Here is a 57,671-nt window from a genome sequence, read left to right on the forward strand (position 1 = left end):
TCTCTGGGGTTAGGCTCAAGTCCAGCTTCTATGACGTCGTAAGGCAACTGGATAGCACCGCGAAGGTCGCCAGCCTTGAAGACGATGTTGTCTTCGCCGTCAAGATGGTGGGTGAACTCAATACCCCAACGCTTGATGTCGAGCCAACGCTGACCTTGATAGATGGTGGTGATACGACGCATATGGAGCACTGTATAGATCATATTGGTCTGTGTGCCTTCCTCAACGGTGAAGCCCTGTGGGTTGAGCGGCTTCTTGATGCTCTCTTCGCTCACTGCACGTGAGGGAACCTCGGTCATGCGGATGGCATTGAGCGCTGTATTAACATTATCAACTGTGAGCGTCAAGAACTTGGGTGAAGTCACATCGCTGTGAGCGGTGAGCCATGTATTCATGTCGGCAAGAGCCTTGTCATAGTCTTTCTTCATGATGTAAGCCTCTGCACGTGTCAAGATAGTCTCGTCACCGGTGAAGACGGGGTCAACCACGTGGGCATAACCAGTCTGGTTGATCTTATCTTTGATTTCGAAGTCCTCGATCAAGCTGGGTATATACACGGCTTGGTTACTACCATACATGAGACGAGCTTCCTGAAGGGCATTCTTTTCTGCACTACTGGCTGATTCAGACCAAGGAGTTTTAGCCCACATAGTCTGTGATGTGATCACATCCCTGTTGTGGTTGAAACGCTTGTAACTTGACGAACCACGGTTGACACGTCCGTTGATAGAAACGGCATCGACAAACATGAGGTTGCAGTTCTCACCAGAACGGATCCATTTGTTGTGGATGTCATCAACACCAGCCAAAGGAGCATAGCTGTCCATGTCACGCAGCAGACTGCTTGGGTTTCCACCCAATGCCTTGGTAGCGTATTCGATAGCTTTGTCCCAGTTTTGGTAGAACAGGTTGAAGCGGGCAGCAAAGGCATAAGCAGCCTTCTGGTTGAAGTGATACTTAGGTACGGTGAGATAACCATCGTTGAGCAGAGGAAGAGCCTCTTCGATATCAGCATTGATATTCTCATAGGTCTGACGCAGCGTTCCGCGCTCGTTGACAGATTCACCAGCTACTTTAGGATAAGGAATACCGAGGTATTCGTCAGCCTTAGAATCGTTCCATGCCATACAGAACATATTGGCATTCTGGAACATGGCAAAGGCACGGCAGAGCAGTGCCTCGGCACGCAGTGCCTGAGCATCAGCAGATTCATCGCCTGCCAACGCCTCAAGTGCCATGTTGGCTACAGCCGCAGCCTCGTAGTTAGCATTCCAAACCTGCTTCGGGTCGTCGTTATTCTCAGTCTCAATGGGCTGCCATTTGTAGGCATTCATCTGGTTGGGCTGTGCGTTATAAAGTACACCATTGTCGCTCACGTTGTCGCCACTTATAAAGAAGACAAAGTTGGGCGAATGGTTGGGATAGGCCGATACGAGGAACTTCTTTGCCTTGTCGAGGCTGTTAACCTCGGCGCGATCATCGGGGAGCTTGTCGAGATAGCTGTCACACGAAGCAAGTGCGAGCATTCCTGCGGCCAGTGATAATATGCTAAGTTTTTTCATCTTATTGTTCCTTTCTATTAAGTTTGATTAAAGTCCAACTCTTACGGTGCAGGTGAACTGACGGGCCATAGGAACAGCCACACCACCGGTGTTGAAGAATTCAGGATCCTGTCCGTTGAGTTTCTTGTCTGAGTAGATCAGGAAGAGGTTGGTACCCTGCAGCTTGATGCTGGCACTCTTCAGTTTGAGAGCGTTGAGCCAAGTCTGTGGGAAGTCGTATGACACTGAAATCTCCTTCATGCGGATGAAGTCACCCTTAGCAACGCGGTCGGTAGAACGGTTGTAAGCGTTGAAAGCATAAGAGAGCTGAGTGTCTGCCTGCAGCTGACGGAGGTCAGGAATAGCAGGGATAGTGGTTTTGTTCTCGTCACCAGAAACGGTCCAACGGTTCTTGAACTCCTTCGGCATAGCGTCGAGGTCAGAATAGCTGGCATAGAAAGCAGGATCAAGGCGTACCACATTGCCGAAAGCATAGGTAGCGAAGATGTTCAGGTGCCAGTTCTTATAAGTGAACGAGTTGCCGAGTGAACCGGTAATGGTAGGATCGGTAGGTCCTTCGTAAACGAGGTAGTCGATATCGCGGCTCTGGAAGTAGATGTCGCTGGTTACCACCTCACCACTTTCATTAACTACCTGAGGAATACCATTGGCATTAAGTCCCTTGAAGTCGAATGAGAAGAGTGAACGGTAAGCATATCCCTTCTTAGCGAAACCGGTACCGGTTACCATGTCGATCAAACGTGAACGGTTGTCGAGTTCGGTAATCTTAGTCTTCACGTGAGAGAAGATGAAGTCGGTGTTCCACTTGAAGTCCTTGCTGACAATGTTCTTAGAAGAGATAGAAAGTTCCTCACCATGTGAGCGCATAGAAGCGACGTTGGCAAACTCGTTGATAGTACCCTTGGTACCGTTGGTGGTACGCATACCGATCAAGTCGTAGTTGTTACGACGATACCAGTCGAACTGTACGTTGAGTCGGTTGTTCAAGAAGCCGAGGTCAACACCAATGTTGAGCTCATGTTTCTTTTCATAGGTCAGATCGGGGTTTGCGAAGTCGTAAATGTTAAGTCCAGACTCCTTATCGCTTGCGAATGGACGCCAGGGGTTGAACGACTGAATGATAGCCTGTGAGTTGGTCACAGCAGGTTTGTCACCAGTCAGTGAGTAAGAAGCCTTCAGGGTAGCGTGTGTCAACGCATTCTTGAAAGTCTTCTGGAACCAAGGCTCTTCGTGAGCATTCCATGCACCAGAGACGTTCCATGTAGGCAACCAACGTGCTGAACGAGATTTACCCAGACGGTTAGAACCTTCGTAACGGGTAGTTCCGTTGATAACGTAGCGGCCCTTCCAAGAATAGGTAGCGGTGGCGAAGAATGAAACTTCACGACCGTAGCTGTTGCTCAAGCTGTAGTACATAGCGTTCTGCTCTGCTGACTGCTTGAAGAAGAGGTAGTCGTATGATCCGAGGTAGCCCATGTCATACTGCATACCTACACCGTTGAAGTAGCTGCGGCTACGCTGTGTATCGTTGATTTCCATACCACCATAGAGGTTCACGATATGGTCTTCGTTGAATACATCGTTATACTGTGCAGTAGCACGGAAGTCCCAGCTGGTCATCTTATACTTGGTCTCACGATAGAAACCACCTACAGGAAGCACTGATACAGGCTTGGAGTTGGGTTTATCGGGATCGGTGTAGAGCCAAGGGTTGTTGTCACGGATGGTGGCATCGTCCATTGCACGGAATGACTGTGCCATATTAGAGTTCTCGTGAATCTCGTTGGCCTGAGTAGTGGTAGAGTACTTGTAGGCACCGAGTACAGTAAGCTCAACCTTCTTGATGGGCTTATACTTGAGTTCTGCCTGATATTTCAAATCCACTACGTCGAGGTTCATGAAGTTGTTTGCCAACTCATTGTGGATATTGAAAGGAGCATAGTTACGAGTATAGAACTCGTTAGGATCAAGCGCACGGCTTGAGTTGATCGCATAAGAGTAAGGGTTGATGTCGAAGTCACGGCTTACATTACCGGTCACCGCATCGACGCTCTGACTGGTAGTACCAGGAGCACGCTGGTTACGGTAGCTGGCATTGGCAATCATGTTGAGGGTGACCTTCTTGTTCACATTATACATGGCATTGATAGATGCAGTATAACGGCGAACCTTTGACTGCTCGGTCCATCCTGGGTCGTCCATGATAGAGAACGAGGTATAGTACTGAGCCTTGTCGGTACCTGTTGACATGCTGATAGAGTGGTTCTGCTGGATAGCATTAGAGAACAACTCGTCAAACCAGTTGGTGTTGCGCATCTCAGCCTCACGGAGGTAAGCATTCTTAGCCTCTTCAGTCTGAGACAACATGAACGAACCTGTTGCAGGATTGTAAGTGTTCATCAACTGATACATCTTACCATAGACACCGCTTGATGAAGCACGGTAGGTACGACCAAAGCTGATCAGACCATTGGCCTCCAACTCCTTGTAGATACCCATCTGCTCCTGCGAGTTCATAATGTTGAAGTTTGAATAAGAAGGCTTCAAACGCATGGTAAACTCACCGGTGTAGTTGATACGGGTCTGTCCAGACTTACCTTTCTTAGTGGTCACAACGATCACACCAGACATGGCACGTGCACCGTAGATAGAAGTTGCTGAACCGTCTTTCAGAATCTGGAACGATTCGATGTCGTCTGCGTTCAAACCAGCAATAGCAGAAGAAATCAATGTCTCTGCATCACCTGATGACAATTGGTCGGCATCAACCTCGGTCACATCTTCCATGATGACGCCATCAACAACCCAAAGGGGGCGTGATGAGCCATAGATAGACGTAGCACCACGAACACGAATCTTCGGAGCTGTACCGAAAGTACCACTTACGTTCTGCACCGATACACCAGCCGCACGTCCTTCAAGCGAACGGGAGATATCTGCCACACCGTCCAACTTGGCCTTTTCGGCATCCACCTTAGTAGTAGAACCTGTAAAGAGTCGGCGGTCGGTCTTCTGCATACCGGTCACAACCACTTCCTGCAGTTCTGCACTGGAGCGGAGCGTCACGGTCATACCGTTCTTAGGTGTTACGGTCTGGGGTTCCATACCGATGTAACTGATAGTGATTTTCTTGCCTGATGGCACACTGATGGTAAACTTACCATCAACATCGGTCACTGTACCGGAGCGCTGGCCCTGTACGAGAACTGAAGCACCAATAATGGGCTGATCGTCCTCTTGAGAAATTACGGTACCAGTGACTTTTGTCTGGGCAAAGGCCATTCCAAGGCTGAGGAACAAGCCTGCCAAAAACATCATGAGTCTTTTTTCCATAAACACTCTCGTTAATTATTAAGTTATAATATTGATATAATTGATATTTCGTCTTGACCCGATCAACGGGAATTATGCTTTAATTATTCACTAATTATGCATATAAATTTCCACTCATTTCTTATTTAAGTTTGCACTTATTATACTTTGCTCACTATTTCCGTGCAAATATACAACATTTTTTCACAATAAACAAGGTTATTCTTAAAAAAAGTAGCATTTGCGCCTATTTTTTTTCGTTTTGACGAATTTTCGGCGAATTTATTAACGAAACTATAACTCTTCACGTGCGCACGCGTATAATATATAGGTATAAGTGTTTATTCAGAACACTAATGAATACTAACTATTCACACGATTCCACCCCATCCAACAATGCTACAAAAAAGCAAGATGTTTTACCTGCAAACCTGACTTCCGACAGATTAAAATTTGCCTGAATCCAATAATCTCCAACGCCATTTTCCTACGATACCACCAAAATAAGCCCACATCCACCTACTCTCTGAACATCGCAGACAACGGATCTTATCAGCAGGATCTGAAAATTGGTCAGGTGTTTAAAATGATCATGTAATTGATATTTTCCATACCAAATTTTGAGAGTATGTTCTCCGTGAGGAGAGCATACTTTTTTATTATACTGTAAATATATTGGGCGCTCCTTGCATTACCGTTGTAAAGTTACCTTACTTACATTACACAAAATGGTAACATGGAGGACTCTTATGTGGCTTTGCATGATTTTTATGGTTTGGCCTATGAGGTTGGGGCTGTTGGGCTTGCGGCAGGGTGTTTGGGGTGGACAGAGGATTATCTCTGTCGGTTGTCTGGAGAATAACAAAGCATTTGAAGCCCGTGAAGGGGTTTCTACATGGTTGGACCATAGAGATCCACAGGATGGACGAAATGGCTTTGTTCGCCTCGAAAATGCTCAGTGTGGACAGGAAGCAAGGGGTTCTACATCGGCAGAGTAGAAGCAAAAAGGCATATTGTCGGTTTGTGGTTGCAGAAGGGGGTTCTGCCAGCCATGATGGTGGCTTTACGTCGAGTTTTCGATAGATTCTCGTCGGTTCCTCGATCGACGTTCGTTGCTCTTTCGTTCGTTTTTCGCTTGTTCCTCGTTCGGTCCTCGATCGGTCTTCGATAGACTAACGACTAAGCAACGAGAGACGAACGAGAGACGAACGAGGACCTAACGAGAAGTTAACGAGAACCGAACGAGAAGTGATCGGGAAATCGTGGGCCTTCTGTCGTGACCTGATAGCATGGGAATTTGTTGATTTTGTAAACATAAGCAGCATTTTAGTTGTTGGGTTATTTGTTTGATTTTTGGTTTAAAGGTTTCTTTCTTGTTTTTGAAATCATCCTCGGCTTGAAACACAAAGATACAACATGACACCCCCGAAATGCAAGAGTTTTGGCAGCTTTGACTCAATATTTAATATACTTTAACTTTATTATAGATATTTTTACCCACACTCATATAGTGCTTTTATAATTTGTTCCTGACAATATAAGCCAAGGGCATATCACAACAAATAAATCAAAGATCAAATGAATGACATGGAGTGCCACGGATGGGGGTAGAAATTATTACCAGAACAAACCTGTTTTATAGTATTTGCTCCGTAGCGATTACTGAAATCCTTGGCTATTGATTCGGGCAAAGTATTGTAATCTACCGGTGTTTCATTTTCGGAATTACATGAAGAGAATACGAAAGTAATGACTACAGCCAATACGCATAATAAATGTTTTGTACTTGATAATTTTATTCTGTATTTTTTTTTATTTGTTCCATTTCATGGCATCTTTTCTCGCCAAATGGGCAGAGGACAAGTAAACTTAACTCTGTCCATTTGGCTTAACGAAAACGTGTTTCTGATGTGTTAGCGCATCACCTTTCTGGTTTTGCCATTCTGCCGAATAATGGTCAATCCGCGGTGGTTGGCAGATACGCTACGACCCTGCATATCGTAATAGTGCACGCTGGTATCGGTTGCCACCTTAGCCTGATGAATGCCTGTAGTCTGTTCGGCGAGTTCGCAAGTGCCATCAGCAGACTTGGTCAATAGGCGTTCGTAGAACTTGCCGCCCAGACCACGCACTGGTCGATAATCGGCATCCTTTACATCTTTTGCTACAAGACGCACGCGATAGGTGCCGGCTGTCAAGCCACTAAGATCATAGGTCTGACGTGCTGAGCCATTGTATCGGTCATAGGGGGCCAGATTGATATTGACATATTCGAAATATTGCTTTTCGGTGGAACCTTCTGCGGTATTCTCCAAAAGGACTCCTACTGTACCATCAAAATCCAGATGGCCTGTATTGAAGATATTGATGCTCGATACACTAAGCTGTCCTTCGGGTGTGATCAAGAGACCGCTGAGCGACGAGGTACATCCCATGTGCGACTCAAAGGGCATTCCTGTCACAGCCTCTTTCTGTGGGATGAGTCGTGTGATGATTTCCTGTCCGGAATTAAAGGCAAAGCTGTTATCAGGATTTAGTTTGTCGATGGCATAATAACCATCACAAACACCATTCCATCCCCAGTTAACATAAATCATACCGTTGGCATCAACACCAGTCAGCAGAAATGCATGTCCACCTCGGCCTGAGTCATCACTGGCTCCCATGAAAATGGGGCGTCCTTCTGCCAATTCAGTATAGACAATATTCATCCATTCGCTGTCGGAATAGAAGTCGCGAAGCACATAATGGGTGGCATCCTCATTATAACCGAAGACCGTAGCAAAAGCTGCTGCCGCATCGTCTGAATAGGCACCGCTTCCTTTTGAGGCATAATTCATATTAACGGCACGACCACAGTCATAGACCAACTGTCCTACGTTCTGCTGCTGTTTTTCTGTTACGTCAGCAGCACGGGGATCATAAGGAATATTGTCCCAGTCGTAGTCGGATTTGATGTTCTCCACCACAGTCTTTGAGGAATAGGCATTCAAGGTTTCATTATAAATCTCAGTAGTATAACCTCCAGGACCTTCTGCATGAGTGGGATAGGCATAATAGCGAAGCACTTGAGACATGGCTGTTGCCACACATCCGCAAGGCAGGTGTTCTCCCTTTACTGTTGGACAATAGTAGTTATAAGGCATATCCTGTCCCCATTTCGTTTGCAACAGATTATCAACTACCGTGAAGTCTGGTTGCTCATCGGCAGAATAATGTTGCTGTTGCAATGCCTTGTCGGTAGCTTTCAACCACCATTTCAATCCGCAAGGCAGATGTTTGGCATCGAAATTGGTTTTTGAATAACCTAACACCGCTCTGCCTTCGCTTGTTTTTCCCACGACGACAAATCCCTGCATGGCACTACGATAGATAGCATAGGTATTGGTTTCGGTGGCAAGTGTCACCATTCCATTGATACCCATCTGTTGCAACTGTCGATTGGCAATCTCTTTCATCACTTGTTGGCTTCTAACAATGGCAAAACCTTGCAACGATGTTATCATCGCCACCAACAGAAGAACTAAAGTCCGTTTCATTTAATCTTTATGTGTATGTATTGTGTTTATATCGTGTTTTTATTTCACCAATACCACGAGATACTTACTGGTGGACCAGAACAATTGTGGATTGGTGATGCGAAGCACATACTGCTTGTTGGCATCGCGGTCGAGCGTATAGCTGGCTTGCGGATGTGAGGTGAGTAGTTGTGCGCTACGCGAATAGAGGCGTATCTCCTTATCCACACGGATATCTATCTTGGTGAAATAGTCGCGATTGAAGTTTGACTGGAGTACTTTACCATCTACAATGATACGCTGTTCTTTGAGTTCTTTCTTTGTACCATAAACAAACCATGCGGTATTGAGCTGCTTGTCCTGTACAGAGATGGTTTGCGACTTCTGACTGCTTTCCTCTTTCAGCGATGACACATTGGTATTGAGGTTGGTCACCTCCTTATCGAGTTCACCGATGCGCACATCCTTGGCTTCAAGTTCTGCACGAAGCTGACGCATCTGAGCATCCTTCTCCTCCATCTGACGGGTGAGATTGTCGAGGGTGCGGCGCAGTTCATCACTTGCTACCGAACTTTGGCGAAGCTGGTTGCGCATTTTATTGATAAGTTCGCGATTGTGCTGCATGGTCTGCTGGATAATCTGAATATTTTCGCGAATGCGCTCCACAGCATTGGCACCCTCACCCTGTTGGGCAACGGTAACTCTATTCTGTGCCTGATTGATGGCACGGAAGCCCTCTTCGATATCATTGATGGTGGAAACCATGTCGTTGATCTCGTTATCCTTCTGTTGGATGATGCGATTGAGTGAATCGGTCTTTTGGGCTATCTTCACTTCTTCTGCTTTCGGACCTTTCTGTCCGCAAGCCACAAGCATCATGGCGCCAATGGCCAAAACTATCATCTTTTTCATAATTCTTGTATTTTGTCTTATTACCTATTTTATATTATACATAAGTGTTTTACTTTCATGTGGGCTTGCCTGCCAAGACTATGACAAACTCGCCACGTGGGTCGTGCTCTTGAAAATGGGCAATGACTTCTGCCAAAGTGCCACGCACACTCTCTTCGTGTACTTTGCTAATCTCACGACAAGCACTAACCTGACGATCGGGTCCCATCACCTCTGCCAACTGTTGGAGAGTTTTCAATACACGGTAGGGTGACTCATAGAATATCATCGTGCGCTCTTCATCAACCAGCGACTGTAGTTTGGTCTGGCGTCCCTTCTTCTGAGGCAGAAATCCCTCAAAGCAGAAACGATCACAAGGCAGACCGCTACTAACCAATGCCGGCACGAATGCCGTTGCACCAGGCAAGGTTTGCACCTCTATGCCAGCACGCACCGCTTCACGCACTAAGAAGAATCCGGGATCGGAAATACCTGGTGTACCCGCATCGCTGATGAGGGCTATGGTTTGTCCGGCTTTGAGCCGTTCTACTATTGATGCACTTGTGCCGTGCTCATTGAATTTATGATGCGAAAGTAAATGCTGCTGAATCTGGAAATGTTTCAGCAGGTTACCGGAAGTGCGCGTATCTTCCGCCAACACGAGGTCGGCCTCTTTCAAGATACGGACTGCCCGAAAAGTCATGTCCTCCATATTGCCAACAGGCGTGGGAACGATATACAGGATACCCATAACAGGGGACAAAGTTACGAATAAGCATGGAAAACACAAAGAAATTTATTATTTTTCTTGTTGTTACGGGATGAAAGTAACTTTTATTCACTAAAGCTTATCACCTACGACACTCCTTTTACACAGCAGAAATAGAGAGAAATTAAAAACCAATGCCCCGCTTTCGTTAAGTCAAATGAACTTAAGCAAGTTTGCTAAAACTCTGCCATGTCGAGAAAACGAAGGCAGAAGCAAATCCTAATGACCGATTTGTGAGAAAATAAAAGTTTTTTATCGAAAGTAAGAGAAGATATTGGCATAATTCAAATAAAATGCCTACATTTGTAGCATGATTACAGAAAACATGATTGGTGAAGTGCGCCGCCCAGGCAGAATAGAGGTAGTATGCGGTTCGATGTTCTCAGGAAAGACAGAAGAACTCATACGCCGTTTACGCCGTGCCCAGTTTGCCAAACAGAAAGTCGAGATTTTCAAACCATCCATCGACACACGCTACAGCGATGAAGAGGTGGTGAGCCATGATCATAACACCATCTCATCAACTCCTATTGAGTCGTCTGCCAGCATTCTGTTGCTATCAAGTGACATCGATGTGGTGGGTATCGACGAGGCACAGTTCTTCGATGACGGTCTGGTGGACGTATGCAACCAGTTGGCCAACCGTGGTGTGCGCGTCATCGTGGCAGGACTCGACATGGACTTTAAAGGCATTCCTTTCGGACCAATGCCAGCACTCTGTGCCATTGCTGATGATGTAACGAAGGTACATGCCATTTGTGTAAAATGCGGTTCACTGGCGTATGTCAGCCACCGCACCGTTGACAGCGACCGTCGTGTACTCTTGGGCGAAACCATGGAGTATGAACCGCTCTGCCGCGAATGTTACAAGAAAGCACTTCAAGCCGAACAACAATAGCCTATTCACCTTTTATACAATAACCCTTAAACCTAAATGTTATGAAACAGAAAACGACGAAACTCGCCCTGATGCTCCTTGTAGCTGTTGTGGCATTCACCTCGTGTTCGAAATCCAGTAAGACAGCACGCTTCCTGCCTGACGATGCCATTACTATGCGCATCGATGTGAAGCAGATTCTCGACAAGAGTAAAGCCGCCGACAACGATGCCGTAAAACAGCAGCTGGCAAAGAATCTGGAGGCTATGGGTAAGAATGAAGAAGCTAAAGCAGTATTGAAAGCTGTAGCTGAAGATCCTGCTAAGGCCGGTATCGACCTACGCCAACCCTTATGGGTAAGTGCCAATGCCGAAGGTAAGAATGCATTGCTGGTGGGCGAACTGCTCGACAAAGACGATTTCGTGAAGTTGCTTACCGCCTTGGATAAGGCTCCAAAAGAAAAAGACGGCATACAATATATCGGAGAAGGAACCAATGTGATTGCCTTCGACGATGACTGTTTCGTGGTTTCTGACGGCACCATCGACGATGTCATCAAGAAGTTCAATGCCGACACCAAGGGTACAATGGCAGAGAGTGACGACTTCAGCAAACTCGCTGATGCAAAAGGCATCATGCAGGTGCTCATTCCCATGGGCGTTGCACAAAATCAGTTGACCGCAGAACAGAAAGCCTTACTGCCTAACGGTCTTGACATGAAGGACCTCTCAATACTCCTTGACCTGAGTTCTGAGAAGGGTTCTGTTACGCTTTCCGTAGAAGCCATTGCTAAGAGTGATGCTTGGAAGCAGAATATTGAAGAAGGAAAGAAGCTGATGCGCAATATCGACGGCGACTATGCCAACTACATTGCAGCAGACGGCATGTCTATTTTCTGCAATATTGACGGTAAAGCCTATTTCGACTATCTCGAGAAGATGGGTGTTTTCAAAAACCAAAAGACCATCAAATCCGACCAATTGGAAATGGCTAAGGGTGTACTGGGAACCATCGATGGCGACTTCACCGCAGGTATCAGCAAGTGGGAAGGCTTCATCCCCAACGTATGTCTCTATCTGAAGACCAAGGACAAGAAGATTATTGAAACGCTCAACCAATTGGGCATCAAGAGCAGCAAAGAGATGAATTTTGGCGAAAAGAACGGTACTACCTATTTGGCTATTGGTGGCGAGCCATTTGCTGAAGCCAAGCCTGCTGTATCGAAAAGCAACCTCAAAGGCCACCGCGTGTATATTCATATCGGTGCACAGCTGGCAGCCAAAGCCATACAAGGATTCTGCACCCGCAGTCAAGCTAAGGCTGCCCAATCGGCTGTGGAGAGTATTAAGAGCATCGAGATCTACGACACAGCCGATACCAAGGTTGACTTCCGTGTCAATATGAACGATGCCGACAAGGATCCTGTAGAGATTCTGGCAGACACCATGCTCGGACAGTTTGGACTCAACTAATAAATAACAGAACTTTAGCATGTGGGGAAGTTAAGGGAAGTTAGGGAAGTTAGAGAGAAGTTAAGGGACAAATGTCCTACGTCTTACGGCAAAAGGCTATTGTCTCTTAACTTCCCGAACGACCGTAGGGAGTGATAACTTCCATTTTATGGCACCTTTTCTCGCCATGACAGAATTAAAGCGAGCTTTATTCTGCTCATTTGGCTTAACGAAAACGTTCCATTTTATGGCACCTTTTCTCGCCATGACAGAATTAAAGCGAGCTTTATTCTGCTCATTTGGCTTAACGAAAACGTTCTTTAACTTCAATCAATTCCCTCAGTTGCGAAACTTGAATAAATAACAGAACTACGTGAAGAGCCATCATCATCTGCTCTACAAACTGCTCAGCCGTGGAATGAATGCATGGCAGTTGGCTGGTTTTGTACTTGCCAACCTGTGTGGCATGACCATCGTATTGGCTGCCATACAGTTTGCCACCGATATCATTCCGATATTCTCCGGTGGAGACAGTTTTATGCGACCTGGGCAGATGGTGGTGGCTAAACACGTGAACACTATCGGCACGTTGACTGGCACAGCGCCAACCTTCTCACCAGAAGAAATAGAGGAGATGCGCCAACAACCATTTGCCACTCGTGTGGGAACTTTCACCCCATCTTGCTTTGGGGTGGTTGCTACCTTAGGTAGCCAAAGATTAGGTGTACAGTTTTCCACCGATATGTTTTTCGAAGCCGTGCCCGATGAGTTTATCGATGTGGATTTGTCTCACTGGCAATGGCAACCAGGCGATACAGATATTCCCATCATTCTGCCACGCAACTATCTCAACCTCTATAATTTCGGCTTTGCTACCAGCCAAGGACTTCCCGCACTTTCTGAGAGTCTTGTACAAATGGTAAAGATCCGGTTTCTTTTGCGCGGTAGTAACGAAACTGTAGAGATGACAGGCCATGTGGTTGCCTTCTCCAAAAAGCTCAATACCATTCTGGTGCCACAACGCTTCATTGACGAAATGAATCGTCGGCTGTCACCCAACCGCAGTGCCACCCCATCACGTCTTATTGTCAGCGTTGACAATCCAACAGACGACCGTCTCATTACTTTCCTTGACGACCGAGGATACGAAACCGAGGCAGACGATGCAGAATCAGCACGCACTGCTCTTTTTCTGCGCATTACCACTGGCATCGTCATTGCCGTTGGCCTCCTCATCAGTGCCTTGGCGTTCTATGTCTTGTTGCTCAGCATCTTCCTGCTCTTACAAAAGAACACGGAAAAGATAGACACCCTACTGCTCATCGGTTATCGACCTTCTACTGTAGCACGTCCTTACCACCTGTTGACACTGACCGTCAATACGCTGGTACTGGTCATCGCCATACTACTGATAGTCATGCTGCGCACATATTACATCCCACTTTTCGGCAGTCTCTATCCAAGTTTCAGTGCTGCGACACTTGCACCGAGCCTACTCACAGGCATCGCACTTTATATATTTGTCGGCATACTAAATTACGCTGCAATACGTCGCAAAGTACTCCATATTTGGCACATGCATAAAAGATAATTCAAAAAAATCAGAAAAATATTTGGTGGTTTCAAATAAACTTCGTACCTTTGCATCCGCTTTCAGGCAATGATCCGCTAGCTCAGTTGGTAGAGCACAACACTTTTAATGTTGGGGTCTTGGGTTCGAGCCCCAAGCGGATCACCTCAAGAAGAGAATCAGCAATGGTTCTCTTCTTTTGTTTTGGTATATGTACTATAGATACAAAACAATGGGGCGCACCCGATAAAACGGCTCAGTAGATATTTCTGCCTCAATTTATCTGATAATTCAGTAATGAGAGGACGTTTAGACGCAAGAAGGACGTTGAAGGACTTTGTTGCGGATTTGAGGCATGCTAAAAAAAACTCCATAGTTCTGCAAATGGTTAGGTGCCGAACTCTTTCCAAGTGCATCCCGAACACATCCCGAACACATCCCGAACACATCCCGAACACTTAGAGTGAGATATGCAGGTAATTAACGACTTTTCCGCCCGAATATTTTGTATTGTGATAAATAGTCGCTAAATTTGCACACGAAACAACAATACCCATCTACTAAACAACAGATTATAAACATGAGAAAACTATTTGCCATTGTTGCCGCCTGCCTTATGAGCATGGGTGCCAATGCCGCTTGTGGCGACAACTACGACGAACTGTACACCAATCTCCCCTTCGAGATGAATAAGGTGACACGTCCACAATTTCCTGATAATGAAGTCAACCTCCGCGATTTCGGTGCTGTTGGCGACGGTTCTTCACTCTGTACCGATGCCTTCCGCAAAGCCATCGAAGCACTCTCTGCTAAAGGCGGTGGTCGTCTGACTGTACCTCAGGGCGTATGGTTTACCGGTCCTATCGTACTGAAAAGTAACATCAACCTCCATTTGGTGAAAGGAGCCATCATCCTTTTCTCACCAGACGATGCCCTCTATCCTTTAATCCATACTTCATTTGAAGGCCTCGACACTCGTCGTTGCCAGTCGCCTATTTCAGGCAACAACCTCACCAATGTAGCTATTACCGGTCAAGGTGCCATTGATGGAAATGGTGAGTTCTGGCGTCCTTTGAAGAAACAAAAGGTGACCGAAGCCCAGTGGAAAGCCATTACCTCACGTGGCGGTGCTTTCAAGCGTGCCGACTATTGGTTTCCTACCGAAGGTGCACTCAATGCTGACAACAATGCCAATATGAACGTGCCAGCCACTCCATCGAGCGAAGCCGAATGGAATGCTATGAAGCGTTTCCTTCGTCCTGTGATGATTAGCCTGGTGAGCTGCAAGAATGTATGGTTGAAAGGTGTCACTTTCCAGAACTCTCCTGCCTGGAATATCCATCCGTTGATGTGCGAGAATGTACTCATCGAAGATGTATTGGTACGCAACCCATCGTATGCACAAAACGGCGATGGCCTTGATTTGGAATCTTGCAAGAATGCTTTGATTGTCAATTCCACCTTCGACGTAGGCGATGATGGCATCTGCATCAAGAGCGGAAAGGATGCCGATGGTCGCAAGCGTGGCATTCCTTGTGAGAATGTTATCGTCAGCGGCTGCACCGTATTCAAGGGGCATGGCGGTTTCGTAGTAGGTAGCGAGATGAGCGGTGGTGTGAAAAACATCATGGTCAGCGACTGCCAGTTCCTCGGCACCGATGTAGGTCTGCGCTTCAAGAGCACCCGTGGTCGTGGCGGTGTGGTTGAAAATATCTATATCCGCGACATGTCTATGTTCGACATTCAGACCGATGTCATCACCTTCGACCTCTATTATGGTGGCAAGTCTGCCGTTGAAGCATTAACCGATGGCGACGAGAAGAAGCAGCAGAGTGTACCTGTATTCAAGGTTGACGAAACCACGCCATGCTTCCGCAATATCGACATCCAGCATGTCATCTGTCGCACTGCTCGCCGTGCAGCCTATTTCAACGGTCTGCCAGAGATGCCAGTTAGCAATATCAACATCCGCGATCTTGAAGTAAACAACGTGAAAGAAGGTATCGTAGTCAACCATACGAAAGGTGTGACACTCAACGACATTCATGTTCAAACCACTGGTCACATCTTCAAGGCCAACAATTCGACCGACATCACCATCAACGACAAGAGTTATAAGAAACTGCCCAAAGAAGGTCTTTCGCTCGATACCCTGTAAGAGAAACACTCACATACCATCACCGCCTGTTGATAGGATATAGATTCCTGCCGACAGGCGGTTTTCTTTTACTCCACGTTCGGAAATATAAAAGAAAATGGGATTTTCTTTTGTATTTCGCTCACTTAATCGTACCTTTGACGCGATGCGTCTAAGGTAGGCTGCACCTCAGAAATACAAAGAAAATGAGCCATTTTCTTTGTATTTCGCTCGGTTTGCACTACCTTTGCATTAAAATAACATATTATATAATGGCAGACAAGAAATTCAAGAGAACAACAGTGACAGCAGCACTGCCCTACGCCAATGGCGGTGTGCACATCGGTCACCTGGCAGGAGTTTATGTACCTGCAGACATCTATGTAAGATATCTGAGACTGAAAAAAGAAGATGTGATGTTTATCGGTGGTAGCGACGAACATGGTGTGCCCATCACTATCCGTGCCCGCAAAGAAGGCATTACCCCACAGGACGTGGTAGATCGTTACCATAAAATGATTAAAGACTCATTCCAAGAGTTCGGCATTTCATTCGACATCTATAGCCGCACCACCTCAGAAACACACCATAAGTTTGCAGCAGAATGGTTTCGCAAGCTCTACGACGAAGGCAAACTGACCGAGGAAACCTCTACACAACTCTACGACGAAGAAGCCAAACAGTTCTTGGCAGACCGCTACGTTACCGGCGAATGTCCTTATTGCCACAGCGAAGGAGCATACGGTGACCAATGTGAGAAATGTGGACGCGACCTGTCGCCCCTGGAACTTATCAATCCAAAATCGACCATCAGCGGTTCTACACCTGTGATGAAAGAAACCAAAAACTGGTATCTTCCCCTCAACAAATATCAGGACTGGCTGAAACAGTGGATTCTGGAAGAGCACAAAGAGTGGCGTCCCAATGTCTATGGACAATGCAAATCATGGCTCGACATGGATCTCCAGCCTCGCGCCATGACACGCGACCTCAACTGGGGTATTCCCGTTCCCATCGAAGGAGCCGACGGTAAGGTGCTCTATGTATGGTTTGACGCCCCAATCGGCTATGTTTCCAACACCAAAGAACTCTGCGAGAAAGAACCAGAACGCTGGGGCAACTGGGAAACATGGTGGAAAGACAAAGACACCCGCCTCATCCACTTCATCGGAAAAGACAATATTGTATTCCACTGCATTATCTTCCCCGTTATGATGAAAGCCCACGGCGGCTACATCATGCCCGATAATGTGCCAGCCAATGAGTTCCTGAATCTGGAAAACGACAAGATATCTACCTCACGCAACTGGGCTGTATGGTTGCACGAATACTTGGTTGATATGCCTGGCAAACAGGATGTGTTGCGCTATGTACTGACTGCCAATGCACCAGAGACCAAAGACAACAACTTCACTTGGAAGGATTTCCAAGACCGCAACAACAACGAGTTGGTGGCTATCTATGGCAACTTCGTCAACCGTGCACTACAACTCAGCAAGAAATACTGGGGTGGCGTTGTACCTGCCTGTGGCGAACTGCAGGATGTTGACCGCCAGGCATTGGAAGAATTCAAGGACGTGAAAGGTCGCGTAGAGGCATTGCTCAACCAGTTCAAATTCCGCGAAGCACAGAAAGAGGCTATGAACTTGGCACGCATCGGCAATAAATACATCACCGACTGCGAACCATGGAAGGTTGCCAAGACAGATATGAAACGTGTGGAAACCATCCTCAACATATCTCTCCAACTGGTAGCCAACCTTGCAATCGCCTTCGAACCGTTCCTGCCATTCTCAAGTAAAAAGCTGCGCGATATGCTCAATATCACCTCATTCGACTGGGAACAGCTCGGTTCTACCGATTTGCTTGAGGCAGGCCACCAACTGGGCGAGCCTTCACTGCTGTTTGAAAAGATTGAAGACGATGTCATTCAGAAGCAGCTCGACAAGCTCGAAGCCACCAAGAAAGCCAACGAGGCAGCAGCCTATAAAGCCGCTCCCATCAAGGACAACGTATCGTTTGAAGACTTTGAGAAGCTCGACATCCGCGTCGGCCTCATCAAAGACTGCCAGAAAGTGAAGAAGTCGAAGAAGCTCCTTCAGTTTACTATCGACGACGGAACAGGCACCGACCGCACCATCCTCAGTGGCATTGCCGCATTCTACGAAGACCCTGCCGCCCTTATCGGCAAGCGCATCCTCTTTGTAGCCAATTTCGAACCACGCAAGATGATGGGTATCGAGAGCCAAGGCATGATACTCTCTGCCGTTGATTTCGACGAGAGTCTCAGCGTGGTTACTACCAGCAAAGACGTTAAACCAGGCAGCCAGGTGGGATAATCCCACTTTGGCTTGCCCAATAATCTCTATCAACACTCCCTAATACTCCACAGATGCAGGCTATCATCCTGGCGGCTGGCATGGGCCGCAGACTTGGCGAACTGACCCGCGACAACACCAAATGTATGGTGTCTGTCAATGGTGTGCGCCTCATCGACCGTTTACTCGGTCAACTTGCCACGCTGTCGCTCACTCGCGTCATCATCGTGGTGGGTTACAAAGGCGATGAATTGCGCCAGTATATCGGCCACCGATACGACGGACGCCTCAACATCGAATATGCCGAGAACCCCATCTACGACAAGACCAACAATATCTATTCCTTGTCGATGGTGAAGCAACAGATGACTGAAGACGACACGTTGCTCATCGAGAGCGACCTCATTTTCAGCGACCAGTTGTTCCGAATGATTCTCGACAACCCCTATCCAAACCTTGCCCTCGTTGCCAAATACGAGACATGGATGGACGGTACGATGGTAAGGATGGATAGCGATTACAACATTGTGAACTTCGTGCCGAAGAAAGCCTTCAGCTATGCCGATGTTGACCAATACTACAAGACGGTCAATATCTATAAGTTCTCGCGCGAGTTCTCATGCCATAAATACGTGCCTTTCCTTGAAGCCTACTGTTCTGCATTAGGCAACAACGAGTATTACGAGCAAGTGTTGCGCGTCATCACCCTTCTCGACAATGCCGAGCTCAAGGCTTTACCCATCGGCAACGAGAAGTGGTACGAGATAGACGATATTCAAGATTTGGATATTGCCGAGACCATTTTTGCCGAAGGCGATGAGATGCTCCATCGTTTCAACTATCGCTACGGTGGTCACTGGCGCTTCCCTAAGATGCTCGACTATTGCTATCTGGTCAATCCCTACTTCCCCACCACTCGCATGAAAGATGAGTTGCGTGCCAATTTCGACACGCTACTGACCGAATACCCATCGGGTATGTTTGTCAACTCACTTCTTGCCGGCAAGTATTTCGGCATCCGCCAACAGTATGTTGTCGTGGGCAACGGTGCAGCCGAACTCATCAAGAGCATGATGGAACATGTGGAAGGACGCATCGGTGTGGTCTATCCCACCTTTGAGGAATATCCCCACCGCCTGCAACCCGAACAGATTGTGGCTTATCAGCCCGATCCACAGACCTTATCATATACTGCCGACGACCTCATCAACTTCTATGATGAGCATCCCATCGACAATCTGTTGCTCATCAATCCAGACAACCCTTCTGGCAATTTCATCCCAATGGATGGTTTGCTGCAACTCATCGAGTGGGCCAAACAAAAACATATCCGACTGGTCATCGACGAGTCGTTTGTGGATTTCAGCGATGATTTCGAACACAACACCCTATTGCGCAACGACCTGTTGGAGCAGTACGACGGTCTTATCGTAGTGAAGAGCATCAGCAAATCGTATGGTGTTCCCGGACTGCGCTTAGGCATCTTGGCATCTGCCGACAGCAGCCTCATCCAGTATATCAAGCGCGATGTCAGCATCTGGAACATCAACTCGTTTGGCGAGTTCTACATGCAGATATTCGGCAAATACGAGAAAGACTATATGGCAGCCTGCCACCGTTTCATTGCCGAGCGCAACCGCTTCGGTAAGTTGCTTCAGCAGATACCCTATCTGCGTGTGTTGCCTACACAAGCCAACTTCTTCTGCTGTCAGGTGACCGACCGCTATTCTTCTGCCGAACTGACCAAGCAACTCCTGTCGCGCTTCAATATCATGATCAAGGACTGTGATTCGAAGAACGGACTCAAGGGTCGCAACTTCATCCGCCTGTCGGTACGCGCTACCGAAGATAACGACCGGCTCATCGAAGCATTCCATATTCTCGCACAATGAAACGCATCTGTATCTGTGGCGGTGGCAATCTCGGACATGTAGTGGCTGGTTTTCTGGCTGCCAACGGCTGTGAGCTCACTCTACTCACCCGTCATCCCGAACGCTGGAGCCATACCCTCCACATCACGACTCCTGAAGGAACAACCCTTGAAGGACATCTTTCCACCATCAGTTCCACAGCCTCCGATGTGGTACCGCAGGCAGATATGCTACTTCTTGCCCAACCAGGTTTTGCCATCAGAAGTGTGTTAAGCGAACTGCGCGACGTTCTCCGCCCCGGCATCCCCGTGGGAAGTATCGTCAGCAGCACAGGTTTCTTTTTCGAAGCCATGTCACTTCTTCCTTCCACCACTCCCCTTTTTGGTTTTCAGCGTGTGCCCTTCATCGCCCGTACTGAGGTCTATGGACACAGTGCCCACCTGTTGGGTTACAAGTCGTCGCTGAATCTTGCCGTAGAAAGGGCAAGTAGAGAAGATGCCAACCGCATTGCCAGCGAGATACAACAACTATTCCATTGTCCCACACATCTATTGGCATCCCACTATGAAGCCAGTCTGACCAACAGCAATCCATTGCTCCACACCTCACGTCTTTACGACCTGTGGCACAACTGGCAAGAGGGCATCACCTACGAAAGCATACCAGAATTTTATTCCAACTGGACCGACAATGCCTCATCACTACTGATAGCGATGGATGCCGAGTTCATGCAATTGCTCGACAAGTTGCAGGTGACACCGGGTGCCATCCCCACCATTCTCGATTATTACGAGAGTACCGATGCACCATCGCTCACTCACAAACTACAGTCGATAGCAGCCTTCAAGGGCATTATGTCACCAATGGAAAAAGTCGGCACTACCTATATCCCCGACTTTCACAGCCGTTATTTCACAGAAGATTTCCCTTATGGTCTTGCCATTATCCATCGGCTGATACATGAGCACAACATCCCTGCGCCCCATATTGACCAAGTCTATGACTGGGGCATGAATCTCATCAGCCGATACAGCGACTGATCCTTTACGCCTTTCAGTCTTTACCAACGCGTAAAGAGAGGCGCCCATAAAATTCAGTTTTTCTAAAAATTTCGACCACTCGACCACCCATCACGATAACCATCTGTGGTATAATAGATTGCCGGTGGTCGATAGTTAACTGATCGACCACCCATCGACCACCGACATAAGGGTATTACAACCAATAGGCTTCAAACTTGTGGGTGACGCGCTGGTCCTCTGGCGGGAGAGCCATATAGTCGCCATAGGTATGTTCCAGATAGTCGCGATACCCCACCATCGCCTTGTAGGTACGGTCTTCAAACGGCATATCGACCACCGTAGCCATATCTTCTGCGGGGAAACATCCCTTCATCTTCGGTCCCGCCTCGGTCATGTTGCATAGCGTTTCCGTAGGCGTTTTAAGCACGATAAGTTGTCTGATCCATCGTTCTATCATCGCCACAGATATGGGCAACAGCCGATAGACCCAATAGGCAAGTTGCGAATGGAGCGGATTGTCGTTTGAAATCTTGCAACGGCGTATTTTGTAGAGCAGTTTTTTCCATTTGAACACCCGTTGCCGCCGCTTCATATCATCCGTCACATAATCCACGGGAAACACATCGATATATACCCCAATCTCGTAGCCCTTTGTTTCTTTCTCCACCATACGTGTGCGCTGATCGACCACTTTGGCAAAGGTATAATAATAATGCGACTCCTTGTTGGGATCGAACACCCGATAACGTCCTTCCTGATCAGCATAGCTGGCAAGGAAACGCTCATAGTCTTCTCTCGGCATATAGATGTCAATATCGTCGTCCCAAGGTATGTATCCCCCATGTCGCACCGCACCTATGAGCGTTCCGCTCGATAGCGAATAGCGCAGGTGATGTGTGTTGCAGAATCGATCGACGTCGTCGAGTATTCCCATCTGCAAACTTCGCAGTTCTTTGATATCTGTGATTTGTTGCATAGTCATTGCCTTATATTATAGGACAAAAGTACTATAAATATTTTGAACTTAAAACAATTATGCGTATTTTTGCATAATAAAACCGACGCGACATGGCAGAATCACTGAAAGACAAGACCGCCAAGGGTCTCATGTGGGGAGCGCTGAACAGTGGCACAACGCAACTGCTCAACCTCTTTTTCGGTATCTTTCTCGGTCGTCTGCTCTCTCCTGCCGACTACGGTTTGGTGGGTGTATTGAGTATCTTCTCGCTCATTGCCGGCAATTTACAGTCGAGCGGCTTCTCCACTGCCGTTGTCAACATGAAAGCGCCGCAACATCGCGACTACAATGCGGTATTCTGGTTCAACGTGTTGATGAGTGCCTGCCTCTACGGTGTATTATTCTTCTGTGCTCCGCTCATTGCCCTTTTCTTCCATCAACCAGAGTTGACGGTGCTGTCGCGCGTGGTCTTTCTGTCGTTCTTCATTTCTTCGTTTGGCATCTCTATGAATGCCTACATGACCAAGAATATGATGCAGCGCGAGATGGCTATTGTTTCTATAGCCGCCCTTATCATTTCGGGCATCACCGCCATCAGCATGGCACTGGCAGGGATGACCTATTGGAGTATAGCTGCCCAACAGGTTGTCAACAGTCTGGTATTGGTATTAGGTCGATTGTTCTTCATCAAGTGGCGTCCCACGTTTGATTTTGACTTCACGCCCATTCGCCAGACCTTCAGTTTCAGTATGAAAATCCTCGTCACGATGGTCATCACCACCGTTAGCAACAATATGTTGACCGTTATCTTCGGTAATATGTTGGGCATGCGCACAACGGGCAACTTCTTTCAAGCCAGCAAATGGAACACGATGGCCCATTCGCTCATCAGCAATACCGTGATGCAGGTGGCTCAACCTGTATTGGTGGAAATCCGCAACGAGCAGGAACGCGAGATCCGTATCTTCCGCAAAATGCTGCGCTTCACAGCCTTTTTCGCCTTTCCCGCCCTATTGGGTCTCTCGTTGGTGAGTCGCGAATTTATTGTGACCACCATTGGTGAAGGATGGCTTGATGCTGTACCCATCTTACAGATTCTTTGCATTGGCGGCGCCTTCATGCCGTTTTACACGCTCTATCAGAATCTCGTAATCAGTCACGGACGTTCAGATATCAACATGTGGCTCAACATTCTGCAGATAGCCATACAACTGGGCATCATCATAGCCCTCAGCCACATGGGCGTACTGCACATGGTAGCAGCCTATACTGTGTTTAATATCGTATGGTTGGGAGTTTGGCAGATGGCAGCTCATCGGTTGACAGGCCTTCGCTTCATGCAGGTGTTTGCCGACCTCACACCGTTTTTCTTTGCCGCAGCCTTTGTCATGATAGCCACCCATTATGCCACATCGTGGATGACTATCGCCCCACTTCTGCTGTTGGCGCGCGTTGTTGTGGCAGGCATACTCTATCTTGTCGTCATGAAACTCGCCCATGCACAGATACTCGACGAGTGTCTGCACTATGTCACACATAAACATCATCAGGCATGAAAATATCCGTCATCGTACCTATATATAATAAGGTGGAATACATCGAACGCTGTTTCCGCCAGTTGCTCGCCCAAGATATGGACGATATAGAGGTTGTGGCTGTTGACGACGGCAGTACCGACGGGTCGGGCGACCTATGCGACAAACTCTCTGGCGATGCCCGCCTTCGGGTGTTCCACACGCCTAATCAAGGTGTGACAGCCGCCCGCCGCTATGGTGTGGAGCAAGCGCAAGGCGAGTATATCGTTTTTGTGGATAGCGATGACGAGCTCCTTCCGGGTGCCCTTCGCACACTCTACGATGCCATTAGCCAGACTTCAGCCGATGAAGTGATAGCCACCTTCTGCACCCACAACGGCATTCAGTCGCCTGTGGTCTATCAGGGTGAGGTCAATCCCACCGATTTGGTGCGTGCCATCATAGCCGGCAAGAATCGGTTTCCCGTGTTGTGGGCAGCCATTTTCCGCCGTACTATCTTGGAAGGATGCCTCGACACACCGCGCGACATCATTGAGGGTGAGGACAAACTGATGCAGGTGATGGTGCTGATGAAGCGCCCCAGGGTGTGGTTCATCACCGATTGCGTCTATCGCTATACGCTGGGCGTGCCCAACACACGGCGCCGCACTCTGGAACGCGAGATGCTCTACGACCGTCTGCTGCGTCAGACGCTTGCCCCGCAATGGTCTGAACTGCACAGCGCCTTTGTGCTTCACCAGTTGAAGGAATACGAGAAATTCATCTGCGACGGACACATGGAGGTCCGCCACAACTACTATATCAAGGCCATCGGCACACTGCCGGCAGGCATTCCGCTCTACGACCGTGTGGTATGGGCATTGCCTCCGCTGCTCAGCCGACCTGTTATCAAACTCTATCGAACCATCATACAAATCAAACAACATCGATTATGAAGTATCCCGCACAGACAGACATTGCCGTTCTCATGCTGTTTTTCAACCGTCCCGATAGTTTGAGAGTGGTATTTGAACAAGTACGTAAGGCACGCCCCACTCGCTTGTTTCTCTTTCAAGACGGTCCTCGCAACAAGAAGGACCTTCCTGCCATCATGGCATGTCGTGAGGTAGTGGCGGAAATAGACTGGGATTGTGATGTACACCGCAACTATCAGGAGCAGAACTTGGGTTGCATGACAGCAGGATTCACATCCCACCGGTGGGCTTTCTCGCTTGCCGACAAGTGTATTGTATTAGAGGACGATGTCGTACCGACCGTTTCTTTCTTCCGTTTCTGCAAGGAGATGCTCGACCGATATGAGCATGATGAGCGTATTACCATGGTTGCCGGTTACAACATGGACGAGGTCACACCCAACGTGCCCAACGACTATTTCTTCACTTCAGCCTTCTCCATTTGGGGCTGGGCATCGTGGAGTCGTGTGGTCAACCAGTGGGATGAGCACTATACGTTTATGGACGACAAGTATGATATGCAACTCTTGCGCAACCTCATCAAGCGTCGCAAGATAAAGAAAGACTTCATCCGCACCTGTCAACTGCATCGCAGTTCGGGTGTTCCTCAGTTTGAAACCATCTTCTGGGCATCGATGTTGTTCAATTCCGGACTATCTGTCATGCCTGTGAAGAATATGATTAGCAACGTAGGGGCCACCGATGAGTCAGCCCACTATTCTGCTTTCAAGACGTTGCCACGCGGTGTGCGTCGTCAGTTCACCATGAAGAGCCACGAGATAGAGTTTCCTTTGCGCCATCCCCACTATGTCATCGAGGATGTGACCTATAAGGAGCGCATGTATCGCTATAATGCCTGGGGCCATCCATGGATCAAGATCGGTCGGTCTATCGAGGAACTGCTGCTCAACCTGCGCTATGGCAATTTCAAGCAGATCAGCAAGGCTGTCACCCGCCGCTTCCATATATTGACAGGCACCGACAAGGAGATTTGACCGCTGAAGGCGGCATGTTTCCCTCGCTATACCATCAGAAAAGCGACAAGCAGAACCCTCTGTTTGTCGCTTTTCCAATAATAGCGGTGTTTTATCACTTCTCCATAAGCAGTTCTACAAGTGGGCGATCCTTGTAAGTATGACGTTTCTGATCCCAGAAACCAAAGTCGGCATCATAGCACCATGTGGCCCACGCAATATTATACTCTTTGAAGACAGACAGCATATCCTCCGTCCACCGATAGGCAAGATCGCGGTTAACAGGCTCATAAACGCCCCACTCTCCACAGAAGAGCTGTACACCGTATTTCTTTGCCACAGCAATAGCGTCACGAAAATCTTGGCAGATGCGTTCTCTATCCCACACCTTGGTATATGGTTCGAATGTCGGACGCAAGTCGGCAGGAATAGCCTCATAGTCCTGTTGTGAGATAAGCTGTCCGGGATAGTTTACCTTTCCCTTATACTTTCCAATGGGAGTCCAGGGTGCGCCATAGTGTGTGAGCACCATTGGCTCATAATAGTGGAAAGAGAGTATGATATTCTTATCACCCTCAGGAATACGCAGATATTTGAAAGTCCCCGTACCCTGCCACTTGTTTGAACCAACAACCAATGTGCGTTGTGGCTCGCGTTTGCGGAGAGCTTTATGTACTTTGAATATCAACTGATTCCATTGTTCATGGTCGTCAGCAACAGGTTCGTTCATAAACTCGTATGCCACGGCATCGTTGCTATAGGCTTTGAGCACGTCAGAGAGTTGATACCACATGTTGATAAAGTCCTGTTGCGCCTTATCAGAAGTGAATAGCACATTGGCATTTGCTTTTCCTTCGTTGACAGCATTGAAATGGTGGGTTCTAATGATATGTAGATCGACAATAGTGCGTAGGTGGTATTTGCCTGCCCAATCGAGTGCTTGGGTGAGAAGATGCCATGCTTCGGGCAGTTTGTTACCCGCTTCATCCCAAAACTGTTCTTCGTCAATAGGCAAACGTACAAAGTCGAAGCCCAGTTGCGCCAGTCGTGCGAAGTCGTCTTCTTGTATGTGGAGTCTGCGTGCAACGCCACGTTCATTACTTTGCGACAACCAGTGACTGACATTGGTGCCTCGTTTGATAGTGAAATTGTTGGTGCCTTCGGATGTAGCTGCTATTGCCGATAGGGTCATTGCTACGATAGCGATAGTGAAAAGTGCAATTCGTTTCATTTGTTAGTTATAATATGAAGTTAGTACTGGATGGACTACAAAATTACGAAAACAATTTGTAACAACACCACGAATTGCCATATTTTCTCTCGTCTTGCATTTCCCTACGTCCATTCCCCTACGTTTACAGCCATTGTTGGAAGCGAAGATAACTCGCTTGCCTACTGAATATTAGACCATCACAGACGGCACTTCCTTTAGCAAATTCATTGAATTTCCTCAGCAATTTCATTGAATTCCCTCTGCAATTTCATTGAATTTCCTCTGCAAATTCATTGAGATTGCTATCACAACCATGTTGCGTTGCATCGGCACATGACTTCTATGACGCTGCAAAGTACCATTTGTCGCACACCTTCCAAACGTGCACAAACCACCAACAGACAATATATTGCACTATCAGAAACAATACTTGCGTGAGCAAAACAATTTGATTTACTCAGCAAAACAATTTGATTTACTCAGCAAAACAATTTGATTTACTCAGCAAAACAATTTGATTTGCTCAGCAAAACAATTTGATTTGCTCAGCAAAACAATTTGATTTGCAGAGAAAGAGCCTGTCAACAGAAAAACTATGGACGCTGGATGGATATCTCATCCAACGTCCGTAAGTATCGTATAGGTAGTTTTTTTCAGTACGGTCACACGTTTCAGAGCGTTGCATTGATGGGCGACAGGAGGAAATCTACCAGCTGCACACCATTATAGAGAAGGAGGTAGATCGACAATACTGCGGTCAATAGGCGAAGCACCTGACGCGGTGTGCCCTGCAACCGATGGAACAATGCGGCTGTTGCAAAAGGCACTACGAAGAGCCAATGGGGGGCCATAATGAATATTTCGTTGATGCCGAAACCTAAAACGAGATGGATGCCCATGTCGAAAACAAAATATGATAGTGCCAACCACAACACTCTGTTGCGACGACCTACCCACAGTCCCACGATGAAAAGCAGTACGATGATGCCTTCAACCACATAGCTGATAGCCCAATCGTAGCGCACAAAGACGGGACGGAACACGAGCGTATCGCCCAGAAAATGCTGCTGGTGGAACTGTATGGCCTCGCCAAAGAGGTTTTCATAGGCTGTTTTCAGTCGCGGAGTGGTGGTATCGGTCCAGCTCAAGAAGCCCACTTTCTTCATCGGCTTACCTGTTTTGGCTGCCTGACGCGCAAGCACCTGATTGCGCTTCTGCTGTTTTTCCTCGGCTTTCTGACGTTCATCTACCGACAACGAAGCCATGAAACGCTGGCGTTCCTCTGCCTTTTTAGCCTTTGCGGCAGCCCGTTGCTGCTCTTTGGGCCATACGTAGGTGCGGTATTCCCAGCGCGAGAATCCCCATATCAATGCTGCCGGCAGCAGCACGCCAAGTAGCAAATGGCGCCAACGGAAGAACGAACGGCCATTGACCAATAGTGCCGAGAGGTAGGTCTTGATACCGTTGCTCAGCGTGACACCCGCTGTCACCACGAAAAGCAATGCGGTCTGCCACCACGACAGTTGTCGCCCGGCATGGATGCAACGGCCCGACACATAGACGGTGAGCAGCAGCAAGAACATCGAAATGGTGAAGTGGTCGGGCACAATGACCGACAACAGGATATATGCCATCGAGAAATAATACGCCGACAGCAGTGTGGCATCGCCCTTGGGCAAGAGGAAAAACTCGCGCATGATGCGATAGGTGAACAGATAGGAATAGAGCGAAGCTGCCACGAGTGGCAGTGCTACGACATATTGCACACAGTTGACACCCGTCAATGCACTCAACATAGCATTGATGAGGAACAGGGGCCAGATGAAAAATGCCAATAGCGGATGACGATAGACATTATAGACGGTGCCCCAATCGGTAACGCCAAGATAGGTCAAGGGGTCGTAGCCGGAGAGATGGAACTCGCGCATAAAGACTTTCCAATAGGGTCCGAAGCCTTCTTGCATAAACAGCGGGGAGAGTCGCGCAATAAACAAGCCGTTGAGTGCCACTATCACCAGCAGGACGATGAGTGCCATCCAGCGCTCTTCCTTACGAATCTTGAAAATGTCGTTGAATATACTTATCATACCAAATTTTTATTTTGTTGCTTGAGAAATCATACACTTATTCATACCAGAAGGCGGTAGATACGATGGGCTGCTGCATCCAGTCGAAAAGGAGAGCGAGGTTGTGGCTCACCAAATAGACCATCAGTGCCAACGTGACGCCACGTAGCGCCAACAGCCACCGACCGTGAGCTCGCACAAAGAGAAACGACAGGGCGATAGGTACCACATAAAGCCAATGGGCTGCCATGATATACACTTCGTTGATGGCGAAGCCCAAGCCGAGGTGCATCAGTGCATCGGGCACGATGCCCAACAGGCACATCCATAGCAAATGGTGGTGACGTCCCATCCAGATACCTGCCACAAAGAGCAAAAGCAGAAGCAGTGAAACGGCATAGCGCCACACCGACTGATAGGACAGCAATACCGGGCGATAACTCGTCAGCACATCGTCGAGCACGTGAGTTTCGTGGAACTGGATGGATTCGCCCCAGAGGTTTTCGGTCATCGTGTCCCATCGGGAGGTCGAGATATCGGTCCATCGGAGCAGTCCGCCCTGTCCCAGCGCCTTGCCTTTATGGATGACCCATGGCGCATGCTTATAGCGTTGATGGTTCTGGCGTGCTTTCGCCATCATCTCTGCCTTGTGTTCTTCGAAGTAGCGCTGCTGTTCCTGCTGTTTCGGATAAACATAGATTCGCTCCTCCAGCATGCCTGCTCCAACCATCAATGCCGATGGAACGACCACCGCCAAAAGGAAGTAACGCCACTGGAAGAAGCGACGCCCACGGGCTATCCATTCGGCGGCAAACACCTTGACACCATTGGTCAGTGTCACACCGGCGGTTGCTATAAAGAGCAGAGCGGTCTGCCAGGTTTTCAGCACACGGCCTTTCTGAGCTGCACCGCCTATCAAATAGATGGAAAGTAGGATGAGACAGAGCGACAAACTGAAATGGTCGGGCACGAAAAACGTGACCTGGATGTAGGCAAAACTAAAGAACAACAGGGTCAGCAGGGCGGCATCTTCGGCTACGACACCCACCAGTCGGTGGATGATGCGATAGAGCAACCATGCCGACACACAGCCGCTAAACCATACGATCATGGCGGATATATAGAGTGCGGCATTGAAGCCGAACAGCGACATGCCAACCTCGTTGACCGAAGCGGGCAATGCCATGAGATAGGGTAACAGCGGATGGCGCAACACATCATATTTCATGCCCCACTCGGTGAGTATCGCATAGTTGTTGGGATCAAAGCCAGAGACATGGAAGAGATACGACAAGCGCTTGGCATAGTCGGCGGCAACAACGGAAAACACCGCATCATACTTCATCACCATCAGCACGTTGAGCACCAACAGCAGCACGGCAACAACCGTCACCAGCATCTTTTCCACCTGTTTTTCTCTCATACTCGAAATGGTTTATAATGAGCCTCATCGGCAAAAGCAAGCATCTCACGGTCGCCACGGCTATCACCATAGGCGGTCAGGCGATATTGCTGGCGGTCGGGAAAGCGTTGCAACAGGCGGCGCACCTTCTCACTGCCATAGCAATTAGGGGTGAGAAAGCGACCGGTCAACCTGTCATGAGCCACCTCAACCTGTGTGCCGAGCACACAAACATGGGGGAAAAACGGCTGCACCCAGTTGTCGATAGAGGCACTGACGATGACCACCTGGCGGTCGGCATCGCAATCGCGTTGCAGCGATGCCATACCCTTTTCGCGCAGTATCGTGCGGTTGTCGGCAGCAAACTGCCGACAATGGCGGTCAAACTCCTGAAGCGTCATGCCTCGGAAGAAATGGGCAAACACCTTTTGCTTCGCTTTGTAGTTGGGATAACAGTGCAGTTTCATCAGCACCAACAAGGGCGAATAACACAGAAATCCCCACAGCATTGCCCATCGCCCATGCACATAACGGATGAAATCCAATAGCGAATCGCTCTTGGTCAGCGTTCCGTCGAAATCATATACCACTACTTCTTTCATAGCCATTGCAACAGTCGTTTCACAAATTGATGGAGCAACCACGCCAAGGGGATGGTCAGCACGATGGTCAACAGCGACGTGGGCCAGTAACCCAGATGGTAGGGACTGAGCCAAGCCATCACAAAGTGGTTGTGGATGAGATATGCCTCCAGACTCAATCCGCCGAAGAAAGCCCAGAAACGGTTGACGCGTTGGGGCAGTCGGCGAAATATTCTATTGAGCAACAGAATGGCTGTCAGCGTCAAAGGGATATAAATCATGCGCTCTACGAAAAGTGGGAAACGCCCGTGAGATACCTGTTCGAGATAGATGCACGATGCGAAACATGCCACAAAGGTGATCAGGGCAAGCCATACGGCAGCACCGTCGATGCGCACTTCACGACGTACCATTTCACCGAAATTGATGCCAAGAAAGAAGATGGGCACGCGGCTCCAGAAGATTTCCAGATGTCCCACAGCATGGTGGACGGGTATGATCCACTGCACCATGACACACCACAACACCATCAATACCACCGACCAACGATAGATGGGGTGCTTGGTGATGAGTTTCATATAAGGTGGTGCCCAGAGATAAAGCATCATGATGGCGGGAATATACCAAAAAGTCAGCTCGTCGTGAAGCCAGAAATTCCAGTTGATGGTGATATTGCCTATCAGATCGATGATACTCCCGGTTTGCGGATTGAAGCGTGGAATATAGTAGAGCGATGCCATGATGAGCCACGCAGGCAAGATGCGCAACAGGCGACGACGATAGAAACTCCAGGTGGAAGGTTGCTTCACCCAGGAGAACCAAAGGCCTATGCCACTAAGAAAGAGAAATATATCGACGCCGATATTGCCACAGCGACGGAGGCCAAAAAACAAATCGGTGCGGGGTAATCCCACATGGAAAAGGATGATGAAGAGCATGGCGGCTCCCATCAGTTCGCCTCGAAAACGGCTGATATTTGCCAGTTCGATGTCCTTGGTACGCATACTATTTATCGCTTTGGGGTTGTGGTATCTGGTCTATCAATAGTCGCACCGCCCACGAAGCACCGATGACCACTACGACATAGAGCATCAGTCCGTCGTAAAGGTCGCCTCGCCATGCCACGGTGATAAAGAGTTTGCGAATGATGGGGTGTGCCACAAACATGGCGGCTGACAGACCACCAAACCATGCCAACACATGGCCTGCACCTGCAGGTATGCTCTTGACAAATGCCACACTACCCACAATGGCAATAACAGGAACCCACAGCCATGTCTGGAAGGTGTAGCTCATGACAAAAAGCAATATCAGCGACACCAGCAATATCACAGTCCAGACACCGCGTCCCCATAGGGGCATCGCCTTGCGCCACTGCTCATAGCGTGCCCAGAGGATGCCCATGCCGAAGGGCACCATGCCGCCAATGAAGTTATAGCGCAGTCGATTGAGGGTCTCGCCCTCTGGGTCGCATACCATTTGAAGAATCCAGCAGACTGCCATCAGCGCTACGGTCCATCCGTAATGGCGGCGATAGAGCAGGAAACGATAGACGATATAGAGTTCTATCATCAGTCCGAAGAACCAATAGATGCCGGGCCAGATGATTTTATCGGGTGTGGGCAACACATTGATATACATCACCAACTGTGCCACTACATGATTCCAATGGAAGTGGAAACGCCCCGGAGTGACGGCATCGACCATGAGAAAGATGGTGAAACCCACGATGAGCATGCGCAAGAGTTTGAGATAATGGTAGCGCACAAACGACAAGCGGCGATCCAATGAATCGGCAGGGGCACTGCCACGCTCGTATTTCATCACCAGTCCGAAACCGCTGAGAAAGAGGAATACGGGTACACCGTAATGGCCAAAATACGAGAAAAGATGGGCAGGAAGCAGACTGTCGGGACTGGACAGCGCTTGCATCAGGCGGTCATTATTAGAGGTGAAAAACTGATACTCATTCTCCTTGACTATCGATCCCACGAAGTGACAATAGTTATGGAGCACGATGGCGATGATGGCGAGACCGCGCAAGGCGGCGCATTCGGTGCGCGTAAGGAGCGTAGGAGTGGTTTTCATCAGCGTGATGTCTTGTTCAGATGGTTATAATCGGTGGTCATCTTCAGCACTCGTGGCCGTTGGGTGTTATACTCGGCATTGAGCACATCATAGTCTTTACGATAGTAATTGGAGTGGATGCCACCAAGGAAAAGCAACGTATGGGGCAGCGCATCGGTCATCAGCGGACGGTGGCGATACTCCTGTATGGCTTTCCATCCGTAGGGATGGGTCATGCGGTATTCATCGGAAGCCCATATCCAGAAAGGTATCTCAAATTCCTCGCGTGCCAACCGATAGTCGATATCGGCAGAATGCATGCGACCATAGAAGGGAAGACTGCCGTTGAAGCACTCCTCACCATGGTCGGGCACATAGATGACGATGGCATTTTCGTTTTCAAAGCGACGGATAATCTGATCGACCACAGAGTCGTTGTAGAGCACAGCATTATCATAGTCGGCATTGATCTGCTGACGTTGTGGCGACAAGTCTGTGCGGTTATAGTCGGCAGGAGTAAACTTCCGACGGGTTTTCATCGGGAAGCGCGCACGGTAATCGACGTGCTGGCCCATGAGATGGAAGATGGTGAGCTGGTGGGGATAGCGTTTCTTTGCCACCATGCGGTCGTAGTCTTCAAGCAATCCTTCGTCGTAGCGATGGAGTTTGGAGTTGCGCTCGTCGAAGAGTGCACGGCTCAGCGTGGGATTGTTTAAGAAGAAGCCGCCACTGAAGTCATATACTTCTTCACCCGATTTGGGTAGGAATTGATTGGTAAGGAACTTCACGTGATAGCCAGCTTTGCGGAAAACCTGCGGAAAGAGCGGACTGTCACACCACTCTCCATCGTCGCCAATACAGTGAAGTGAGAACATGTGCTTGAAAACAAAGCTTGTCAAGTTCCATGGAGCTACCACATCGGTGAACGCCACAAGGGTGCTATCCTGCATGCGCTGTAGCTGTCGGGGGGTAGTGGGCCGCTGGTAGCCATAGAGTTGAGAGCGATGACGGTTGTAACTCTCGCCGATGATGAGTACGATCTGCGGACTACGGAAGTCGCAACTCTCTACGCTGACATGCTCGGAAGTGGCAAGAAGACGATCCACCTGCTTCGCTGCCAATCGGTTGGCATAGAGACTAAACATCAAACGGTAGATGGGGAGATAGAGATTGGCACACCCCTTTTGGGTCAGTTCGTGTTCCACCTCTCCCAGATTGTGCTTGCTCATCAGGCGTACCGTGGCACACTTATTGTCCCAACAACGGGAACCGCAATGGATGAAAAAGGCAAAGGCAGCGATTCCTGCCAGTGCACTGAGCGTCCATACCACTGGGGGAGCGAGTCGTGGACCAACCATTTTATTGCTCCGCAACTGTTGTGCCACCATATTCCATGCCAGATGGAGCAGCGCGATAAGCAGTATGAGTCCTGTTTTAGAGGTGATGAGATCCCATCCGACGTAAGATTGCAGAAACTCGCCGGCTTCGCGTCCGGTGGTTTCGAAGAAGAGCATCAGCATAGTGGGGGTCAAAGTGGATTCGAAATGCACATAGCAGAACATGTCGATGAGTGCCACCGCATAGAATATGAAAGCCAGAACGGCACGGATGACACGGCGCACTTTACGCGGGATTACCGCCAGAATAGCACACAACAGATAGAGATCGAAAAACAATTCGACTGCCGACAACTCGTAGGGAACGGCACCGCGCAGGTGCAGTCGTATCTCTGTCTGTGTGCAGCAATATCCTAATGCATACATGAAGACAAAGAAGGAGGCATTGGATCGGATAGGCCTCCAAAGCATGCTGATGATTCGCAACAATTTCTCCATGATGATAATTTACTTATTTTTAGTTATCGTTTATTGATGATAGAATCGTTCTACGTCGGCAATAATACTATCGGGCACCATTCCAATGATGCTTTCGCCTCGTTGTATGCGGGCTCTGATGGCGGTGCTCGACACGTCAAGGAGCGGTGCATTTACCACGGTGAGGTGACAACAGGCATGGTCATCGTCGGCAGGAACCATCGTACTTCCGGGGCGTGGATAAACGATGATGGGGTATTTCCTACGGATGTCGTCAGCGCGATACCAGCGATTGAAGAGATCCCAATTATCGCCTCCGATGATGAGCGAAAACGTATGGTCGGGAAAATCGGCGGTCAATGCCTCGAGAAGATTCCAAGTATAGGACGGTCGTGGCATGTGCATTTCGTAGTCGCTGACGTTGATATGAGGGTGACCCTGAAGGGCTTTCTCAGCCAATACCAGTCGCTTCTGGTCATCAAGCAAGTCGTTTTGCTGCTTCAGGGGATTGTGGGGTGACACCATCAGCCATATCTCATCGAGGCTGGTGTGGCGGAGAATCTCTTCCGCGAGTGCCACATGTCCACAGTGGATAGGGTTGAACGACCCTCCAAAGATGCCGATATGCTTCATCCGAGGAAGTCTTTGAGCAGTCGGAGTGCCTCTTGTTTGGCTGTTTCGAGGTCGTCGTTGACCACGATATGGTCAAATTTCGGGGCGAAGGTCAATTCGTATTCTGCCTTATCCAAACGCTGTTGGATGGCTTCGGGAGTATCGGTGGCGCGTCCTTCAAGGCGGCGGCGCAGTTCTTCTACCGATGGGGGTTGGATGAAAAGGCTCATGGCTTCATCGCCATAATACTTCTTGATGTTTACTCCACCCTTCACATCGACGTCGAAGACGACATTCTGGCCTGCTTCACGCTGGCGTTCCACCTGTGCTTTGAGTGTTCCATAGAAGCGGTCGGTATAGACCTCTTCATATTCAAGAAACTCGCCATTGGCTATTTTCTGACGGAATTCGTCGGGTTGCAGAAAGAAATAATCCACTCCATCCTGCTCTGTTCCGCGTGGTTGGCGACTGGTGCAGGATACGGAGAAATAGAGCTTCAGCTCTGGATGTTGCTCCATCAGCCAACGCACGATAGTCGATTTGCCGCTGCCGGATGGGGCTGAAACGATGATGAGCTTTCCTTTCATAGGCGATTTAGAGTGCGTTGAGCACTTGTTCTTTGATTTGTTCCAATTCGTCTTTCATCTTCACCACAATGTTCTGCATCTCTGCCTGATTGCTTTTCGAACCGGTGGTATTGATTTCGCGACCCATCTCTTGGGCGATAAAGCCGAGCTTTTTACCCTGTCCGGCATGGTCTGCCATGGTTTCGCGGAAATATTTCAGATGGTTTGCCAAGCGCTGTTTCTCTTCGCTGATATCCAGTTTCTCGATATAGTAGATGAGTTCTTGTTCCAAACGGTTTTTGTCGTATTCGGCAGAAGGTATCTGTTTGAGTCCATCTACAATGCGAGTACGAATCTTCTCCACACGACTTTTCTCGTAGGGTTCGATGCTTTGGAGCAGTGCTTCGATATTGTCGATCTTCTCAGCAAACTTCTTTTGCAGAGCTGCACCTTCCTGAATACGGAAGTCAACAAGGTTTTTGATGGCCTGCTCGACTGCTTGTCGTGCCACTTCCCACTCTTCATCGGTCAGTGTTTCCACTTCTGTCTTTGCCATAACATCGGGCATGCGGGTCAGTGTCTGCAACCAATCCACCTGCTGTCCGATAGCATTAGCCTCAACAAAAGAGCGCAACTGATCGTAATAGTTCTGCATCAATGCGGTGTTGATGGTAGTGGCATCAACTGTGACATCCTTTTCTACCCAGAGTGACATTTCCACTTTTCCGCGCAGCAAATGCTTTGCTATGAGTTGGCGCACCTCCATTTCTTTCTCACGATAGAGTGGTGCTATACGAGTGGTTAGGTCAAGTTGCTTGGAATTGAGCGACTTGATTTCCACATTAATCTTCTTTTCTTTGAATGCTACTACGGCTTTACCGTAGCCTGTCATTGACTGTATCATGCTGTCGTTATCGTTTTTTCGAGCAATTGTTATCTGTTGCTACACTCTTGTTTACCTAATATTATTCTTATAGTACAAATCTCTTTCTCTATAATATTAGGTGCAAAGGTAGTGCAAACCGAGCGAAATACAAAGAAAAATACCTTTTTTTCTTTTATTCAGAGGTTCCAACAAAGTATGCACATCGTAATTACCGAATATATACTACGTTTTAGTCCGATGCAGAGAGTTATGGTTCTCTGCCTCGGACTAATAGGTATTATCGCCTTATACCATACGGTTTTGTATCACAAAACCGTATGGTAGGCTCCACTAAAGAAACGGCAAAAGGGATTAATCATACATTTTTCTTTGAAAGCCACCTGTTGCAGATTCCTCATATTCATGACCGTCATTCCCTGTATAGGTATTCATACCTGTTTTACGAACTCTGACGGAATGACCATATTGATCGCTGATTAATATCTCATCATCATCATCTGATTTTCTTTTTGATGATTTTTTAGATCCTCTATCTGAGAAGAATATCAACGGTATAATAACCAAAACGAATATGGACGCTATCATTGTCAAGTATAGCATCTCAACAACAGCTGCTCTGAAACTACCGAGTTGCTTTGTTCGCAAGAGAAGTAAAAGGACTTGATATACCAAGAGTGCCCCTACCATGATATCCAGATTAGAGGTAAAGTAATAGGTGATGCCACATACTGTGGCCGCTATAAGTGGGCGAAAACACTTTGCTCCTATATCTGCAACATCCATATCAGCCATCTTATCGAACATGCCTGGGACATCTACACCAAAGAATGCAAACAGTATATAGCCTCAATGTATCATACCGAGTTTATTCAGGTATTGGGGAGAATCCCACACTGTAAGGTCTTCGTCGGTTACAACCCAACGGCGTTGCGCATCAATACAGACTACTGAGATGTAAGACAAAAGGATAAATAGAATTGTGCGTTTCAACATAAAGATATTTATTGTTTGGGGATTATATAATCAACAAATATCATATCCATATTAGTATTCGGTCTTATCTGTCTTCTCGCGCCACATCTCAAAGGCTCGTTTAGCCTCGTGTTGCATCACTATTTCACTGGGTTTCTTACGATATTCAGGTTTCAGTTCGAGTTCTTGGTAGATGAAATCGTCGTCGAAACCAATGTCGGCAGCATCTTTTCTGTCATTCGCATAATAGATTTTGTCGAGGTGTGCCCAATAGATAGCACCCAAACACATAGGGCATGGCTCGCATGAGGTATAGATTTCGCACCCTGCCAAATCGTATGTTCCCAACACTTTTGTTGCTTTACGAATGGCACTAACCTCTGCGTGTGCAGTCGGGTCAAGGTCTATTGTGACGCAATTGGATGCTTCTGCCACAATCGCTCCATCTTTCACAATGACAGCACCAAATGGTCCACCACCATTCTTCACACTATTTTCCGATAGTTCAATGGCTCTTGCCATAAAGTCGTTCTTATTCATATTCTATTTCTTTCTTTTTTGCCACAAAGATACGATTAAGTGAGAGAAGAACAAAGAAAAACTCAGTTTTTTATTTGTTCTTCCGAACGTGAGTAGCGAAGAGACGTAGTCTCAAAGATAGTGCAAACCGAGAGAAATACAAAGAGAAACGTAGTTTTTCTTTTATTTCCGAGGTGCAGCCTATCGAAGAGGCATTGCCTCAAAGATAGTGCAAACCACCTTCTGCCTCCACGCCCATAGACGATTTTTCTCTAAAAAATAGAATGGAATTATAGAAAAACTTGTAATTTTGTAGCAAAATTAGAAGATATGAAAGTTCTGATAGTCAACACAAGCGAACGAACAGGTGGTGCAGCAGTGGCAGCTAAGCGTCTATTGGAGGCTCTAAACGGCAATGGTGTGAAAGCAAAAATGCTGGTAGGCACTAAAGAAAGTGATCATATCAGCGTAGCACAAATGCCTCATCAGAAACGGCTACACTGGAATTTTCTATGGGAACGCCTGTGCATTTGGGTGCGCCTACGCTTTCAGCGCCGCCATCTCTTTGAAGTGGATATGGCAAATGCTGGTTGCGACATCACCAAACTGCCCGAATTTCGAGAAGCTGACATCATTCATCTCCACTGGATCAACCAAGGCACGCTATCGCTCAACGGCATCCGACGCATCCTGGAGAGTGGCAAACCGGTGGTGTGGACCATGCACGATATATGGCCTGCAACAGCCATCTGCCATCTTACACTCGGATGTGAACGGTTCAAAACCGCTTGTCAATACTGTCGGCTGCTGCCCGGTGGCGGTTCTGCCAACGACCTATCATCGTTGATATGGCGTCGCAAACAACACATGCTCGAGGGACGACACATCAGTTTCGTTGCTTGTAGCCAGTGGTTGGCAGGTGAGGCTCGACAGAGCGCACTGCTGAAAGGACAGACTGTCAGCGCTATCCCCAACCCTATCAGCACGTATATTTATCGACCAGGAGACAAAACGGTTGCACGCCAACGCCTATCATTGCCTATCGATGACCGTATCATTCTATTTGTATCACAGCGCGCTACCAATCCCAACAAAGGTATGCAGTATCTGACGGAAGCCTGCCAACTATTAGCAAAGCGCTACCCCGACATGGTGGAACATACCGCAGTGGCTATCCTCGGCGGTCATGCCGAAGATGTAGTGGCGCAGTTGCCGTTCCGTTCCTACCCACTGGGCTATATCAGCAACGAGCAACGCATCGTCAGTGTCTATCAGGCTGCCGACGTCTTTGTATTGCCTTCACTCTCGGAGAATCTTCCCAACACTATCATGGAGGCTATGGCATGTGGGTTGCCCAGCGTAGGATTCCGCATCGGAGGTATTCCCGAAGAGATTGACCATCAGCAGAATGGCTATGTAGCAGACTATTGCAGTGGTGAAGACCTTGCCAATGGCATTCGCTGGGCACTATCGGAAGCCGATCCGACTGCCGTTGGCAAAGCGTGTCTCGACAAGGTGGCACGCTGCTTTTCACAACAGCGTGTGGCACGACAGTATATTCAGGTTTATGAAAACGCTATGCGTCCGACCACAGCCAAACAATAATTTCCACTATTATTCATGCAACAGACCATTACCATCAGCGTCATCACCATCACCTACAACGCTGCTACGGTGTTGCAACGCACCCTCGACAGTGTGGCGCATCAGACATATCAGCATATCGAGCACCTTATTATAGACGGTGCATCGAAAGACGATACACTCGCCATAGCGCATCGCTATGCCGAGGGCAAGAATTATCCCGTAGTCATCCAGTCGGAACCCGACAAGGGTATCTATGACGCCATGAACAAAGGAATGGCGAAGGCAACGGGCGATTATCTGGTATTTCTCAATGCTGGCGACGTGTTTCATGCCGACGACACCCTACAGACTGTTTGTCAGACGATAGACCTACAGACAGCCGGCAACACCTCTGCCCCACTGCCTGCAGTGGTCTATGGTGATACAGCAATAGTGGATGAGCAAGGCCATTTCCTACGATTACGAAGGCTTCGTCCACCCCACCAACTCTCTTGGCGATCGTTCCGATGGGGCATGTTGGTATGTCACCAGTCGTTTTATGCCCGCACGGATGTGGCGCAACAGCATCATTACAATCTGCAGTACCGCCACTCTGCCGATGTAGATTGGTGTATCCGACTGATGAAAGATGCGGAGAAGCGACATCTACCTATTGTCAACAGCCATCAAATTCTATCCGACTTTATGGATGGCGGCAATACCACACAACATCACCGTGCCTCGCTCCGTGAGCGTTTCACAGTCATGCGCAACCATTATGGATTTGTTTCCACACTGCTGTGCCACCTTTGGTTTGTAATAAGAGCAGTGATAAAGAAATAAAAAGATCTGCCTACAGATAGTTGAAAGGGATTGCCCAAACAATCGCCACTACTTTTCTATCAGCGCCACGGCATAGGCAGAGATACCCTCCTCACGACCAGTAAATCCTAAACGTTCGGTAGTGGTGGCCTTGATAGAAATATTATCGGGATCGGTACCGATAACATCTGCCATACATTGTTGCATGGCAGGAATATGCGGATTCATCTTCGGACGCTGGGCACAGATAGTGGCATCGATGTTTACCAACCGATACCCTTTGGTGGCAATCAGTTCAATAGTCTTGCGGAGGATAATCTTGCTATCCATTCCCTCAGTTTCGCTGCTGGTATCTGGAAAATGAAAACCGATGTCGCGCATATTGGCTGCACCCAATATGGCATCGCAGATGGCATGTATCAGCACATCAGCATCACTATGTCCCAACAGTCCCATGGTGTGTTCTATCTTGATGCCGCCCATCCAAAGGTCGCGTCCGCTGACCAACTGATGGACATCATATCCCATTCCTACTCGTATCATAGTTGTTTGTCTGTATTATATTTGGTGTAGATTTATCGTTTGAAGAGGTCCTTGATACCGTCCATATCAAATGCCAGTGTGAAGCGCAAGGTCTGGTCGAGCGGATTGCTTTTGGCTGTGGCAATGACATATCCCACATCGAGCGAAAAGACATTCATGCGAAAACCGCCTCCCACAGTGAAATATTTCAAGTTGCCTTTGTTCTCACTCTGATGGTGATAGCCTGCACGCAGTGTGAACTGATCATGGTAAACATACTCAGCACCGACACTCCACTGTATCTCTTGCAACTCCTCTTTCAGTCCGCCAGGTGCATCATGGAAGCTCTTGAAGATGCCGGAAATGGCACTCACATTGTCGTATTCATCGATGACACGCTGTTCATACTCCTCTTTGCTCTCGCCTTCGTTTTGTTTGGGCACCGTCGGTACCAATAGTTTATTGGCATCGGCAGCTATGGTAAAGCGGTTATACTCATCGACAGGCACCATCAGCGAAGCGCCCAGACGCATATTGGCAGGTAGGAAGTTGGATCGCTCATCGCCGAAATAGGTAATCTTACTACCGATATTGGAGATGTTCAGACCCAGTCCCAACTGACATTCGCGCTGTCCGATATTGATGTAGTTGTTATAGTAGCATGCCAAATCGGCTGCCACTGCCGATGCTGGCGAAGCGTCTTCGCTATAGTCGTAACGCAGATCACTATAGAGCCAACGTATGGCGGCAGCAATAGAAAAGCGTTCGCTGAGCATGAGCGAATATGCCACATCGAGCGACATCTCATAGGGTTTCACCGTCATGGCATCGTCACCACTGCCGGTATAAACTTCACCCAAGGAGAAATAGCGCAACGAACCAGATATAGCAGAATAGTCGCCGATGCGATAGTAACCTGACAGATATGCCAAATCGATATCGTTGACCAACTGTCGGAGCCATGGCGTATAGTTGAGCGCTATGCCTGCCCTACTGATACAGAAGGGATATTTAGCTGGATTCCAGTATTGTGAGTTGACATCAGGATCGGTGGCAGCACCCACATCGCCCATACCTGCCGCACGGGCATCGGGCGCAATGGTCTGTGATATGACGGCATGGTCAATGGGGTTGAACTGACTTTTGCCGTCTTGCGCCCAACCGTTTGCTGCCGTTGCCATCAACATGGCTATAAGGAGAATCTTTACTTTGTTCATCATCAATATAACGTAGCCATGCGTTATTTATTGCTCAACACTATCAGTTTCTTGGTTTTCGACACCTGTTGTCCTCCCGTACTACCCAAGCGCACCCGATAGAGATAGACTCCGGTAGAGAGACGATGCCCGTTACTGGCAGACAAATCCCAGTCGATGGTAAGACTTCGGTCTGATGGTGTTGCCTGTTGGCGATGCTGCCAAAGCATGCGCCCTGCCATGTCAAATACCTCAATACTGATGTCGAGCGCTGTACCCACACGGTCGTGAATGATACGGAAACCGGTAGTGGTAGTGGCAGGATTGCGTGTGGTTTCCACTTCGAACACTCCAGGAGCAAGGCCTTCTACCACACGGAAGTTGAGTTCGCGGGTGGTGACATTGTTTTGCATATCCCAAGCGCGGAACATCAAATGGTGGTCGCCCGCTGTCAACTGGGGAATGCTAAAGCCTACCGTGCCACGGGTGTGGCTACCGAAATCATAAGCGAAATAATCGTTGAGGTTGTAAGTCTGTGTGGTTTGTCCGTCAATCACCAAGGTCAGGTTGTGGCCCAAACCATTGCCTGCGGCATTGATACCGCTGGCATCTTCCAGTTCGGCTATGAAATAAGGAGTGGGATTGACGCGCCCTCCATCCACAAAGTCGCTACTATTGAAATAGCAATATACTTCGGGACCCTCGTTATCATCGGTATTGGCATCGGTTCCGCCCAGAGTAAAACGGGTGCAATGTCCATTGGCAGTCTGCGTGCGGTCGGTATTTACCGCATAGACATGCAGGAGTCCTATGGCATCGGAATAGCTGATGTCACGTGGCACGGTGAAGGAAAACGAGAACACACCCTGCCGGATGCTATCACTTCCAGTAAACAAAGTATGGGTGCGGTCGGTATATACAAAGGCTTTCTGCGCCTGTGACGAATCGTTTCGTCGGCACACCACCGTCTCTGCAGCATCACATACCGTGGCGGTGATCTGTCCATTGAAAGCAGGATCAGCCCCCTCCCCCTGCTGCACATGACCACAAACCTTGACTGTAGTACCGGCAGAGAGTGGTATCGGGCGGTCGGTATCTGTCAAAGCCACACCGTTAATGCTATCGATAAGCACCTTTCTGACGGGGAGCGACAAGCGCAAAGCAGGATCGCCAAGTAGGAGAAACTGTAGTTTGTTGGCGGTAAGGTCGCCTCCGGTAGTTATCAATTCGTTCTTTGCTCGGCGCACAGCCTCTCCAATAGGCATGGGGCGCCCATCGGAAATATTGAGCAAATGACGCATGAAGGTCTGGTTCATCAGGCGGTTATACGACTGGAAGACGGTACGCGTAGTACCGTAAAAGGCAATGGCGCCACCATGTGGATTAAGCAGTGCGGTCTCACCGATATTCTCTGTCTGTCCGTCGAAGGGCATAATATCACACGTGGCAGCAACCCAAAGGGGCAGATGACTGGAAACGGCATTGGCGAAATCGGTAACATCCACCACCTTCTCATGGGATATGCTTGTTGCAGCGCCATGACCGGAATAGTTCATGACGAGTGCTCCGGTATTCATCAGTTGACGTATCTGCCGTGTCACATCGGGATAACTGTTAGATGTGGCAGACGATGTGCGCTGATAGGCATCCCAAAGAATGCGCCTCACTTGGACAGAAGGCTGTTGGTGTTCGACTTGTTTCGCCACATCATCGGCATCTTCCATGTGCTGGTTTTCATTGCCGTCGTCGCCCATCACGACAATAAGATTCTGCCAACTGCCCACATCGCGATTGTCTGCATAGGCAATAATCTTATCCACTACCGCCTCCGCCTGACTCACAGTACGCACGGGCAGGCGGCCTACAGCCACATCACTCTTGTCGCTACCCAAGAGATTGGCACCTTCGCCATCGTCAAGGAGCGTAAAATAGTCGTCGCAGACATAGCTGCCGGTACGGCTATAGGAGTTATCGCTCTCATAACAGAGTAGGAACTGATCAGGCCGATACCCTCGCCAAGTGGTGGTAAGCATGCGATTATCCCATGCTCCATCCCCCATCAGCAACAGAAAGCGCGGTTGGTCAGCCTCTGTTGTGGCGCGGTCGTAGAGCATTTTAAGATAGCGGCGGTAGGCATTGGCATCGGGTGTGCCACTACTAAACTCGTTGTAAAGTTGGTCGGCCGCAACGATGCGCACGCGAAGGGTATCGTGGGTTTCGTGCCAATCAGCCAACCGTTGGGCTTGTTCCTGCATCTTACGGTCGGCAGGAATGATGATAATCATATCGGCAGGACCGTCGGCATGGAGGTTCTGATTATTGACCAGTCCCACAATGTCTGGTGCAGGAAATGTTGCGGAAGCGAGATTGGGTGTAGTCTCCGGTGTAGCATGATAGAGCGAGACATGATCGAGACGCACCACAGCCTGAGCATTGACGGGCGTGAGCGTCACTTTATTGTTGGCTGCAAGCAGTTCGGTAACGGGAAAAGTTGCCGTGGCAGTACGCATCTCATCGTATTCGCCACGCGATACCACCGCCAGTTGCCCCACGTTCTGCCCATTGACTCCCACCATCACAGCAGTGGCTTGGTCGGCAGAGAGCGTCACAGTCAGAGATCCGGTATCGTGGTCTTGTGCACCTTGCAGGGTAATACTGCGAGGATTGGCGGCTGTGATACGCGTGGCATCATATAGATTTCTGCCACCTTGATACCATGCATAGTCATCAACCTCATAGAGCGTATGCGTGCGGTCGGCATGCGATTGCCAGTTGGTCAAAAAGGTTTCAGTATCGATTGTAAGTGGGTTGTCGCCCTCTGTCAAGAAATAACAACCGTAATGGGCATAGGGATTACGGATGCGCTGATGGTTGCTGTCCCACGTCACAGGGCCTGTTGCCATCAACAGGCAACGCCCATCGGAAAGGCGACAGGTTGCCACTTCATGCAAATCGTCGGTGGTTTGCAGATAGTCTGCCGTCAGCCATTCAGGCTGCAAGGCACCACCATAGCCATAGACTTTAACACGCGATGGATCGGCAAATCCTGCATTTCGCAGCAGTTTGTCGGTCAACTGATAGATACCTGAGGCAGGCACGCTGATTTTCACCCATCGCCCTTCTGCCAATACCGAGTGGTCGGCATAGCGATTGACAGGTGCTGCGGCAGATTGTTGTGTGCGGTTGCGTGCCGGTTTGGCTTTGGCATCGATGCGAAGCACAAAGCTCACGAGTTTCTGGAGCTTGCGTCCGCGCTTCACCAACGGTACGAAAGAGACTTCAAGGCTTCCTTTTTTACGTGCGACGCTGAGTTGTTGGGATATGCGTGGAATACGCGGCAACGATGCGTCTGTAATTTTCTGCAGGCGCTGCACATCGGCATTACCCATCGGGATGAATTCGGGATAGTCGAGACTTACTGTATATACGGAGTCGAGGTATGCGCCACAGAGTGGAATGGAATAGCTTACGCGTGGCAATACAGAGTCGATCCTGACCTCAGAAGCCGTCAGGTTAATGGTGCGTTGTGCGCGACAAGGTGTCAGCTGCACGAGCAACACGATAAGACTCAGCCATGCGTGTTTCATCTACTTACAGTTGAATTCCAATACTTTTCGTTCTTCTATCCATCCTTCCAAATGGTCGTCGATATGCACGGGTCCCACTCCAACAGGTGTGCCGGTATAGAGCAGGTCGCCAGTTTTCAGTGTGAAATATTGTGAGATATAGGCAATGAGTTCGTCAACACGATAGATCATATCGCTTGAACAGCCTTCCTGCACCGTCTTGCCATTGATGTCGAGATGGAAATGGAGTGCCTGGATGTCGCGAAACTTCTCCACATCGACCCAGTCGCCAATAACCGCCGAGCCGTCGAAGCCTTTGCAGAGTTCCCAGGGTAATCCTTTCTCGCGTGCTTCGCGCTGCAGATCACGGGCTGTAAAATCGATTCCCACGGTCACGGCATCATAGTATCTGTGAGCGAAGCGTTCTGGAATACTCTTTCCCAATCGGCAGATGCGCACCACCAATTCTGTTTCATAGTCCACCTGACTGCTCCAGTCAGGAATAAAGAAAGGCTTGTGGTCTTTCAACAAAGCCGAATCAGCCTTGGTAAATATCACAGGCTTTTCTGGTTTATATGCCTTTCCGTCCAGTTCTTCGGTATGCTGGAGGTAGTTCATGCCAACGGCGAATATCTTCATAGTGTATGCTTATTATAGATAATGTGTATGTTGATTGCTTATCGTTGCAAAATTAAATAAAAATATCGAGAACTAAGACATTTCCATCAAAAGTATGATGTTTTGTGGCAAATTGACCATCTGTAATTGCAGATTTGTAACATCGCGACTGTTCTTTCTCTGGCTTGTAACAGTATTGTTACACGACTTTATCAAGATGTTCAAACACTCGTAACACGTTTGACACATCGTCCCACTACCTTTGCACTCGCATTTCACCCACCATGAATGGGTTTGAGATTCGGGTGCTTTAATAGCATATATCGGTATTTCGGAACACTACTTAGATGAGGATAAAATCAATTTTAAAAGAGAAATAAAATGAGAAACAATGTAATGAGAGCATGCGGCAATAGAGTTGCCATGATGCTGATGGCTGTCTGTCTGATGCTTGCCAACGTGCAGGCGCAAGCACAAAATGCCACAGAATGGGAGAAATTGAAAGGTGAAATCACACTTTATATGACCAACGACATGGGTCGGAATGGCTATTACGACCAAAAGCCGATTGCCGAACTGATGGGCGAAATGGCTGATGTGGTAGATCCGGAAGCAGTACTTGCCGTGGGCGATATCCATCATTTCAATGGAGTGGCATCATTGCAAGACCCACTTTGGATGACCAATTACGAGTTGATCTACTCCCATCCCGACCTCATGCTCGACTGGTTTCCTGTTTGCGGCAACCATGAATATCGGGGCAATACCGAGGCTTTCCTCAACTATGGCAAGGTGAGCCGCCGTTGGATGATGCCTGCCAAATACTACACAAAGGTGTTTTCACATAAGAATACCACCATACGCATCGTATTCCTCGACACCACACCCCTTATCGATTCTTATCGCAAGAATGCCGACACATACCCCGACGCCTGTAAGGAGGATATGCAAGCGCAACTCTCTTGGCTCGACGAAACGCTAAAGAATGCCCACGAAGACTGGGTCGTCGTGGTGGGTCACCACCCCATCTACGCCGAGACAGGCAAGAAGGAAACCGAGCGTCTTGATATGCAGAAGCGCCTGTTGCCTGTACTCCATAAATATAATAATGTGGCAATTTACGCCTGCGGACACATCCATAATTTCCAGCATATCGAGAAGAAAGGAGATGCTATCGACTATGTGGTCAACTCATCGTCGTCGTTGGCACGCCCAGTAAAACCTATCGACGGCACCGTATTTTGCAGTTCTGCCGATGGTTTTTCTGTCATCACAGCCGACAAGAATCAGCTCCGCATGTCGATGATTGACAAAGAGGGCAAAGTGATTCACACGATAGAAAAAAGCAAATAAAAGGAAGCAGAGAGAAGTATTCTACTGAGACATATATTGAGATGAAAAGATTTTTAATCAGTGCGGCATTGCTTGCCGCCGTGACAGCTACTATCCAAGCCCATACGCTGGATGGATCTGTCAAGGACAACAAAACGGGCGAACCGCTCATCGGAACTGTGATCCGAGTGAAAGAGTTGCCTGAAGTGACCACCACTACAGGCCTCGACGGAACTTTCACCCTGCATGAATTGCCCAACAAGGGAAAGTTCACCCTTATCGTTTCCTACATTGCCTACAAGACTCAGGAGATTGTGGTGGATGTTGCCAAGAAAGACAAACTCGACATTCCGATGACTGAAGATCAGAAGGAACTTGGCGAAGTGGTGGTGACGGGTCATCGCGAATATCGCTCCGACCGTAGTGCCGTAGAAACCGTAAAGGCGGCTGGCAATGTGCTCAACGTGATTAGCCAGCAGAGCATCCAACTGTCTCCCGACGTCAATGTGGCCAGTGTGCTTCAGCGCGTATCGGGTGTCACGATGGAGCGCGATGCGTCGGGTGAGGCTTCTTATGCCATTCTCCGTGGCATGGACAAGCGCTACAATTACACACTTGTGAACGGGGTGAAGATTCCAAGTCCCGATGACAAGAACCGCTACATCCCGTTGAACATCTTCCCAAGCGACCTGATGGATCGCCTCGTAGTATCGAAGTCGTTGACTGCCGACATGGAAGGTGATGCTGCCGGTGGAGTGGTCGATATGGTCATGAAGGACGCTCCTTCACGTTTTCAGCTCCAAGCCAATGCTGCCATTGGAGCGAGCGATTACTTCTGGAAAGACGGCAGAGACTATCTCACAAGCAACCGTTCTGACTATACCCACAAGTCGCCTTACGAGGCTTTCGGTTCGGAATACAAGGCAAGCATGAGCGACTTTAAGAATGGTCCGATGCAACTAAAGAGTCACTCCGCTCCAAGTCCCAACTTCATTGGTGGCATCAGCATAGGCAATCGCTTCTGGAAAGACCGCTTGGGCGTGATAGTTGCAGGTAGCATACAAAACACCTTCCGGGGGACTGAGCGCACTTATAATTCTGTAAAGATGGCTTCGGGCGAACAGGCCATGTATATTTCCAAGCTGCAACACCGCTACTACAGCATCCACGATTTGAATACGGGTGTTCATGCCAAACTGGACCTGACTTTGCCTGGTCACAAGTTGGAATGGTATAATATGTATGTGCATACCAACTCCAAAGGTATCAGATACAGCAATGGCATCGGTACTGAATATATCGGCGAAAACAGTTATACGCAAGATGACGAGATGCGATCTACCTCTACCACGCAAAGCATTTTTGCCACCAATCTGAAGGGCACTCACCATCTCACCAAGGATTTCACCATCGACTGGGCGGGAATTTTTTCTCAAGCCAAAGAGGAGGATCCCGATAGAACCTACGCCACACTGAGCAACACAGTGACTACCGACAACACAGAGGGGGATGCCGTTTCCGGCTCGATCTGGTCGCCCGACAAGACCATTAGCAAGACGTATCCAAAAAATGCGGAACGCCGATTCCAACACAACAGAGATACCGATTGGGCTGGATACATCAACCTCACTTACAACACCCGTTTCGGAAACGATATGGAAGCTATTTGGAAAACTGGTGGGCAGTATCGTCGCAAGGAACGCAGCAACAGATACTATTCCTACATCTTCAATCCTGCCGATACCGAACTGACGTTGGATGACAATAGTCTGGAGCAGTTTGGCCATATCGAATGGACATGCAGAACTCCATACTCGCAAGCCTCACAACTCAACTACGACTCTAAGGAACACATCGGTGGAGCCTATGCCATGGTGACCATGAAGAGTCAATTGGGCGAGGTGAATGTTGGTTTCCGCGCAGAACACACCAACCAGATATACACCATGCTGCAACACTTCCGCAACATGGGACAGGTGGGAGAACAGAGCTACTGGGACTATCTGCCCTCTGCCAATATCAAGTGGACACCTACACAAAAGATGAATGTGCGTCTATCCTACTATCGTTCCATCAACCGACCTGGATTCTACGAGATTGTGCCTTATCAGATTCAGGGCGAGGAATATCAGGAGAAGGGTAATCCTAATCTGAAGCGAGCACGCATCGATAATATCGACTTGCGATGGGAGTGGTTTCCGTCAAAGAATGAGCAGATACTGGCTGGCGTATTCTATAAATACCTGAAGGATCCTATCGAACAGGTGTTTGTCACTTCCGACGGTAAGATTGGTGCGGGAACCGATGCCTACTATATGCCCGACAATTTGGGAAATGCCAAAAACATGGGTTTCGAAATCGACGTCATCAAGTATATCCGCCACTTTGGTATAAAGGCAAACTACACCTATACCTATTCGAGAATCACCACATCAAAGCGTGAATATCAAGAAGGCAGCGCGGAATATAAGACGGGAGTGACCCAGACCCGACCTCTGGTAAATCAGGCTCCACACACCGCCAACCTCTCTCTGCTGTATAAGGATACCGAACACGGATGGAATGGACAACTCGCGGCTTCGTTCACTGGCACCAAACTGGCATTGGTATCACCTTTCAAAGATGCCGACCAATGGGACAAAGCCATGTTTGGACTCGATCTTAGCGCCGAAAAACAATTCAAGAACGGATTCTCTATCTTCTTCAAAGCCAACAATCTGCTCGATGCCAAACGAGAGAGATACCTCAAGACGGTGAACCCTGCCAACCTTGAATATGAGGGACAGCAGAGTGATAAGACCATCGTAGGTACGTATAAATACGGCAGAACATTCCTTTTGGGAGTAAGATATAAACTATAAAAAACAAGAACAAATATGAAACAGATAAATACTTTCGCCTGCATGTTGATCATGGCAACGACAGTGTTCTCAACAGCATGCGAGAACGACAATATCAATCCATACGATTACGTAAACAACAACAATCAGGATAACAATAACCAAGGTTCTACCGATGCCATCAAAACATCGTTTGCCGAATACCCCATAGGGTCGCTGGTATGGACCAAAGACACTACGCTGACCGAGAGCATAGAAATTCCGGAAGGCACTTCGCTCTACATCGAACCGGGTGTGACTGTCACTTGCAAGGCTGAAGTGCAAGTGCCCATCGAAATCGTGGTATTGGGCAACCTCTACTGTATGGGTACTGCCGAGAAGCCCGTTGTGTTTACTTCAGACGACAAGAAACCTGAGGCATGGGGTGGTATCATCTGCGGATACAATTCGGAAGAAGTGGTGCTCAACCATGTAGAGATAGCCTACGCAGGAGCAACACCTACAGAAAACTCCATCTCGTTTCAAAGAAAACTCTTCAAAACTACTATCGATGGCGGTGTGCCTGCCTTCCATTTTTGCAATGTAAACGGTAAGTTTGTGATTGCAAACAGTTTCTTCCACGATGCCTACAACGACCTAACCTACTTTACTGGCGGCAATGCCGTCATTGTCAACAGCATCTTTGCTGATTGCGGAAACAAGACCGATGGTGGCGAAGCTATCAACGTGAAGGCTGGATGCAAATTTGATGTGGCTAACAATATCATCTACAATGCCTGCACCAATGCTTTCAAACTCTCAAATGCGGGTAACAGCGAGGTGATTCCTCTCACCGAAATGACCGTATATAACAATACGGTTGTAGATTGTGGATGGCGTCGCGCCAAAAACAAAAAAGGCGGTTCGGTATGGGTCGAGAAGGCTGCAAAGCCCATTTTCGTCAACAATTTAATCTACGATTCACGCTTCGGACTGAAACAACCTAAGCAGGACGGTGCAGATATGGAGCACAGCCGACTCACTCCCAACTATTATTTCGCCTCAACAGAAACGGGTGTGAAACAAATGGAGAAAGGGGCTTCACTCGGCATTTGGTTTGATACCGACATCAAGAGCGGCGTTGCCGGACAACTCGACCCACTATTCAAAAATTTCAAACAAAGCAGTAACATGAATATCAATTGCGAATCAGATGATGTGGAAAAAGGTGCTCCACTCGCCTTCGACAAGACATGGAACTTCGACGTGAAAGCCGAAAGTCCTGCACGCTCTGGCGGTGTTACCGATTTTGCTCGCCTTTTCCCCAACGGCATTCCTTTCTTTGGCATGAAAAAGGTAGTTTTCTTGGATAACAACAACGATCAGAACTACTACTTCACAGCTCCACTGCCAAGCGCCAGATTCGGAGCAACGATGTAATATCGGTTCGTTGAATATCGTGCCACCCATAACTATATGTTCATCCATACACTTCTTCGTGTGGGTTGACATATAGATATGGGTGGATTTCATATGCATTATTCACGCACGAAAAATAACTACGACACAATCTATTCGTAGGTATATAGGAATCGCTATTCTCTTGTTTTTGGATAGCCCTAACGATAGTTTCCACACGAACTGGTATCAATGTAAATGCTACACTTGTTTTTTCAGAGTTTTTCAAACGCCTGACAAAAGTTTTGTCTAACGTTGGATAATGGTTGTGTCAAACGTTGGATAATAGTATTGTCAAACGTTGGATAATGGTTGTGTCAAACGTTGAAAAGAGTTATATCAAACGTTGGGTAAAAGTTATTTCAAACATTGCGAAAGAGTTGTGTCAAACGTTGGGTAAATGTAGTTTCCAACGATAGGCAATCGATTCAAACACGTCAGACTACCAGGGAAAGAAAAATATAGTTGGTGGTCGATCGGTGGTCGAAGGGTGGTCGATTCCACAACATTGAACACCATATAAGTCTTTACTACTCAGAAACATAACCGTCACGGGTGGTCGGTGGTCGAAAAAACAACACATCGCGCATGCGCATACGCGCGTGAACATCACGCGAAAGATGAGGGCAACAGGAATACTATGGCTATTATACCAAACCTTTCAAGAAATACCTGAGCATCAAGACTGCAAAAGGATTCTTTTAGAATATAGGTTTTCCCACATTGTCTTACTCCATTTAATACCAATGGCTTACGACGCTCTTGGTTCTTCCAATCTACAAGCTGAGTATATATCTTTCTTTTCATAGATTTACACTTTTAGACACATAACAATGGTAATATCTTACACTTTCTGACACATAAAATCATCACAAAGATACACTTTTTGACACATACATCCAAATAAACATAGCAAAACAATTGGGTTATTATGTTTTTTTTAAGCATAATATTTAAGCAAGCTTGCTATTCTGCATTCGGTTTGCACTATCTTTGAGGCAATGCCTCTTCGATAGGCTACACCTCGGAAGTACAAAGAAAAAAGTGTTTTTTCTTTGTACTTCTCTCGGTTTGCACTATCTTTGGACTTGCAGCCCCAAGATACTCACGTTCGACAAAGCAGAAGAAAAAATGCTTTTTCTTTTGCTTTTCGCTCACTTAATCGTATCTCTGCAATCTCATTGCTTAGATAGGCTACACCTCGGAAGTACAAAGAAAAAAGTGTTTTTTCTTTGTACTTCTCTCGGTTTGCACTATCTTTGCACGGAAAATGGTTAGATACTACATCATAACACTAATGGTCTGGCTATCACTTGCCAGCGGAAAGGCACAGACTACAGATGTGCGCTGCCTCGACTTTATGGGTGTGCCCATCGAGGGAGCGGTCGATTCGTTCCTTGTACGCATACAAGAGAAAAACTTCACACCATGGGGAGATTCGGGAGATGGCGAAGACTATTATTTCCGGGGAAACTTCTATGGCATACGTGCCAAACTGATGGTTAGTGCCGATAAAGACACCAAACGGGTTGAATCGATGTATTTCACCGTGGGACCCTATCGTACCAAAGAGATGATGAACCGCAATACGGCTTATTTCCTCCGCAAACTGTCGCAAGACTATGGCAACTATACCACACGAAACGGATCATACTATTTCTTCAACGACTATGGCAATGTGAAAGTATCTATCACTAAAAACAACGATGGGGCCTCGGATATCAATATCTTCTTCCAACCTACTACTCCTTTTTATAAAGATGCGGTACTGTTGGGACTGAAAGGCAATGTGCAAGAGGTGATGACCACCAATCCGGTGTCGGAGAATGCCATGGAGCGTTTCGCACGAGACGGCAAGATGGAGAATCCTGACATCATGGAGCGTATATATAATGAATATGGTTATCTGACAAAGGCGAAGATGCTGGAACGCAACGGCACAAGCAGCATCAGTTATGAGTATGATGACAGAAACAGACTGGTGCGCCGCACACTGACCAACGAGAAAGCTGCCATCACCTATGTCAATGAGTATATCTACAACGAAAAGAACGAAATACTCAACGAGAGTCAAAAGGTTTATAATGAACAGAAGGAGTGTCTGATGTCGGTCAATATGCGCAATGAATATACCGCCCACGACGATGACGGCAACTGGACACGCAACCAACTCAACATCGTGTATTGGGAGAAAGATGCACAAAGCCAATCTACCAACGTGGTGCAGACACGCAAGATTCGCTATTGGGATGAATAACAAAACAGGTGCAACACCCTCCTACTCCACATAAACTTCCACATACAACTATCCCACTCATTAGATGATGAAACGGGAACTTCATCAGGAAAAGTGTGGATTACCCTTGACTTTTTATCAAAATGTATAAAATATGAAAAAGACAATTATTTTAGCAGTAGCCGTTATTGCTGCAATGTTTGTGGTTTCATGCAATGGCAACAAGACAACAGGTCAGAAAACTGATACAGATAGCCTCAGCTGTGTAGAGAGTGATTCGCTGCAGGCTGATGGCATTGCTATCGAATCGATTGCGGGCACCTATGAGGGAACACTCCCCGCAGCAGATTGCCCAGGAATCAAGACAGTCTTGACACTCAACAGCGATAGCACTTACCAGTATGCTGCCGACTACATCGACCGCAAGGATGGACACGACGAGGCAAGTGGCATCTTCAAGGTATCAGCAAATCATGTGATTGAGATTATCCGCCCATCAAGTGGTGAGGCCTCTTACTACAAGGTTAAGGATGACAATAGCCTCATCATGACCGATTCGCTCGGCAACGAGCCTGAAGGAGAAATGGCTAAACACTATGTGCTGACAAAGAAAAACTAAACTTCAAGCAGAAAGCACTCACGCTATCATACGAAACGAGTCCACGGAAACCATGTTTTCGTGGACTCGTTGTTTTTGCCTTCTTATTCAAGAATAATCAATATCAGGACATCTACACTTGCTTCCGATTCCATCCCACACACCATTTCAACATCTTTATCTATTATCTCAACCAGCAGAAATGAAAGAACCGAAAAAGAATGTGTTACACCGCATGACCATTACTATATATATTATATGTATCTTTGCATCATCCTAAAACAATTAAACTAAAGACATGAAGATCAAACAAAAGATTGTATGGGTTGCTCTTGCTGCAATCAGCGCAACAACCGCTCAGGCACAGGGTTTGAAAGATGCCTACAAAGACTATTTCACTATTGGTGTGGCTGTCAATAAGCACAATATTGCACAGCCTGAACAAATCGCACTGATCAAGCGAGAATTTAACAGTGTGACTGCCGAGAATGATATGAAACCTGTATCGGTACACCCGAAAGAAGGTGTATGGAACTGGGGGGCTGCAGACAGTATTGCCAACTTCTGCCGACAGAATGGTATCAAACTGCGCGGACATTGTCTGGTTTGGCACAGCCAGTTCTCCGACTGGATGTTTACCGATAAAAAAGGTAAGGAAGTGAAAAAAGAGGTGTTCTACCAACGCTTGCGCGAACATATCCATACAGTGGTCAACAGATATAAGGACATTGTATATGCATGGGATGTGGTCAACGAAGCCATGAACGACAACAACATGATGCGCTTCCGTCCTGGACAGGAGCCTTCTCCCTATCGCCAAAGTCGTCTGTTCAAACTTTGTGGCGATGAATTTATTGCCAAAGCTTTTGAATATGCCCATGAGGCAGACCCCAACGCTCTGCTGTTCTATAACGACTACAACGCTGCAGACCCCAAGAAGTGCGAGCGAATATACAATATGGTGAAGAAGATGCAGGATGCCGGTGTACCTATCACTGGTATTGGTATGCAGGGGCACTACAACATCTATGGACCATCGGAAAAGGATGTTGATGCTGCACTGACCAAATATTCTCAGTTGGTAAAACATATACACATCACCGAACTCGACATCCGTACCAATGAGGAAATGGGTGGACAGTTGCAGTTCTCACGTGGTCAAGCCGTAGCACAGCCCGCATATATTGCTGCACTGCAGGAAGACCAGTATGCACGTGTGTTCCGCGTATTGCGCAAACATAAGGACGTGATTGACAACGTAACATTTTGGAATCTTTCTGACCGCGACTCCTGGCTTGGCGTGAATAACCATCCGTTGCTCTTTGATGCAAACTACAAAGCCAAGAAGGTATATAGCGTAGTAAAGGACTTCAATGTTGCACTCGACCAACATCAGCCTAAGGAAGACTTTGTACCCAGTTCAAAGAACCAGCCTGGACAACAGTATCCTATGGTCAACTCTGAGGGTTATGCCCGTTTCCGCATTGTCGCTCCAGATGCCAAATCTGTTATTGTAAGTCTCGGATTAGGTGGTCGTGGCGGTACAGTACTGCGCAAAGACAAGGACGGCGTATGGACTGGAACTACAGAAGGTCCTATGGATGAAGGTTTCCACTATTATCACCTGACCATTGATGGTGCTGTGGTAAACGACCCAGGTGCCAACAACTACTATGGTTCATGCCGTTGGGAGAGTGGTATTGAGATTCCTGCCCACGATCAAGCATTCTATGAGAACCGCATGAATGTGGCTCATGGTCATGTACAACAGGTATTGTTCCCCTCAAAAAGCACCAACACCGTGCGTCGCGCTTTTGTCTATACTCCACCGACGTATGGCAAAAACAAGAAAGAACGCTTCCCTGTGCTCTATCTGCAACACGGATGGGGCGAGGACGAAACAGCTTGGAGCAACCAAGGTCATGCCAACCTGATAATGGACAACCTGATTGCAGAAGGTAAGTGCAAACCGTTTATCATTGTGATGACCTACGGCATGACCAACGATGTGCGCTTCGGACATATCAATAAGTTTGATGCCAAGGAGTTTGAAACCGTATTGGTGGATGAGCTCATTCCTTATATTGATGCCAATTTCCAGACCAAGGCTGACCGCAACAATCGTGCAATGGCAGGATTGTCAATGGGTGGTTTTGAAACCAAACTCATCACCATGCGCCGCCCAGAGGTGTTTGCATACTGGGGACTGCTGAGCGGTGGACAGTACGAACCTGCCGATCTGAAAGATAAGGGCGAGGTGAAACTGATCTTCCAAAGCTGTGGTAGCAAAGAGCGTCCCGAAGCCATCAACGCTTCAACAGCTCGCTTGAAAGAAGCTGGTTTCAACGCTGTGGGACATATCTCTGAGGGCACAGCCCACGAGTTTCTGTCATGGCGCCGTGCCCTGCACACTATGGCACCGCTGCTCTTCAAATAAAGCATATAGTCAAAAATACTATAATGAAAAAATCTATCTTATCATTACTTATGCTCTGCTGTGCCATCGTGATGATGGCACAGCC

Annotated in this window: 41 protein-coding genes and 1 tRNA gene (2 of these 42 cut by a window edge); 20 read left to right on the forward strand and 22 right to left on the reverse strand. The window is 48.0% G+C overall.

Going from position 1 to position 57,671, the window contains the following annotated elements:
* The 5 genes from CIK88_RS05950 to rsmI form a co-directional block, all read right to left on the reverse strand.
* A protein-coding gene (locus CIK88_RS05950; RefSeq protein WP_094435193.1) for a RagB/SusD family nutrient uptake outer membrane protein crosses the window boundary here: on the reverse strand, positions 1 to 1,562 show its 5' portion. 19 nt of this gene lie to the left of the window's left edge; 1,562 of the gene's 1,581 nt are visible here — the first part of the coding sequence; it begins with the start codon at positions 1,560 to 1,562; its stop codon lies beyond the left edge, outside the window.
* A 27-nt stretch (positions 1,563 to 1,589) separates the two neighbouring features.
* Positions 1,590 to 4,895: a SusC/RagA family TonB-linked outer membrane protein gene (locus CIK88_RS05955; protein WP_094435195.1), complete on the reverse strand. Its 3,306-nt coding sequence runs from the start codon at positions 4,893 to 4,895 to the stop codon at positions 1,590 to 1,592.
* Between the two features lie 1,892 nt (positions 4,896 to 6,787).
* On the reverse strand, positions 6,788 to 8,413 hold the full coding sequence (locus CIK88_RS05965) for a C10 family peptidase (protein WP_094389704.1): 1,626 nt from the start codon (positions 8,411 to 8,413) through the stop codon (positions 6,788 to 6,790).
* A gap of 39 nt (positions 8,414 to 8,452) precedes the next feature.
* Positions 8,453 to 9,304, reverse strand: coding sequence for a lipoprotein (locus CIK88_RS05970; RefSeq protein ID WP_094389703.1), 852 nt, complete (start codon positions 9,302 to 9,304; stop codon positions 8,453 to 8,455).
* A 55-nt stretch (positions 9,305 to 9,359) separates the two neighbouring features.
* The gene (gene rsmI, locus CIK88_RS05975) at positions 9,360 to 10,034 is read right to left on the reverse strand and encodes a 16S rRNA (cytidine(1402)-2'-O)-methyltransferase (protein ID WP_094389702.1); all 675 of its coding nucleotides are present in this window, start codon (positions 10,032 to 10,034) and stop codon (positions 9,360 to 9,362) included.
* Positions 10,035 to 10,365: 331 nt separating this feature from the next.
* On the opposite strand from rsmI, the gene CIK88_RS05980 reads away from it, so the two are divergent.
* From CIK88_RS05980 to CIK88_RS06020, 8 genes are all read left to right on the forward strand, one after another.
* Positions 10,366 to 10,950 (forward strand): thymidine kinase, encoded by a 585-nt coding sequence (locus CIK88_RS05980; protein ID WP_094435283.1) that lies wholly within the window; start codon positions 10,366 to 10,368, stop codon positions 10,948 to 10,950.
* Between the two features lie 41 nt (positions 10,951 to 10,991).
* Positions 10,992 to 12,401 carry a DUF4836 family protein gene (locus tag CIK88_RS05985; RefSeq protein WP_094435199.1) on the forward strand — a complete coding sequence of 470 codons (1,410 nt, stop codon included), beginning with the start codon at positions 10,992 to 10,994 and terminating at the stop codon, positions 12,399 to 12,401.
* Positions 12,402 to 12,753: 352 nt separating this feature from the next.
* A complete protein-coding gene (locus CIK88_RS05995) occupies positions 12,754 to 13,971 on the forward strand; it encodes an ABC transporter permease (RefSeq protein ID WP_254046692.1) in 1,218 nt (405 codons plus the stop codon).
* A 71-nt stretch (positions 13,972 to 14,042) separates the two neighbouring features.
* Positions 14,043 to 14,115, forward strand: a tRNA-Lys gene (locus CIK88_RS06000).
* 415 nt (positions 14,116 to 14,530) lie between these two features.
* A complete protein-coding gene (locus CIK88_RS06005) occupies positions 14,531 to 16,108 on the forward strand; it encodes a glycoside hydrolase family 28 protein (protein ID WP_094435203.1) in 1,578 nt (525 codons plus the stop codon).
* Positions 16,109 to 16,359: 251 nt separating this feature from the next.
* Entirely contained in the window at positions 16,360 to 18,426 is a 2,067-nt protein-coding gene (gene metG, locus CIK88_RS06010; protein WP_094435205.1) for a methionine--tRNA ligase, read from the forward strand.
* Between the two features lie 53 nt (positions 18,427 to 18,479).
* The gene (locus tag CIK88_RS06015) at positions 18,480 to 20,297 is read left to right on the forward strand and encodes an aminotransferase class I/II-fold pyridoxal phosphate-dependent enzyme (protein WP_094435207.1); all 1,818 of its coding nucleotides are present in this window, start codon (positions 18,480 to 18,482) and stop codon (positions 20,295 to 20,297) included.
* Entirely contained in the window at positions 20,294 to 21,316 is a 1,023-nt protein-coding gene (locus CIK88_RS06020; protein WP_094435209.1) for an NAD/NADP-dependent octopine/nopaline dehydrogenase family protein, read from the forward strand. Before CIK88_RS06015 ends, CIK88_RS06020 begins: the two co-directional genes overlap by 4 nt.
* Before the next feature lie 175 nt (positions 21,317 to 21,491).
* On the opposite strand, the gene CIK88_RS06025 is transcribed toward CIK88_RS06020, so the two are convergent.
* A complete protein-coding gene (locus tag CIK88_RS06025; RefSeq protein ID WP_158214649.1) occupies positions 21,492 to 22,274 on the reverse strand; it encodes a phosphorylcholine transferase LicD in 783 nt (260 codons plus the stop codon).
* Between the two features lie 92 nt (positions 22,275 to 22,366).
* Between CIK88_RS06025 and CIK88_RS06030 the strand changes: the two genes are divergently transcribed.
* The 3 genes from CIK88_RS06030 to CIK88_RS06040 are packed head-to-tail and all read left to right on the forward strand — an operon-like array spanning position 22,367 to position 25,739.
* Positions 22,367 to 23,812: a lipopolysaccharide biosynthesis protein gene (locus CIK88_RS06030; protein WP_094389694.1), complete on the forward strand. Its 1,446-nt coding sequence runs from the start codon at positions 22,367 to 22,369 to the stop codon at positions 23,810 to 23,812.
* Positions 23,809 to 24,726 (forward strand): glycosyltransferase family 2 protein, encoded by a 918-nt coding sequence (locus tag CIK88_RS06035; protein WP_094435213.1) that lies wholly within the window; start codon positions 23,809 to 23,811, stop codon positions 24,724 to 24,726. The genes CIK88_RS06030 and CIK88_RS06035 overlap by 4 nt, the downstream gene beginning before the upstream one ends.
* On the forward strand, positions 24,723 to 25,739 hold the full coding sequence (locus CIK88_RS06040; protein ID WP_094389692.1) for a hemolysin activation protein: 1,017 nt from the start codon (positions 24,723 to 24,725) through the stop codon (positions 25,737 to 25,739). The genes CIK88_RS06035 and CIK88_RS06040 overlap by 4 nt, the downstream gene beginning before the upstream one ends.
* Before the next feature lie 94 nt (positions 25,740 to 25,833).
* Here the strand turns inward: CIK88_RS06040 and CIK88_RS06045 are convergent, their stop codons facing one another.
* The 12 genes from CIK88_RS06045 to CIK88_RS06100 all read right to left on the reverse strand — a co-directional run bounded on the left by CIK88_RS06045 (position 25,834) and on the right by CIK88_RS06100 (position 38,437).
* Entirely contained in the window at positions 25,834 to 26,949 is a 1,116-nt protein-coding gene (locus CIK88_RS06045) for a glycoside hydrolase family 5 protein (protein WP_094435215.1), read from the reverse strand.
* Between the two features lie 653 nt (positions 26,950 to 27,602).
* Positions 27,603 to 29,018 carry a DUF6080 domain-containing protein gene (locus CIK88_RS06050; RefSeq protein WP_094435217.1) on the reverse strand — a complete coding sequence of 472 codons (1,416 nt, stop codon included), beginning with the start codon at positions 29,016 to 29,018 and terminating at the stop codon, positions 27,603 to 27,605.
* Between the two features lie 37 nt (positions 29,019 to 29,055).
* Positions 29,056 to 30,420, reverse strand: coding sequence for a DUF6080 domain-containing protein (locus CIK88_RS06055; RefSeq protein ID WP_094435219.1), 1,365 nt, complete (start codon positions 30,418 to 30,420; stop codon positions 29,056 to 29,058).
* Positions 30,417 to 31,001 carry an HAD family hydrolase gene (locus CIK88_RS06060; protein ID WP_094389877.1) on the reverse strand — a complete coding sequence of 195 codons (585 nt, stop codon included), beginning with the start codon at positions 30,999 to 31,001 and terminating at the stop codon, positions 30,417 to 30,419. The genes CIK88_RS06055 and CIK88_RS06060 overlap by 4 nt, the downstream gene beginning before the upstream one ends.
* Positions 30,998 to 31,984 carry an acyltransferase gene (locus CIK88_RS06065; RefSeq protein ID WP_094389797.1) on the reverse strand — a complete coding sequence of 329 codons (987 nt, stop codon included), beginning with the start codon at positions 31,982 to 31,984 and terminating at the stop codon, positions 30,998 to 31,000. The genes CIK88_RS06060 and CIK88_RS06065 overlap by 4 nt, the downstream gene beginning before the upstream one ends.
* A 1-nt stretch (position 31,985) precedes the next feature.
* Positions 31,986 to 33,068: an acyltransferase gene (locus CIK88_RS06070; protein ID WP_094435221.1), complete on the reverse strand. Its 1,083-nt coding sequence runs from the start codon at positions 33,066 to 33,068 to the stop codon at positions 31,986 to 31,988.
* Entirely contained in the window at positions 33,068 to 34,882 is a 1,815-nt protein-coding gene (locus CIK88_RS06075; protein WP_094389799.1) for a phosphoethanolamine transferase, read from the reverse strand. Before CIK88_RS06075 ends, CIK88_RS06070 begins: the two co-directional genes overlap by 1 nt.
* A 30-nt stretch (positions 34,883 to 34,912) precedes the next feature.
* Complete coding sequence (gene nadD, locus CIK88_RS06080) at positions 34,913 to 35,494, reverse strand: nicotinate (nicotinamide) nucleotide adenylyltransferase (RefSeq protein WP_094435223.1); 582 nt, start codon at positions 35,492 to 35,494, stop codon at positions 34,913 to 34,915.
* Positions 35,491 to 36,060, reverse strand: coding sequence for a guanylate kinase (gmk, locus tag CIK88_RS06085; RefSeq protein ID WP_094389801.1), 570 nt, complete (start codon positions 36,058 to 36,060; stop codon positions 35,491 to 35,493). The genes nadD and gmk overlap by 4 nt, the downstream gene beginning before the upstream one ends.
* A 7-nt stretch (positions 36,061 to 36,067) precedes the next feature.
* Entirely contained in the window at positions 36,068 to 36,943 is an 876-nt protein-coding gene (locus tag CIK88_RS06090) for a YicC/YloC family endoribonuclease (protein WP_094389802.1), read from the reverse strand.
* 333 nt (positions 36,944 to 37,276) lie between these two features.
* A complete protein-coding gene (locus CIK88_RS06095) occupies positions 37,277 to 37,717 on the reverse strand; it encodes a hypothetical protein (protein ID WP_144269585.1) in 441 nt (146 codons plus the stop codon).
* 252 nt (positions 37,718 to 37,969) lie between these two features.
* Positions 37,970 to 38,437, reverse strand: a complete 468-nt coding sequence (locus tag CIK88_RS06100) for a nucleoside deaminase (RefSeq protein ID WP_094435227.1) — start codon at positions 38,435 to 38,437, stop codon at positions 37,970 to 37,972.
* A gap of 309 nt (positions 38,438 to 38,746) precedes the next feature.
* Here CIK88_RS06100 and CIK88_RS06105 point away from each other — a divergent pair, with 309 nt between their 5' ends.
* Positions 38,747 to 40,021, forward strand: coding sequence for a glycosyltransferase family 4 protein (locus CIK88_RS06105; RefSeq protein ID WP_094435229.1), 1,275 nt, complete (start codon positions 38,747 to 38,749; stop codon positions 40,019 to 40,021).
* 15 nt (positions 40,022 to 40,036) lie between these two features.
* Positions 40,037 to 40,825 carry a glycosyltransferase family 2 protein gene (locus CIK88_RS06110; RefSeq protein WP_094435231.1) on the forward strand — a complete coding sequence of 263 codons (789 nt, stop codon included), beginning with the start codon at positions 40,037 to 40,039 and terminating at the stop codon, positions 40,823 to 40,825.
* Between the two features lie 48 nt (positions 40,826 to 40,873).
* Here the strand turns inward: CIK88_RS06110 and ispF are convergent, their stop codons facing one another.
* Genes ispF through CIK88_RS06130 form a run of 4 tightly spaced genes read right to left on the reverse strand, consistent with a single transcriptional unit; the run spans position 40,874 to position 46,727 of the window.
* On the reverse strand, positions 40,874 to 41,347 hold the full coding sequence (gene ispF, locus CIK88_RS06115; protein ID WP_094389807.1) for a 2-C-methyl-D-erythritol 2,4-cyclodiphosphate synthase: 474 nt from the start codon (positions 41,345 to 41,347) through the stop codon (positions 40,874 to 40,876).
* 32 nt (positions 41,348 to 41,379) lie between these two features.
* Entirely contained in the window at positions 41,380 to 42,543 is a 1,164-nt protein-coding gene (gene porV / locus CIK88_RS06120) for a type IX secretion system outer membrane channel protein PorV (RefSeq protein ID WP_094435287.1), read from the reverse strand.
* A gap of 23 nt (positions 42,544 to 42,566) precedes the next feature.
* Entirely contained in the window at positions 42,567 to 46,109 is a 3,543-nt protein-coding gene (gene porU / locus CIK88_RS06125) for a type IX secretion system sortase PorU (protein ID WP_094435233.1), read from the reverse strand.
* Entirely contained in the window at positions 46,110 to 46,727 is a 618-nt protein-coding gene (locus CIK88_RS06130) for a fumarylacetoacetate hydrolase family protein (RefSeq protein WP_094435235.1), read from the reverse strand. It abuts the gene before it with no gap.
* A 360-nt stretch (positions 46,728 to 47,087) separates the two neighbouring features.
* On the opposite strand from CIK88_RS06130, the gene CIK88_RS06135 reads away from it, so the two are divergent.
* The 7 genes from CIK88_RS06135 to CIK88_RS12585 all read left to right on the forward strand — a co-directional run.
* Positions 47,088 to 48,059 carry a metallophosphoesterase gene (locus CIK88_RS06135; protein ID WP_094389810.1) on the forward strand — a complete coding sequence of 324 codons (972 nt, stop codon included), beginning with the start codon at positions 47,088 to 47,090 and terminating at the stop codon, positions 48,057 to 48,059.
* A 41-nt stretch (positions 48,060 to 48,100) separates the two neighbouring features.
* A complete protein-coding gene (locus CIK88_RS06140) occupies positions 48,101 to 50,899 on the forward strand; it encodes a TonB-dependent receptor domain-containing protein (RefSeq protein ID WP_094435237.1) in 2,799 nt (932 codons plus the stop codon).
* A 15-nt stretch (positions 50,900 to 50,914) separates the two neighbouring features.
* Positions 50,915 to 52,297, forward strand: coding sequence for a right-handed parallel beta-helix repeat-containing protein (locus CIK88_RS06145; RefSeq protein WP_094389812.1), 1,383 nt, complete (start codon positions 50,915 to 50,917; stop codon positions 52,295 to 52,297).
* 1,315 nt (positions 52,298 to 53,612) lie between these two features.
* Positions 53,613 to 54,572 (forward strand): hypothetical protein, encoded by a 960-nt coding sequence (locus CIK88_RS06155; protein WP_094435239.1) that lies wholly within the window; start codon positions 53,613 to 53,615, stop codon positions 54,570 to 54,572.
* A 133-nt stretch (positions 54,573 to 54,705) separates the two neighbouring features.
* Complete coding sequence (locus CIK88_RS06160) at positions 54,706 to 55,170, forward strand: copper resistance protein NlpE (RefSeq protein WP_094389815.1); 465 nt, start codon at positions 54,706 to 54,708, stop codon at positions 55,168 to 55,170.
* A 277-nt stretch (positions 55,171 to 55,447) separates the two neighbouring features.
* Complete coding sequence (gene xyn10D/fae1 / locus CIK88_RS06165) at positions 55,448 to 57,586, forward strand: bifunctional endo-1,4-beta-xylanase/feruloyl esterase (RefSeq protein ID WP_094435241.1); 2,139 nt, start codon at positions 55,448 to 55,450, stop codon at positions 57,584 to 57,586.
* Positions 57,587 to 57,609: 23 nt separating this feature from the next.
* Positions 57,610 to 57,671, forward strand: the 5' portion of a protein-coding gene (locus CIK88_RS12585; protein ID WP_254046857.1) for an alpha/beta hydrolase-fold protein. The gene runs 1,927 nt beyond the window's last position; only the first 62 of its 1,989 coding nucleotides appear in the window; its start codon is at positions 57,610 to 57,612; its stop codon lies off the right edge, out of view.

Source organism: Prevotella sp. P5-50, from assembly GCF_002251295.1.
GTDB lineage: Bacteria > Bacteroidota > Bacteroidia > Bacteroidales > Bacteroidaceae > Prevotella.

Coding starts and splice junctions, on each gene's coding strand:
- CIK88_RS06095 (WP_144269585.1), bottom strand. CDS start 37,717: ATGGCTGATATGGATGTTGCAGATATAGGAGCAAAGTGTTTTCGCCCA.
- porU (WP_094435233.1), bottom strand. CDS start 46,109: ATGAAACACGCATGGCTGAGTCTTATCGTGTTGCTCGTGCAGCTGACA.
- CIK88_RS06090 (WP_094389802.1), bottom strand. CDS start 36,943: ATGATACAGTCAATGACAGGCTACGGTAAAGCCGTAGTAGCATTCAAA.
- CIK88_RS05970 (WP_094389703.1), bottom strand. CDS start 9,304: ATGAAAAAGATGATAGTTTTGGCCATTGGCGCCATGATGCTTGTGGCT.
- CIK88_RS06020 (WP_094435209.1), top strand. CDS start 20,294: ATGAAACGCATCTGTATCTGTGGCGGTGGCAATCTCGGACATGTAGTG.
- rsmI (WP_094389702.1), bottom strand. CDS start 10,034: ATGGGTATCCTGTATATCGTTCCCACGCCTGTTGGCAATATGGAGGAC.
- CIK88_RS06145 (WP_094389812.1), top strand. CDS start 50,915: ATGAAACAGATAAATACTTTCGCCTGCATGTTGATCATGGCAACGACA.
- CIK88_RS06030 (WP_094389694.1), top strand. CDS start 22,367: ATGGCAGAATCACTGAAAGACAAGACCGCCAAGGGTCTCATGTGGGGA.
- xyn10D/fae1 (WP_094435241.1), top strand. CDS start 55,448: ATGAAGATCAAACAAAAGATTGTATGGGTTGCTCTTGCTGCAATCAGC.
- CIK88_RS06135 (WP_094389810.1), top strand. CDS start 47,088: ATGAGAAACAATGTAATGAGAGCATGCGGCAATAGAGTTGCCATGATG.
- CIK88_RS06035 (WP_094435213.1), top strand. CDS start 23,809: ATGAAAATATCCGTCATCGTACCTATATATAATAAGGTGGAATACATC.
- nadD (WP_094435223.1), bottom strand. CDS start 35,494: ATGAAGCATATCGGCATCTTTGGAGGGTCGTTCAACCCTATCCACTGT.
- CIK88_RS06160 (WP_094389815.1), top strand. CDS start 54,706: ATGAAAAAGACAATTATTTTAGCAGTAGCCGTTATTGCTGCAATGTTT.
- CIK88_RS06065 (WP_094389797.1), bottom strand. CDS start 31,984: ATGCGTACCAAGGACATCGAACTGGCAAATATCAGCCGTTTTCGAGGC.
- CIK88_RS06100 (WP_094435227.1), bottom strand. CDS start 38,437: ATGAATAAGAACGACTTTATGGCAAGAGCCATTGAACTATCGGAAAAT.
- CIK88_RS05955 (WP_094435195.1), bottom strand. CDS start 4,895: ATGGAAAAAAGACTCATGATGTTTTTGGCAGGCTTGTTCCTCAGCCTT.
- CIK88_RS05985 (WP_094435199.1), top strand. CDS start 10,992: ATGAAACAGAAAACGACGAAACTCGCCCTGATGCTCCTTGTAGCTGTT.
- CIK88_RS06055 (WP_094435219.1), bottom strand. CDS start 30,420: ATGAGAGAAAAACAGGTGGAAAAGATGCTGGTGACGGTTGTTGCCGTG.
- CIK88_RS06130 (WP_094435235.1), bottom strand. CDS start 46,727: ATGAAGATATTCGCCGTTGGCATGAACTACCTCCAGCATACCGAAGAA.
- CIK88_RS06045 (WP_094435215.1), bottom strand. CDS start 26,949: ATGAAACGAATTGCACTTTTCACTATCGCTATCGTAGCAATGACCCTA.
- gmk (WP_094389801.1), bottom strand. CDS start 36,060: ATGAAAGGAAAGCTCATCATCGTTTCAGCCCCATCCGGCAGCGGCAAA.
- porV (WP_094435287.1), bottom strand. CDS start 42,543: ATGAACAAAGTAAAGATTCTCCTTATAGCCATGTTGATGGCAACGGCA.
- CIK88_RS06005 (WP_094435203.1), top strand. CDS start 14,531: ATGAGAAAACTATTTGCCATTGTTGCCGCCTGCCTTATGAGCATGGGT.
- ispF (WP_094389807.1), bottom strand. CDS start 41,347: ATGATACGAGTAGGAATGGGATATGATGTCCATCAGTTGGTCAGCGGA.
- CIK88_RS06060 (WP_094389877.1), bottom strand. CDS start 31,001: ATGAAAGAAGTAGTGGTATATGATTTCGACGGAACGCTGACCAAGAGC.
- CIK88_RS06050 (WP_094435217.1), bottom strand. CDS start 29,018: ATGATAAGTATATTCAACGACATTTTCAAGATTCGTAAGGAAGAGCGC.
- CIK88_RS06025 (WP_158214649.1), bottom strand. CDS start 22,274: ATGCAACAAATCACAGATATCAAAGAACTGCGAAGTTTGCAGATGGGA.
- CIK88_RS05965 (WP_094389704.1), bottom strand. CDS start 8,413: ATGAAACGGACTTTAGTTCTTCTGTTGGTGGCGATGATAACATCGTTG.
- CIK88_RS06070 (WP_094435221.1), bottom strand. CDS start 33,068: ATGAAAACCACTCCTACGCTCCTTACGCGCACCGAATGCGCCGCCTTG.
- CIK88_RS06040 (WP_094389692.1), top strand. CDS start 24,723: ATGAAGTATCCCGCACAGACAGACATTGCCGTTCTCATGCTGTTTTTC.
- metG (WP_094435205.1), top strand. CDS start 16,360: ATGGCAGACAAGAAATTCAAGAGAACAACAGTGACAGCAGCACTGCCC.
- CIK88_RS06015 (WP_094435207.1), top strand. CDS start 18,480: ATGCAGGCTATCATCCTGGCGGCTGGCATGGGCCGCAGACTTGGCGAA.
- CIK88_RS06155 (WP_094435239.1), top strand. CDS start 53,613: ATGGTCTGGCTATCACTTGCCAGCGGAAAGGCACAGACTACAGATGTG.
- CIK88_RS06110 (WP_094435231.1), top strand. CDS start 40,037: ATGCAACAGACCATTACCATCAGCGTCATCACCATCACCTACAACGCT.
- CIK88_RS06075 (WP_094389799.1), bottom strand. CDS start 34,882: ATGGAGAAATTGTTGCGAATCATCAGCATGCTTTGGAGGCCTATCCGA.
- CIK88_RS06105 (WP_094435229.1), top strand. CDS start 38,747: ATGAAAGTTCTGATAGTCAACACAAGCGAACGAACAGGTGGTGCAGCA.
- CIK88_RS06140 (WP_094435237.1), top strand. CDS start 48,101: ATGAAAAGATTTTTAATCAGTGCGGCATTGCTTGCCGCCGTGACAGCT.